At 58.4% G+C, this 57,485-nt stretch carries 51 protein-coding genes and 1 pseudogene (1 of these 52 running past the window's edge); 17 read left to right on the top strand and 35 right to left on the bottom strand.

The features are described from left to right. Together E8K88_RS09170 and E8K88_RS09165 are read left to right on the top strand one after the other, a co-directional pair. Positions 1–430 carry the 3' portion of a cyclase family protein gene (locus tag E8K88_RS09170; protein WP_136406370.1) on the top strand. It extends 308 nt beyond the left edge of the window, so the window shows 430 of its 738 coding nt (coding positions 309–738); its start codon lies off the left edge, out of view; it ends in the stop codon at positions 428–430. 6 nt (positions 431–436) lie between these two features. Further along, positions 437–1,327, top strand: a complete 891-nt coding sequence (locus E8K88_RS09165) for a LysR family transcriptional regulator (RefSeq protein WP_136406369.1) — start codon at positions 437–439, stop codon at positions 1,325–1,327. Between the two features lie 10 nt (positions 1,328–1,337). Here the strand turns inward: E8K88_RS09165 and E8K88_RS09160 are convergent, their stop codons facing one another. The 10 genes from E8K88_RS09160 to E8K88_RS09115 form a co-directional block, all read right to left on the bottom strand. Further along, positions 1,338–2,273 (bottom strand): MBL fold metallo-hydrolase, encoded by a 936-nt coding sequence (locus tag E8K88_RS09160; protein ID WP_136406368.1) that lies wholly within the window; start codon positions 2,271–2,273, stop codon positions 1,338–1,340. Between the two features lie 81 nt (positions 2,274–2,354). After that, positions 2,355–3,803: an aldehyde dehydrogenase family protein gene (locus E8K88_RS09155; RefSeq protein WP_136406367.1), complete on the bottom strand. Its 1,449-nt coding sequence runs from the start codon at positions 3,801–3,803 to the stop codon at positions 2,355–2,357. Between the two features lie 41 nt (positions 3,804–3,844). Beyond that, a complete protein-coding gene (locus tag E8K88_RS09150) occupies positions 3,845–4,924 on the bottom strand; it encodes a tartrate dehydrogenase (RefSeq protein WP_136406366.1) in 1,080 nt (359 codons plus the stop codon). A 157-nt stretch (positions 4,925–5,081) separates the two neighbouring features. After that, positions 5,082–5,960 (bottom strand): NAD(P)-dependent oxidoreductase, encoded by an 879-nt coding sequence (locus E8K88_RS09145; RefSeq protein WP_136406365.1) that lies wholly within the window; start codon positions 5,958–5,960, stop codon positions 5,082–5,084. A 327-nt stretch (positions 5,961–6,287) separates the two neighbouring features. Then, complete coding sequence (locus E8K88_RS09140; RefSeq protein WP_136406364.1) at positions 6,288–6,638, bottom strand: zinc ribbon domain-containing protein YjdM; 351 nt, start codon at positions 6,636–6,638, stop codon at positions 6,288–6,290. 228 nt (positions 6,639–6,866) lie between these two features. Further along, positions 6,867–8,165 (bottom strand): amidase, encoded by a 1,299-nt coding sequence (locus E8K88_RS09135; protein ID WP_136406363.1) that lies wholly within the window; start codon positions 8,163–8,165, stop codon positions 6,867–6,869. Positions 8,166–8,287: 122 nt separating this feature from the next. After that, positions 8,288–8,986 carry a DUF2848 domain-containing protein gene (locus E8K88_RS09130; RefSeq protein WP_136406362.1) on the bottom strand — a complete coding sequence of 233 codons (699 nt, stop codon included), beginning with the start codon at positions 8,984–8,986 and terminating at the stop codon, positions 8,288–8,290. Positions 8,987–9,057: 71 nt separating this feature from the next. Then, complete coding sequence (locus E8K88_RS09125; protein ID WP_136406361.1) at positions 9,058–10,341, bottom strand: TRAP transporter large permease; 1,284 nt, start codon at positions 10,339–10,341, stop codon at positions 9,058–9,060. After that, the gene (locus E8K88_RS09120; RefSeq protein ID WP_136406360.1) at positions 10,342–10,953 is read right to left on the bottom strand and encodes a TRAP transporter small permease subunit; all 612 of its coding nucleotides are present in this window, start codon (positions 10,951–10,953) and stop codon (positions 10,342–10,344) included. 129 nt (positions 10,954–11,082) lie between these two features. Beyond that, complete coding sequence (locus E8K88_RS09115) at positions 11,083–12,129, bottom strand: TRAP transporter substrate-binding protein (RefSeq protein WP_136406359.1); 1,047 nt, start codon at positions 12,127–12,129, stop codon at positions 11,083–11,085. Positions 12,130–12,504: 375 nt separating this feature from the next. Between E8K88_RS09115 and E8K88_RS09110 the strand changes: the two genes are divergently transcribed. The 3 genes from E8K88_RS09110 (at position 12,505) to E8K88_RS09100 (ending at position 15,917) form a co-directional block, all read left to right on the top strand. Beyond that, positions 12,505–13,191 carry a GntR family transcriptional regulator gene (locus E8K88_RS09110; RefSeq protein WP_136406358.1) on the top strand — a complete coding sequence of 229 codons (687 nt, stop codon included), beginning with the start codon at positions 12,505–12,507 and terminating at the stop codon, positions 13,189–13,191. A 501-nt stretch (positions 13,192–13,692) separates the two neighbouring features. Then, on the top strand, positions 13,693–15,450 hold the full coding sequence (locus E8K88_RS09105) for a zinc-binding metallopeptidase family protein (protein ID WP_136406357.1): 1,758 nt from the start codon (positions 13,693–13,695) through the stop codon (positions 15,448–15,450). A gap of 23 nt (positions 15,451–15,473) precedes the next feature. Then, positions 15,474–15,917 carry a peptidase dimerization domain-containing protein gene (locus E8K88_RS09100; RefSeq protein WP_136406356.1) on the top strand — a complete coding sequence of 148 codons (444 nt, stop codon included), beginning with the start codon at positions 15,474–15,476 and terminating at the stop codon, positions 15,915–15,917. A 388-nt stretch (positions 15,918–16,305) separates the two neighbouring features. Here E8K88_RS09100 and E8K88_RS18590 read toward each other — a convergent pair. After that, positions 16,306–16,462, bottom strand: a pseudogene (locus E8K88_RS18590) (transposase); the annotation flags it as partial. A 604-nt stretch (positions 16,463–17,066) separates the two neighbouring features. Between E8K88_RS18590 and E8K88_RS09090 the strand changes: the two are divergent. Continuing rightward, positions 17,067–18,083: a porin gene (locus E8K88_RS09090; RefSeq protein WP_136406354.1), complete on the top strand. Its 1,017-nt coding sequence runs from the start codon at positions 17,067–17,069 to the stop codon at positions 18,081–18,083. A gap of 315 nt (positions 18,084–18,398) precedes the next feature. Here the strand turns inward: E8K88_RS09090 and nrdF are convergent, their stop codons facing one another. From nrdF to nrdH, 7 genes are all read right to left on the bottom strand, one after another. Next, entirely contained in the window at positions 18,399–19,388 is a 990-nt protein-coding gene (gene nrdF / locus E8K88_RS09085; RefSeq protein WP_136406353.1) for a class 1b ribonucleoside-diphosphate reductase subunit beta, read from the bottom strand. Positions 19,389–19,492: 104 nt separating this feature from the next. Further along, a complete protein-coding gene (locus tag E8K88_RS09080; protein ID WP_136406352.1) occupies positions 19,493–19,780 on the bottom strand; it encodes a GNAT family N-acetyltransferase in 288 nt (95 codons plus the stop codon). A 26-nt stretch (positions 19,781–19,806) separates the two neighbouring features. After that, the gene (locus E8K88_RS09075) at positions 19,807–20,184 is read right to left on the bottom strand and encodes a 5-carboxymethyl-2-hydroxymuconate Delta-isomerase (RefSeq protein ID WP_136406351.1); all 378 of its coding nucleotides are present in this window, start codon (positions 20,182–20,184) and stop codon (positions 19,807–19,809) included. Between the two features lie 29 nt (positions 20,185–20,213). Beyond that, entirely contained in the window at positions 20,214–21,194 is a 981-nt protein-coding gene (locus tag E8K88_RS09070; RefSeq protein WP_168797290.1) for an MBL fold metallo-hydrolase, read from the bottom strand. 206 nt (positions 21,195–21,400) lie between these two features. After that, positions 21,401–23,599, bottom strand: coding sequence for a class 1b ribonucleoside-diphosphate reductase subunit alpha (gene nrdE, locus E8K88_RS09065; protein ID WP_136406349.1), 2,199 nt, complete (start codon positions 23,597–23,599; stop codon positions 21,401–21,403). 88 nt (positions 23,600–23,687) lie between these two features. Next, positions 23,688–24,110, bottom strand: a complete 423-nt coding sequence (gene nrdI, locus E8K88_RS09060; protein ID WP_136406348.1) for a class Ib ribonucleoside-diphosphate reductase assembly flavoprotein NrdI — start codon at positions 24,108–24,110, stop codon at positions 23,688–23,690. A 74-nt stretch (positions 24,111–24,184) separates the two neighbouring features. Further along, entirely contained in the window at positions 24,185–24,415 is a 231-nt protein-coding gene (gene nrdH, locus E8K88_RS09055) for a glutaredoxin-like protein NrdH (protein WP_136406347.1), read from the bottom strand. A 505-nt stretch (positions 24,416–24,920) separates the two neighbouring features. On the opposite strand from nrdH, the gene E8K88_RS09050 reads away from it, so the two are divergent. Further along, on the top strand, positions 24,921–26,009 hold the full coding sequence (locus tag E8K88_RS09050; RefSeq protein WP_136406346.1) for a homocysteine S-methyltransferase family protein: 1,089 nt from the start codon (positions 24,921–24,923) through the stop codon (positions 26,007–26,009). Between the two features lie 144 nt (positions 26,010–26,153). On the opposite strand, the gene E8K88_RS09045 is transcribed toward E8K88_RS09050, so the two are convergent. The 3 genes from E8K88_RS09045 to E8K88_RS09035 are packed head-to-tail and all read right to left on the bottom strand — an operon-like array spanning position 26,154 to position 28,855. Further along, on the bottom strand, positions 26,154–27,020 hold the full coding sequence (locus E8K88_RS09045; RefSeq protein ID WP_136406345.1) for a hypothetical protein: 867 nt from the start codon (positions 27,018–27,020) through the stop codon (positions 26,154–26,156). Positions 27,021–27,023: 3 nt separating this feature from the next. Then, positions 27,024–27,935 (bottom strand): biotin--[acetyl-CoA-carboxylase] ligase, encoded by a 912-nt coding sequence (locus E8K88_RS09040; protein WP_136406344.1) that lies wholly within the window; start codon positions 27,933–27,935, stop codon positions 27,024–27,026. A 26-nt stretch (positions 27,936–27,961) separates the two neighbouring features. After that, the gene (locus E8K88_RS09035; RefSeq protein WP_136406343.1) at positions 27,962–28,855 is read right to left on the bottom strand and encodes an SET domain-containing protein; all 894 of its coding nucleotides are present in this window, start codon (positions 28,853–28,855) and stop codon (positions 27,962–27,964) included. A 172-nt stretch (positions 28,856–29,027) separates the two neighbouring features. Here E8K88_RS09035 and E8K88_RS09030 point away from each other — a divergent pair, with 172 nt between their 5' ends. Both E8K88_RS09030 and E8K88_RS09025 read left to right on the top strand, forming a co-directional pair. Further along, a complete protein-coding gene (locus E8K88_RS09030) occupies positions 29,028–31,973 on the top strand; it encodes a DNA topoisomerase III (protein WP_136406342.1) in 2,946 nt (981 codons plus the stop codon). 157 nt (positions 31,974–32,130) lie between these two features. Next, positions 32,131–32,616 carry an FKBP-type peptidyl-prolyl cis-trans isomerase gene (locus E8K88_RS09025; protein WP_136406341.1) on the top strand — a complete coding sequence of 162 codons (486 nt, stop codon included), beginning with the start codon at positions 32,131–32,133 and terminating at the stop codon, positions 32,614–32,616. A 122-nt stretch (positions 32,617–32,738) separates the two neighbouring features. Here the strand turns inward: E8K88_RS09025 and E8K88_RS09020 are convergent, their stop codons facing one another. After that, the gene (locus E8K88_RS09020; RefSeq protein WP_168797289.1) at positions 32,739–33,107 is read right to left on the bottom strand and encodes a DUF1840 domain-containing protein; all 369 of its coding nucleotides are present in this window, start codon (positions 33,105–33,107) and stop codon (positions 32,739–32,741) included. 255 nt (positions 33,108–33,362) lie between these two features. Here E8K88_RS09020 and E8K88_RS09015 point away from each other — a divergent pair, with 255 nt between their 5' ends. After that, the gene (locus tag E8K88_RS09015; protein ID WP_168797288.1) at positions 33,363–33,806 is read left to right on the top strand and encodes a GtrA family protein; all 444 of its coding nucleotides are present in this window, start codon (positions 33,363–33,365) and stop codon (positions 33,804–33,806) included. A gap of 23 nt (positions 33,807–33,829) precedes the next feature. Further along, positions 33,830–35,209 (top strand): DNA repair protein RadA, encoded by a 1,380-nt coding sequence (gene radA / locus E8K88_RS09010; protein ID WP_136406338.1) that lies wholly within the window; start codon positions 33,830–33,832, stop codon positions 35,207–35,209. A gap of 11 nt (positions 35,210–35,220) precedes the next feature. Here radA and E8K88_RS09005 read toward each other — a convergent pair whose 3' ends face one another. Beyond that, positions 35,221–36,453, bottom strand: coding sequence for an NAD(P)/FAD-dependent oxidoreductase (locus E8K88_RS09005; RefSeq protein WP_136406337.1), 1,233 nt, complete (start codon positions 36,451–36,453; stop codon positions 35,221–35,223). Between the two features lie 235 nt (positions 36,454–36,688). Between E8K88_RS09005 and E8K88_RS09000 the strand changes: the two genes are divergently transcribed. The 4 genes from E8K88_RS09000 to E8K88_RS08985 all read left to right on the top strand — a co-directional run bounded on the left by E8K88_RS09000 (position 36,689) and on the right by E8K88_RS08985 (position 40,554). Next, positions 36,689–37,270, top strand: a complete 582-nt coding sequence (locus tag E8K88_RS09000; RefSeq protein ID WP_240754430.1) for a TRAP transporter small permease — start codon at positions 36,689–36,691, stop codon at positions 37,268–37,270. Further along, the gene (locus tag E8K88_RS08995; protein ID WP_136406335.1) at positions 37,267–38,571 is read left to right on the top strand and encodes a TRAP transporter large permease; all 1,305 of its coding nucleotides are present in this window, start codon (positions 37,267–37,269) and stop codon (positions 38,569–38,571) included. The genes E8K88_RS09000 and E8K88_RS08995 overlap by 4 nt, the downstream gene beginning before the upstream one ends. A 58-nt stretch (positions 38,572–38,629) precedes the next feature. Further along, positions 38,630–39,664, top strand: coding sequence for a DctP family TRAP transporter solute-binding subunit (locus E8K88_RS08990; protein WP_136406334.1), 1,035 nt, complete (start codon positions 38,630–38,632; stop codon positions 39,662–39,664). A gap of 128 nt (positions 39,665–39,792) precedes the next feature. Continuing rightward, on the top strand, positions 39,793–40,554 hold the full coding sequence (locus tag E8K88_RS08985; RefSeq protein WP_136406333.1) for a hypothetical protein: 762 nt from the start codon (positions 39,793–39,795) through the stop codon (positions 40,552–40,554). Between the two features lie 50 nt (positions 40,555–40,604). On the opposite strand, the gene E8K88_RS08980 is transcribed toward E8K88_RS08985, so the two are convergent. Continuing rightward, the gene (locus E8K88_RS08980) at positions 40,605–41,177 is read right to left on the bottom strand and encodes a helix-turn-helix domain-containing protein (RefSeq protein ID WP_136406332.1); all 573 of its coding nucleotides are present in this window, start codon (positions 41,175–41,177) and stop codon (positions 40,605–40,607) included. A gap of 61 nt (positions 41,178–41,238) precedes the next feature. On the opposite strand from E8K88_RS08980, the gene E8K88_RS08975 reads away from it, so the two are divergent. Next, positions 41,239–42,663 (top strand): L-lactate permease, encoded by a 1,425-nt coding sequence (locus E8K88_RS08975; protein WP_136406331.1) that lies wholly within the window; start codon positions 41,239–41,241, stop codon positions 42,661–42,663. Positions 42,664–42,769: 106 nt separating this feature from the next. Here the strand turns inward: E8K88_RS08975 and E8K88_RS08970 are convergent, their stop codons facing one another. The 11 genes from E8K88_RS08970 to E8K88_RS08920 form a co-directional block, all read right to left on the bottom strand. Beyond that, positions 42,770–43,528: a GntR family transcriptional regulator gene (locus E8K88_RS08970; protein ID WP_136406330.1), complete on the bottom strand. Its 759-nt coding sequence runs from the start codon at positions 43,526–43,528 to the stop codon at positions 42,770–42,772. A gap of 529 nt (positions 43,529–44,057) precedes the next feature. Beyond that, the gene (locus E8K88_RS08965; RefSeq protein WP_136406329.1) at positions 44,058–45,374 is read right to left on the bottom strand and encodes an NAD(P)/FAD-dependent oxidoreductase; all 1,317 of its coding nucleotides are present in this window, start codon (positions 45,372–45,374) and stop codon (positions 44,058–44,060) included. Continuing rightward, a complete protein-coding gene (dapA, locus tag E8K88_RS08960; protein WP_136406328.1) occupies positions 45,371–46,282 on the bottom strand; it encodes a 4-hydroxy-tetrahydrodipicolinate synthase in 912 nt (303 codons plus the stop codon). Before dapA ends, E8K88_RS08965 begins: the two co-directional genes overlap by 4 nt. Next, the gene (locus E8K88_RS08955) at positions 46,279–46,995 is read right to left on the bottom strand and encodes an ABC transporter ATP-binding protein (RefSeq protein ID WP_136406439.1); all 717 of its coding nucleotides are present in this window, start codon (positions 46,993–46,995) and stop codon (positions 46,279–46,281) included. The genes dapA and E8K88_RS08955 overlap by 4 nt, the downstream gene beginning before the upstream one ends. A 5-nt stretch (positions 46,996–47,000) precedes the next feature. Next, positions 47,001–47,780 (bottom strand): ABC transporter ATP-binding protein, encoded by a 780-nt coding sequence (locus tag E8K88_RS08950; protein ID WP_136406327.1) that lies wholly within the window; start codon positions 47,778–47,780, stop codon positions 47,001–47,003. Continuing rightward, on the bottom strand, positions 47,777–48,664 hold the full coding sequence (locus E8K88_RS08945; protein WP_136406326.1) for a branched-chain amino acid ABC transporter permease: 888 nt from the start codon (positions 48,662–48,664) through the stop codon (positions 47,777–47,779). Before E8K88_RS08945 ends, E8K88_RS08950 begins: the two co-directional genes overlap by 4 nt. Continuing rightward, on the bottom strand, positions 48,657–49,550 hold the full coding sequence (locus E8K88_RS08940) for a branched-chain amino acid ABC transporter permease (RefSeq protein ID WP_136406325.1): 894 nt from the start codon (positions 49,548–49,550) through the stop codon (positions 48,657–48,659). The genes E8K88_RS08945 and E8K88_RS08940 overlap by 8 nt, the downstream gene beginning before the upstream one ends. Before the next feature lie 69 nt (positions 49,551–49,619). Further along, positions 49,620–50,732, bottom strand: coding sequence for an ABC transporter substrate-binding protein (locus E8K88_RS08935; RefSeq protein WP_136406324.1), 1,113 nt, complete (start codon positions 50,730–50,732; stop codon positions 49,620–49,622). Between the two features lie 64 nt (positions 50,733–50,796). After that, positions 50,797–51,567, bottom strand: a complete 771-nt coding sequence (locus tag E8K88_RS08930) for a maleate cis-trans isomerase family protein (protein WP_136406323.1) — start codon at positions 51,565–51,567, stop codon at positions 50,797–50,799. Next, positions 51,564–52,802, bottom strand: a complete 1,239-nt coding sequence (locus tag E8K88_RS08925; RefSeq protein WP_136406322.1) for a D-amino acid dehydrogenase — start codon at positions 52,800–52,802, stop codon at positions 51,564–51,566. Before E8K88_RS08925 ends, E8K88_RS08930 begins: the two co-directional genes overlap by 4 nt. A gap of 172 nt (positions 52,803–52,974) precedes the next feature. Then, positions 52,975–56,478, bottom strand: a complete 3,504-nt coding sequence (locus E8K88_RS08920) for an indolepyruvate ferredoxin oxidoreductase family protein (RefSeq protein ID WP_136406321.1) — start codon at positions 56,476–56,478, stop codon at positions 52,975–52,977. Between the two features lie 235 nt (positions 56,479–56,713). Here E8K88_RS08920 and E8K88_RS08915 point away from each other — a divergent pair, with 235 nt between their 5' ends. Continuing rightward, entirely contained in the window at positions 56,714–57,064 is a 351-nt protein-coding gene (locus E8K88_RS08915) for a RidA family protein (RefSeq protein WP_136406320.1), read from the top strand. The last annotated feature ends 421 nt before the right edge of the window (positions 57,065–57,485 follow it).

The following is a 57,485-nucleotide window of genomic DNA, read 5'->3' as shown; positions in this document are numbered from 1 at the left end:
CGAGCTGAGCGTGGCCGATATTGATGCCTTTGAACAAGAACATGGCCGCATTCCCGCAGGCAGTTTTGTCGCCTTTGCCAGCGGCTGGAGCCGCCGCTGGCCTGACAAGGCCGCGTTTGCCAATGCCGACGAACATGGCCATGCGCACGTGCCAGGCTGGTCCCTGGACGCGTTGAAATTCCTGTTTGAGCAGCGCCAGATCAAGGCCGTAGGCCACGAGACGCTGGACACCGATTCGGCCGTGGCGTTTCGCCACAATAATGCCCTGATTGGCGAGTACTATGTGCTCGAGCATGGCTTTCAAGTCGAGGTGCTCAACAAACTCTACGAGCTGCCTGCCACTGGCGCGCTGATCTCGATTGCCTTCCCCGACTTCAAGGATGCGCCGGGCTTCCCGGTGCGCGCAATTGCGATCGTGCCGCAGCCCTGATCACCGATGTTGCCCAATTTAGATTCGATCCAGCTGTTTCTCTGCGCGGTGCAGTCCAAAAGCATCTCCAAAGCTGCTGAGATCAACCACATCTCGCTGTCGGCTGCCAGCCGCCGCCTGTCCCAACTGGAGCACCGCTTTGGTGTGGCGCTGCTTGAGCGCCGTGCCGATGGCGTCAGCGCGACTGCCGCTGGCCAGACGCTGGTGCAGTACGCCGAGGTTTTGCTGGCGCAGGTTGAGCAAATGCGCAGCGCCGTCAGCGATTACGCCCAAGGCGCGATGGCCAAGCTGCATTTGGCCGCCAACGTCTCGGCCCTGAGCCACCACCTGCCCGAGCAATTGGGTGCGTGGTCGCAGCTGTTTCCCAATATCCGCATCGAAGTCAGCGAGGCGCGCAGTGCCGTGATTGTCGATTGGGTGCGCCAGGGCATTGCTGATCTGGGCATCGTGACCGCTCTGCCCGAGCCCAGCTTGAAGTACACGCCTTACGTCAGCGACCCACTGTGCGCGATTGTGCCGCTGGCCCATGCGTGGCCGCACACGCACCTGCGCTTTGCAGACCTGCTGGGCGAGCCCTTCATTGGTCTGGACAAAGACGCTGCCTCGACCCAGCAAATGCTGCAGCAAGCCCAGCGCCTGGGCCAACCGCTCAGGCAATCGATCCAGGTGCAGTCGTTTGAGGCCATGTGCCGCCTGGTCGCCGCCCAACAAGGCGTGGCGATTTTGCCCAAGGTCGTCGCGACCGGCTTTCGCCAGCCGGGCGCATTTCGTTTATTGGAGTTGGATGACGAATGGGCCCAGCAGCGCCAGATGTTTGTCTGCACACGCCAGGGCAGCCTGGCTGCGCCGCTGGCGCGTTTTGTTCAGCACTTGCTGCAGCCCTTGCCTGCTCAGTGAATCAGGCCGCTCATGGCGCCTCAAACAGCGGCAGCGCCGGCCTTGGCACAAACACATAGGCATCGCCCTGCTGCACAATGCGGCCCAGACCTGGGAATGGGAAATGGCAGCCGAGGATCAGGTAATCTTTGGCGGCAATGTCCTGGAACACATCGGCGCGCGTGACTTTGGCCAGCGCAATATCGCTGTCGTAGCTGAACGACCATTCAGGGTGGGCGGGTTCAATCACGGCGTGGTGCGAGACATCGCCCAGATTCAGCAAGGTCTGGCCAGCGCTTTGAATCAAAAAAGAGGTGTGTCCGACCGTATGGCCTGGCGTGAGCATGGGGCGAAAGCCCGGCACAATATCCTGGTCGTATTGCAAAAACTCCATGCGATCGCGGTAAGGCAGCAAAGCCGCTCTGGCACCACGCGTACACAGGCCACGATGGCCTTCGGCATCGACTTGGCTCGCATCGGTCCAATAGTCAAAATCGTCCTGGTTGATCGCAATGCGCGCGCGTGGAAACACCGGCGCGCCATGCGCATCGATCAAGCCAAAGTAGTGGTCGGTGTGCGCATGGGTGAGCAAGACCCAGTCGATCATGTCGGGCGTGATCCCAACCTCGGCCAGGTGCTGGCGCAAGCGCCCACCGGTATTGCCGAACAGGCCACTCTCGCCCAAACCGGTGTCAATCAGGACCAACTCGCTGCCGGTGTCGACCAGCAAAAAATTGATGTCCATCGTGTAGGTGTCCAGCGACATCGCATGCATGGCCAGCAGGCGGTTGCGCTCTTCGGGGTCGGAGTCAGCGTACACGCCATCCATAGGAATCGACAGCATGCCGTCTGACACGGCCAGGCATTGGAAATCGCCCAGCGTGAAACGGTGGTAGGCCGGATTCTTGATCGCGGCAAGCGGGCGTGGGGCAGCGTTGTTCGTGCGCGTTGAAGTGGCTGTAGTCATGGTGTTTGTCTCCTGTGATGCCTGTGTTGCCTGTGATGGCAGGGCCCAAGCAGTCTTTGCTGCCTCAAGGCCAGCTACGCATTATCCGTGGTGAATTGCAATCGTCTTGAGCACGGTGAAACCGTACAGTGCCTCAAAGCCTTTTTCACGGCCGTGGCCACTGGCTTTGACGCCGCCAAACGGCAGCTCCACGCCACCGCCTGCGCCGTAGTTGTTGATAAAGACCTGGCCGCAGCGCATTTTGCGCGCCACGCGCAATTGGCGTGCACCGTCGCGGCTCCAGATGCCCGCAACCAAACCAAAGTCCGTGCCATTGGCCAGGCGCACCGCTTCTTCCTCAGTGTCAAACGGCATCACCGCCAGCACCGGGCCAAACACTTCCTGCTGGGCCAAGGCGCTGTCGGCCGGGACATCGCGGAACAACACGGCTTCCTGGTAGAAGCCTTTGCTGCTGGCCTCGGCATGGATGCGCCCACGCGCAGCCACGGTCAAACCTTGGGCTTCGGCCTGGCCGACAAAACCGCGCACCTGCTCGTATTGCTTGCGGTTGACCAGCGGGCCCATGTCCAGGTTCAGCGCAGGTGGGCCGCTTTGCAAGGCTTCAAAACGCGGCACCAGGGCGGCCAGCACCTGCTCGTAAATCGTGCGCTGCACCAGCACTCGGCTGCCAGCCGAGCAGGTCTGGCCGGCATTTTGCGCAATCGCGTTGACCAGCACCGGCACGGCGGCTGCCAAATCAGCGTCTTCAAAGACGATTTGTGGTGACTTGCCACCCAGCTCCAAAGTCACGGGACAGTGTCTTTCTGCAGCAGCCAGCGCGACCATGCGGCCGGTTTGGGTTGAGCCGGTAAACGAGATATGTGCCACGCCTGGGTGCTCGGTCAGCGCCTGGCCTGCTTCACGGCCATAGCCTGTCACCACGTTCAAGGCGCCTGCTGGAAAGCCCACTTCTGCGGCCAGCTCGGCCAGGCGCAGCAAGGACAGGCTGGCGTCTTCCGCCGGCTTGACCACGCAGGCATTACCGGCGGCCAATGCAGCCCCTACCGTGCGGCCAAAGATTTGCATCGGGTAGTTCCAAGGCACGATGTGGGCTGTGACGCCATGCGGCTCACGCACCGTCAGCACCGTATACCCGGCATTGAATGGCAGGGTTTCGCCATGCAGCTTGTCGGCTGCGCCCGCATAGTATTCAAAGTAGCGCGCCAAGGCGTTCGCATCGGCCTGGGCGGTTTTGAAAGACTTGCCGCAATCGATGGCTTCGAGCTCGGCCAATTCCTGTGCGTGTTCGGTCACAGCTGCGGCAAGCTTCATCAGCAAGCGGCTGCGCTCCAGCGCCGACAACCGGCCCCAGGGGCCATCAAAGCTCTCGCCCAAAGCGGCCTGGGCGGCTTGCACGGCCAGATCGATGTCAGCGGCATGGCCCTGGGCCAATTGCGCCAGCACCTCGCCATTGCTGGGGTCGAAACTGTCTAAATACTGGCCGGCGCTGGGCTGGGCCCAGGCGTTGGCGATGAAATGGTTTTTACGCATGGCTGCTCCTTGTTCTTGGGGGTTGGGCACAGGCGGTGCAATCAGGCATTCTCAATGCGCTGGGCAATCGCCTGACCAATATCGGTAGTGCGCGCCTGGCCGCCCATGTCGGGGGTGCGCGGGCCGTGCTCGGTCACATACTCTACCGCTTGCACAATCGCTTCTGCCGCTTGCTCAAAGCGCGCATCGCCCTGGCCCAGGTGCTGCAGCATCAACGCGCCCGACCAGATCTGGCCAATCGGGTTGGCAATGCCTTGGCCGGCAATATCGGGCGCTGAGCCGTGCACCGGTTCAAACAGCGAGGGAAAGCGCCCATCGGGGTTCAGATTGGCCGATGGCGCAATGCCAATCGTGCCGGTGCAGGCAGGCCCCAGGTCAGAGAGGATGTCGCCAAACAGGTTCGAGGCCACGACCACATCAAACCAGTCCGGGTGCTGGACAAAGTGCGCAGTCAAAATGTCGATGTGGAATTTCTTCACCCGCACATCGGGGTAGTCTTTGGCGACCACTTCGACCCGGCTGTCCCAGTACGGCATCGTGATCGAGATGCCATTGCTCTTGGTCGCCACCGTCAGCGATTTGGCCGGGCGCGAGCGCGCCAGCTCAAACGCATAGCGCAGCACCCGGTCAACGCCGTGGCGGCTGAACACTGCTTGCTGCGTGGCAAATTCGCGCTCTGTGCCTTCAAACATCAAACCGCCAACCGACGAGTACTCGCCCTCGGTGTTCTCGCGCACCACGATGAAATCGATGTCACCGGGCTGGCGGTTGGCCAGCGGTGCTGGCACGCCGGGCATCAAGCGCACCGGGCGGATATTCACGTACTGGTCAAACTCGCGGCGGATTTTGATGATGGACTCCCACACGGCTGTGTGGTCGGGAATCAAATTCGGCATGCCAACGGCACCAAAATAGATGGCGTCATGGCCTTGGATCTGTGCCTGCCAGTCGCTGGGCATCATCGTGCCGTGCTGCTGGTAGTAGCTGCTGCACCAGTGAAACTCGTCAAACGCCAGCTCGATGCCGAACTTTCGGCCAGCAGCTTGCAACACGCGCAAGCCCTCGGACATGACTTCGACCCCAATGCCATCACCGGCAATGACTGCAATTTTCTTGACCATTCCAATAGGCTCCAGACGAGAGGTGCGGCGTGCGGCTGCGCTCAGCGCACGTCCAGGCAATAAGAAAAAGATCCGCGCCTTGCTGGGCGGGAGTTCATGGCAGCATGCCGCTGGCAGCCAGGCCACAGGCCCACGTGCCAGCGCAAATGCACGGTGTTTAGCGGCTCTCAGCCAGCAAGCGCACCAGCTCGGGCACAAAAGTATTGGCGCCGCCGCTGTCCACCGCTGCGCCATAGGTCTGCTGCACGGCCTGGCCAATGCGCTGGGCCGACTGGCTGTCGCCAGCCATTTGCACGTAGTAGTTCAAATCTTTATACGCATTGGCCATCGCAAACGGCAGGCCCGAGGCGTCTTGCGAGACGATGTAAGGGCGCAGGCGCTCCAGCGGCACACCGGCGCCGCCGCCAGCGGCCAAAATATCGACAAAACGCGCCGCATCAACACCGTTGTGCTGCGCGCAAGCCGCAGCCTCGGCAATCAGCGCAATGCTGCCCAAAGAGACAAAGTTGTGCAGCAATTTGAGGCTGTGGCCATTGCCGACTTCGCCCACATGGTGCACTTGCTCGGTGAATGCAGCTAGCACTGGGCGCACATGCGCCAGCACGGCCGCATCGCCGCCAACCAGCAAGTGCAAGGTGCCGTCATGCGCGGCCTGGGCGGTACGTGTCATCGGCGCATCGAGGTAGTTGCCGCCTACTGCACGGACCAGCTCAGCCATCTGTTTGGAGACCGCAGGCACCGAGGTCGAGCAATCGACCACCGTGCAACCAGGGCGCAAAGCCGCCACTACACCCTCTGGGCCAGTCAGAATCGCCTGCACTTGCTCAGCGCCTGTCACACACAGAATCAGCACATCTGCGACCTGGGCCACTTGCTGCAGTTGCAGGCAAGGCACAGCGCCAGCTGCAAGCAAATCATCTACCGGCTGGTTGCCAGCGTGTTCGAGAAAATGCAAGGCATAACCGGCCTTGAGGATATTGCGGGCAATGCCATGGCCCATCAGGCCCACACCAATCAGGCCGACTTGTATTGTCATTGTGTCTCCGTCTCGTTGTCGTTGTCGACAAGCGCCACTGCCACCAGGCCTGCGCCATGCCAAGTATTGACTGGCCACTATAACGAGACTTGCAGGCTGCACGGAAGACGAATTTGCTCAAGCCAGGCCTTGAGCGAAACGCAAGGCAGCTCTAGGCCAACTCGGCAAAGCTCACGCTGTGGCCTTTGTCGTCCATAGCGGCGGCTATGGCCTGCGAAAGTTGCCTCGCAGCCCTTCTCGATACCGCGTGCATCCCTGCCACGCGGGTTTTGCAGAGCGTGCTTTGGCGAAGAGCGCACACGCCAATCAGCCTTGGGCAGAAGCCGCTCAGGCTTTCTTGACGAACTCGGATTTCAATTGCATAGGGCCAATGCCATCGATCTTGCAATCGATGTCGTGGTCGCCCTCAATCAAACGGATGCTGCGCACCTTGGTGCCAACCTTGACCACCAGCGAAGAGCCTTTGATCTTCAAATCCTTGACCACTGTGACTGCATCGCCGTCCTGTAAGACGTTGCCCACCGCATCGCGCACCACGCGCGCAGCGTCGTCCTCAGAGGCATCGGCGTTATTGCCCTCAGCTGGCCACTCGTGCGCGCATTCAGGACAAATCAGCAGGGGGCCGTCGGCATAGACAAATTCGGATTGGCATTGGGGGCAATGGGGCAAAGTAGACATAAACGCGTGGTGCAGAGCGATCAAAGCAAGTAAATGAAACGGCTGGCAAGATACACCAGTGCGCAGCAAACAGGCTGCAAAGCAGCAATACGTGACTAAGCGAGTGCGGCTTAGCCTGCCTGCACGGGCTGGTTTTTTGCATGCGAGCGTTTACTAGGCATGCAAAAAAACGGCCACATTCCAAACCGGATGTGGCCGTTTTTTAGCGCCTTGGGCTGCCGCAGGCTTTTACAACGCCTTTTGCAAGGCAATGCCCACAGCCAGCAACGTGCGGTCGCTCAAGCGCTGACCGGCAAACATCAGGCCCACGGGCAGTGCTTGCGCGCGTTGTGGTGCAGGAATCGAGAAGGCCGGCAGGTCGTAGAAGTTGAACACCGAGGTATTGCGCAAAATCAGCGCGTTGGCCTTCATGAACGCGTCTTCGGCAGCCAGGCTGTCAATCGTTGGTGCAGCAAACACCACCGTAGGCGCCAATACCAGGTCGTAATTGGCCGCGCGCGCATCCCACTGTGCGTGCAGGGCGCTGCGTTGCTGTTGGATATGCACGTAGCTAGCCGCATCCAGGGTTTGGCCGCGCTCAATGCGGCTGCGCACCAGCGGATCGTATTCGCTCGCACGGGCAGGCAAATACGGCTGGTGGATTGCCGCAGCCTCAGCAGCAATCAAAGTGCCTTTTTGCTGCAGCGCGAACGGGGCCGTCAGCAGGTCATCCCACTCCACCTCCTCGACCACCGCGCCCAAGTCCTGCAGGCGCGCCAGCGCATGCTCAAACGCCTGGCTGACAGCCGGCTCGATCTCGGTGAACAAAAAGCCACGTGGTACGGCAATGCGCAAGCCTTTGACACTGCGCTCAGGCAATTGGCTGGCCGCAGCAGGCAGGCCAGCCAACACCGCATCGGTGGCGGCGCAATCGGCCAGATTGCCAGCCAAAGGCCCCACGGTGTCGAGCGTGAAAGACAATGGGAACGCACCCGCGCGTGGTACGCGGCTGACAGTGGGTTTGAAGCCGCTGATGCCATTGAGCGCGGCAGGAATGCGCACCGAGCCGCCGGTGTCTGAGCCAATCGCAATCTCACACATGCCCAGCGCCACAGCCACGCCTGCACCTGACGAGGAGCCGCCAGGGATGCGGCTGGCATCGCAGGCATTGCCAGGCGTGCCGTAATGGGGGTTGATGCCAATGCCTGAGAAGGCGAACTCGGTCATATTGGTTTTGCCAATAATGACTGCACCGGCGGCGCGCAAGCGCGCGACAATTACCGCATCATGCTCGGCAGCCGCCGCTGTTTGCAGCAGCTTGGAGCCAGCCGTGGTGGTCACGCCTGCCACATCGAACAAATCCTTGACGCTGACAATGCGCCCATCCAAGGGGCTCAGCGACTGCCCGCGCGCTGCTCGGGCGTCTGCGGCTGCGGCTTCTTCACGGGCCGACGCTTCAAACACATGCGTGAATATCGCTTGGCTGCGGGCTGCATCGGCGTGGATGGCGGCCAGGCATTGCTCTAATACTTGTAATGAACGGCTCATGGGGCACTTCACTTTCAATTCAGAAGATCACAATGAAAACAGCCCCAGACGGGGTAGCGGGAGGCTACCCGGCCAAGGGCTTGTGTTTATCTGTCCATAGGACTTGGCAGTTGCTGCGCTGCTCAGGCCACATCAGGCAGGCATTCGACCTGGTAGTTCCAAGTCAGGCTGCGCTTGAGCACCGGGTCAAACAATTCCATCTCCAGATTGCCTGCAGCGCGGATGCCACCAATCGCACTGACGGTGCCACAGGTCATGCCAGTGCCAGCTGGCCATTGTGCCGCGTCCAGGGATTTCAGGTAGCCCGCAACCAGGTCATCTGGTGTGCGCAGCGATGCCAATGGGCCTTCCTGGTACAGCGTGCGGGTGCCATTCTCGTCAATCCATGAGCGCAGCACAATCTGGTCCCAATGGGCTTTGACGTCATCGAGCAGCCACGCAGTCGTTGCCACAGGCTTGATGCACACTTGCTTGGACATGGCCACGCTGTGCGCTTCGAGTTTGCGGTCAGTGTGGTCAGAGGCAATCGAGACCAGCCACTGGCCTTGGTGCTGAAACACAAACACTTCGATCTCACCGGAGCTTTCTTGACCCACGACTTGCACGCGAGCCGCTTGCGTGCATTGGTTCACGGCCACGCGGTAGTACAAAGGCACACTGCTTGGGCGCGGCACGCCCAGCTCGGCCAGCTCTTCAATATGGTGTTCAATCGCAGCCAGATCGCGGCCAGCCCAGCCGGCCACGACCAGGTTTTGGAATACCACATCGGCTTGGAAGGCTGCGCCAGCTACGGGCGTCACTTGGAAATTCAGGGTTGTCATCTCAAACACTTTCAAAACACACCAACGGATGCGCGCAGCCGGTATTGGCTGCTCGCAAAAAGGGGCCGCTCTTAGCCGGCCAAATTAGGCAGCCACAGCGCAATGCCCGGCAGCAGCGTCAGCAACACCACCATCAGCAGCATCGCTGCAACAAATGGCATTGCACCAATAATCACGGCAGTCATCGAGCCCGCTTTGCGCAAGCTCTGCACGACAAACAGGTTCAGGCCCACCGGTGGTGTGATCAAGGCCATCTCGACCAACACGATGATCAAAATACCCAGCCAGATCGGGTCGTAACCCAGCGCAAACATGATCGGGGCAACGATTGGGATCGTGGTGATCATCATTGACAGGGTTTCCATGAAGCAACCCAAGATCAGATAAAACACCACCAAGGCCACCAGCATCATCACAGGCGACAAGCCCAGGCCTTCAATCGCTGAGGTCAATGCATTGGTGATGCCGGTCGCAGCCATGACGAAGTTCAAAAAGCCAGAGGCAATCACGATCAGCATGATCATCGCCGAGGCACGCATGGCCCCTTCAACCGATTCGCGCAGCATGGTCAGCGTCAGGCGGCCGTAGCAAGCAGCCAGGATCAAAGCGCCTGTCACGCCCAAAGCCGCAGCTTCCGTGGGAGTGGCCAAACCGGCATAGATCGAGCCCACGACCAGCAAGAAAATGATCAGCGGCGGAATCAAATACACCAGGGATTTGAAGCGCTCGCCCCAGCTGGCCTGGACTTTTTTGCCGCCCCATTTCGGTTTGATCAGGCAGGCGACGATGATCGTCAGTACAAACAAACCGGCCATCAGCAGGCCCGGAATAATGCCCGCCAGATACAGCTTGGGCACCGAGGTATTGGTCAGCACGCCATACATCACCAGGTTGATCGATGGCGGCAGCAAAATACCCAAGGTGCCGCCAGCGGCCAAGCTGCCCAAAAACAGCGGCTCGTTGTAGCCATGCTTGTGGATTTGCGGCAAGGCCACGGTGCCCACGGTCGCAGCGGTTGCCACGCTGGAGCCCGAGGTGGCCGAGAACAGCGTCGAGGCGCCGATATTGGCATGCATCAAACCGCCTGGCAGCCACGACAGCCACAGACTCATCGCGTGGTACATCTTCTCGGCAAAGCCCGAGCGCAGCAAAATCTCGCCAAGCAAAATGAACAGCGGAATCGCCACCAGCAAGAACTCGTTGTTCGTGCCCCAGGCCAGCTCGCCCATTGCACGCGTGAGCGGCAGCATTGAGAACTCGTGGTCCAAAAACAGGCCCAGCAAGCCCAGAGCCGCGCCCACCGGAATGCTCAGTCCAATCAGGACGAGCAAGACAATCAAAGTCGTTACAACCATTTAGCGGCTCCCATTTACCATGCGCTCGCCATTGGCGGCTTCTTCTTCAGCTTCCTCTTGCGCAGAGCGCACGCCGCAAATGGCGTTGAGGGTGCTGATATCGCCGGTCACCAAGGCCAGTGATGCGCGAATCAGCATCAAGGCCAGCACCAAGCACATCCACACCAGGCCGATAAACCACAGGCCTTGTGGAATCCACAGCGGCGTGGCCATCGTGCTGTTGGCGGTCGAGCCTTGCAGATAGGACGCCAGCACCAGGTCTTTGGCATAAAAAGTCAAGAAGGCAATGAAAACGCCCAGGCCCACCAGCGCCAGCCAGTCGACCACGGCGGCAATGCGAACCGGCAAAAAGTGGTAGAGCACGTCTACGCGCACGTTGGCGCGCTGCAGCGATGCAAAGGCAAACGCCCAGGTCGTGCTGATTGCAAAGGCGTAGCTGGAGAGCTCATCGGCGCCGCCCAGATTCCAGCCAAAAAACTTGCGTGCCAGCACATCAAAACTGACCAGCAATACGCTGGCAATGGTGATGGCACCACCAAACCACACCGCATAACGCGATATTTGGTTGGCCCAACCATAGAGGCGGGCCAACAATGACACAGAAGTCGTCATAGTCGAGAAGTCTGTTGAATTGAAATTACCACGGTCTCAACAGGCCGTGTTCAGCGTAGGTGCAAACCATAAAACCTGCCGCGCAATTTCGTGAGAATTACGCGGCAGGTCTGATGGCATCGGCTCCGGTTACTTGGCCGCGGTGTAGCCCGTGATCTGGCCAATCGTGGCGTTGAAGTCGCTCACGCATTCGGCCGAGCAACGCGCGGCCCACTTGGGCAGCACCACGCTAGAGAAGGTTTCTTTCAGCAAGGCCTTGTCGGCATCGCTTGGCGTGACCAGGGTCATCTTGCCTTTGACTTCAGCGCTGCAGGTATCACCCCCCGTGTTGCAAGCGTAGCCTTGCTCGGTCTGCTCAGCCGCAGCAGTCCAGATGTCGTTGATCAGGCCTTCGTACTTGGCGCTGATCAGCTCTTGCACTTGCGGGTTCAGCTTGTCCCAGGCCTTGGCATTGACGGCATGGATTTGCTGGTTCCAGTTGATTGGCAAGGCATACAAATGCGTGGCCACTTCGTACCATTTGGCATCAAAGCCCGACAGCGAGCCGGTGATCGCACAATCGACCACCTTGTTTTGCAGCGCCGGCACAACTTCACCGAAAGGCATGGTCACGCTGGTGCCACCAAACGCCTCAACGAACTCGGCCTGGGTGCGGCTGCTGGTGCGCACTTTCTTGCCTTTCAAGTCTGCCAGACCGCCAAAATTGCCGTTGCAAAACAGCACCTGTGCTGGGTAGGTGGACAGGCCCAGCACTTTCACGCCGCTTTTGTCGTAGAACTTCTGGTAGGCAGGCAAATAGGCGTCGGTGATTTTGCGTGCGTCTTCCACATTAGGGGCCAGACCAGCCAGGTCAATCGCTTCGTTGATCGGGTTGTCAGAGGCGAAATACGCCAGTGTGGACGTCCCAAACTCAATCACGCCTTGCGACATCAGACGCAGCACTTCCGGGCCTTTCAAGCCCATTTCGTTAAAGCCTTTGATATCGGCTGTGACCTTGCCGCCCGAAGCTTCTGGGATCACGGTGGTCCAGAACGGTTTTTCATAATCGTTGTAGAGGCTCAGATTGCTCAAAGCGCCCACCACTTTGACTTTGGTTGCAGGATAGTCTTGCGCCATGACGGAGCCGGTCAGTGCGGCAGCAGCAACGATCAGCGAGGAAAAGAAAAAACGAGGCATTCAATACTCCAGACAGGAACCACCAAAGTGGTGCGATTAAGACATCAATTGCACGAAACCAGTGCGCCGTACTGATACGGCTTGGGGCGTCAAGGCCTATTTCCATGAACGCAACACCGCTTCGATTAACAATTTAGCGCATTATTGCCCTTATTGTGAAATTTCACTATAGGGTTATCCTTATTTCAGCAATGAATATGCCAAGTACACTGCATGGCATGCATCGCTTGTTTTCAGGCAATCCCACTCTACAATTAGGCCATTGCCTGACAACAATCCCATGACAGGACTGGCTTTGCTTGGCTTCCTAGCCGTGCACCGCTCGCTTGCATTGGCACTTTCGCCTCCCGCTTTGACAACCGTGACAGCTCGCCCATGGCCGAATCCCCTGCTTTAACTGCCTCCCTTTTGACCGAATTGGCTGCGCCTGCTGATATTTCGCAAAATGAAAGTGCATACCTGACCTTGCAAAATCGCATCGTCACGCTGCAATACAAACCAGGCGAATACCTGAACACGGCCGCGGTGATGGAGAGCCTGGGCTATGGCCGCACGCCCATCAACCACGCGCTGCATCGCCTGGCCACTGAAGGCCTGGTGCAAATTCTGCCGCGCAAGGGCGTGCTGGTGGCCCCCTTGTCGATTGATGACGCTCTGAACCTGATTGATGTGCGCCTGGTCAATGAAACGCTGTGCGCGCGCCTGGCCGCTCAGCGCATCACCGCCGACCAGATCGATGCGCTGCACAGCAGCGTGCGCCAGTTTGAAGCGGCCATGCACGAGCGCGACATCGTTGGCTGCATGCAAGCTGACCGGGTATTTCACGAATACATCGCGCTGGCCTGTGCCAACCCGGTTCTGATCGATGTTCTGCGCGTTTTGCATGCCCGCGCTCAGCGCTTTTGGGCCATCTCCATGACTGCAGCGGGCCATATGCAGCACATCCTGGACGAGCACAGCCTCATCGTCGATACGTTGGCCGCCCATGATGGTGAGGCTGCAGCCAAGCTGGTGGCCGAGCATATCGAGTCATTTCGCACCTCGATCTTGCAGCGCAGTTGATGCGGGCTCAGCGACTGCGCGGAGATTCTGAACAGGCTCCAAGCCCAAGCGGGGCCGTCTTCAGCTGCAAGTAGCCGACCATAGAGTGCCAGCCTAACGGCAAGGCTTGGCCTGCCGTCTTCGGGATAGAGACAAGAATAAAGGCACCTGCCGCGCCGATCAGCCGCAGTGTCAGCGCCAGTTTTTTGTGCACCTAGTCAGGCAAGTCTGAGTGGACTACAGCCTGTATTGCGCACTGCTCGGCCTGCCCTTCATCCATTTCCTGCCGCTCACCAGGCAAAAAATAGGCATGAAATATGCTTCTGCCCCGAAGCTTCTTACCCAAATGTCAATTAAGTGACATCTGCGCGTTGTCAATCCTCCAGCGGGCTATTTATGATCCACAAGGCTTTGTCCGCAGATTGTTAACACTCATGGCCCTTTGTGCCGATTGAGTGGCCTGCCTGCGGCTATGGCGCGCGCCTTGCATGCCAATTCACTTCTAAAGGAAAGATACAGACAATGACTACTGCCCCAGCCTTTCGCTTTTCCCCTTTATGGAGTGCCGCATCAGTTGCCGTGCTGCTCAGTGCTTGCGGTGGAGGTAGCGACAGTGACAGCACCTCGCCCCCAGTCCCCCAAAGGCCGCAAGCGACCCAAATCATCAATGGCGTTCCTGGCGTTGATCCACTGGTTGCCAATGCCGCAGAGAAAATTATCGCCGACGCCAAAATCCAAGCCATCGCCGCTGAGTTGAATACGCCAGCGGGAGAGAAGGCGCGTTTCAACCAGCATATGGAACTGGTGCGCATTGCCTCTCCATCGCGCTATGAACACCGCATGGCGGCTGAAATACACAAGCGCATGCTCAATGAATGGGGGTTTAACGCCAGCGAAGTGAAGACCAATGCCGCGGGCCTGCTACCAGGCTCTGATGTCCAAATAGTGGATGGGCTGCCGGTTTATAACGCCTGCGTTGAAATCAAGGGCAGCTATTCAAGCAGCCCCAACGCCAAAGCCTACAACGGCCAATATCCGAAGGTGCTGATTGAGTCACACATCGACGTGGTCAACCCAGAGGTTCTGCCTCCTGAGAGCAACCCCTATCTGCCAATTAGGCTTCAACCCCTCACCGAGCCGGTGGTGAAGACACCCCAGGAGCTTGCAGCCATCGAGACGCAGCTGCAATTTGACAGCAACGGTCGCATCATTGAAGACGCTCAATATGCGCAAGCAAGAAAATGGTTTGCCAATGAAAAGGCGGCCCGTGAAGGTGGCGGTGTACGCATCTATGTACCAGGCTACTCTGATGCCATGAGCAATACGTCTGCCCTGTTCACGCTGGCGCATATGTTCAAAAAATACAAGTTGCAGCCAGTGTATGACGTGTGGATTTGCGGAACCGGTGGAGAAGAAGGCAAAGGCAACCTCGCGGGCATGAAGCAGCTGTATGGTTTTGACCAAGATCTGGGCACGGGCTCCAATCCGCTGAATTTTGTCACGAACTTCGGCTCTGAGGGCGGTGGCACTATCAATTTCACGGGCAGTTATCGTTTTGAGATGAAGTTCAAGGCACCGGCCATTCCAGGCAGTGGGCCAAATCCGGTTGAAGCCATGGCCGCCACCATTGCGCGCATTGCCGATATCAAAACACCTTCTGAGTTGCGCAGCGACGCCTTGAAAACCACCTACACCGTAGGCCAGGCCAGCTGTGAATCGCCGCAGCTCGGCTCTGATGTGATCCCTAGCTGCACGCTGCTGGTCGATATGCGCTCCGAGCGCACCGAAACCCTCAACGAAGTGCGCGCAAGCATCGAGCCGACGTTCGTGGCAGGCATGACAGCTGAAAACCAGCGCTGGGGTCAAGCAGACGGCGTGCAACAAGCCGTTTCTATTGAGCAAATGTGGTATGGCTTGCGCCCGGCGTTCGTCAACGGCGACACCGCCAACCTCGCGCTGCAAGCGGGCTGGCAAGCTGCGCGCGCAGCCGATGTGGATATGGCAGAAAAAGTGCCAAGTGGCTCCACCAGCCTCAATGACAACGTTCCAGCCAATACCGGTGTGCCTACCTACAACTGGTCACTGGGCTCCAATGCGGTGGTCGCAGGCACGCATGCCTTCTGGGAATGGGGAACCAAGGGCGACCCAGCCATAGAAACGAAACGCATCCAGCGCGCCTTGACTGCCGTTCTCATTGCGTCTGGCTACCACTTGGCAGATGGCAGCGTCATTGAGCCTGCCGTCGGCCCTATCGGCGCACGCACCCGCGAAGTTCAATAAGCACCAACACCTCAGGTACTACTATGAAAAAGATTCTTCTTACCACCTTGGTCGCATTGGCTTGCAGCACCAGCCTTCTTAGCGCGGGACACGCCCAAACAGCTGCATCTATTCTTGTGGAGTTTCAAGGCCCCGGCGGCCATAGCAGCAGCAACTACGGCCGCACCAGCGCATTGCACGCCGCCGCCAGATCCATCATCAAACTACAGGCAGCGGGCCTGCCATTAGGCAGCTATACCGTCTCAGAGCTGACGGGCGGTAACTCCGTCAATTCGATTGCCTCTGACGGCAAGTTTGTCGTCAAACTCAATCCGCAATCAGGCATCAGCCCTGAAGACCTGCTGGCAAAAGTGAGTGAAGTGGCCAAAGCAGGTGCGGATGAGGAAAATGCTTTTCGAAACGTCAAACCAGGCGATCTGACAGCAGGTGCGGCTGCAGATATCCGCTATAGCGTGGTCATGCAGTAAGCCCAGAGCGCACTCTGCCAGCATTGAACCCCCAAGTGCCTCTGGCGCACCTGGGGGCCAATGGCGCAGCACGTTGAATCTCCAACCGCCTGGCATGGCTGCATCCAAAAACCTGTTCCAAATCTTTTAGCAAGAGCGCCAGGAAGATTTGCTCAGGCTCGGCAAGCAGTGCTGCAGTGCTTGCAAGCCGCCATGGGGAGCAGGCACATTGGCCATGCCCACAGCCACCGCGTGGGCCAGCCCCTATGTATCGACCGCAATGTGCACGCGTCATGCCCACGATTGTTGACCCGCGTCACAGCCCCTCAAACCAGTCGTATCCGTGTTCTTGACGCTCTGTGCGCCCATGATCAAGAACGCACTTGAGGCGCTGCGCCCTATCCCTCGCATGTACCGTGCGCCACTTTGGGAAGTCGCCAGGCAGCGCGCGCCAATAGCGTCCTGTGCGCAGCAAAGACAGCTCCGCACAAAATACCATCAAGGCCTACTTTGCGTGGACGAGTACTCTTTCCAGCATTCGCCAGCAGTGCTCGGATGGGTTCCAATTGCTTGGGCTGAGGCCGCTTGGGTCTTTGGCTTGCATCAGCTCATCCGCTTAGCCTCAGACCACCAGATCAAAAATTTTGAACAGGCCTTAAGCCGCAGGCCTTGGCCACTTCGAGCTTGAGCTTGCGTACACTTGGCCACCTCGGCGTGAGCATTTGGCCTTTCTTAGAGCCTGTTCAAAGTCTCGACGCAGGCGAGCAAGGCCCAAAAAGAGCCGGTGCAAGGCGCCTGTTGCCGTTCAGACATGAGTATGAGCGGCAACAGGCAACGCAGTCATGCGCTTTTTTGTGCCTTGCAGTTCCTTTTGGTGTTGAGGTTTGTAGCCCCAAAGGCACACTGTTTTGTTAAAAATTCCTACAAAACAGAAAGCCTGACTGCGGTGGTTTGCCGCGCATTGCAACCATTTGGGGCTTCAACGCGGCTGCGTCGAGATGGTGAACAGGCTCATGCACATTGATTCAGCACCCCGTCAATTTCAGTCATGGCGCAAGAGTTGCACACTCCTGCTGGTCAGGCGATGAAGTGAAGCTTGAGAACCACGTGCAAGCGGCACGCCACACTTTAGCCAAACTGGATTGACTTTCCTCTCCCTTGAATTGGATTATGAAAAAAGCAATATGGCTTCTCCCCACCAGCGCCGCTTTGGCAGCGGGTGTGTGCGGCACCCCAGCAGCGGCCCAATCGACCCAGCTGTATGGCTCGATACGGCTGGCCATCAACCACGTCAAAGTGGGCCAGCAATCGTCTACAACGGAAATGGCCGACAACGCCTCCCGCCTGGGCTTTAAAGGCACAGAATCGCTTGGCAATGGCCTGACGGCGGTCTGGGGCATGGAATATGGCCTCAATGCCACGACCGGCGCACAAACCTCCCAGTTACGCAACTCCTATGTAGGCCTGAGACACGCTAGCCTGGGCAGCCTGGTCGCTGGCCGGCTTGACTCTGCCGCGGTCGGTGGCTCGCCCCTGTACTCGCAACTCGGCGCGATTGTCAGCTACGCGCCCAATGATGCGGGCCTGACCGCGATAGGCACTACGATTGCCAATGCCCGCAACCGCGTCTCGAATGCGCTGGGCTATATGTCGCCTGACTGGGCGGGCTGGAGTTTTCGCGCCCGCTATTACCAACGCGGAGAGAACACCGCAACGACCTCGCAGGATGATGCCTCGTCCTTCGATATGGGCGTGCAATACAACAACAAGCTGGTGCGTGCAGCGCTTGGTTACGGCAAGGACAAGCGCAAGGGCGGCTTAGAAAACAATGAGTTCGATGCCAAATGGCAGGCCGGACTGCGTTTGCTGGCGCTGGGCGACTTCCAGCCTTATGTGTTTTATGGCCGTGACAGCTACCGTGCAACAACCAGCACGCGCCGCCATGTGAACTACTGGATTGTCGGCGCGCGCTACAGCATCGGCCCGCATGCGATTACTGCCAATACCGCCGAGCGCGAGGTGCAAAACAGCCTGAGTAGCGAGCGCCGCCGCTACCAGTTGAGCTATGTTTATACTTTGACCAAACGCACGCAACTGCAGGCCTACTATGACCGCGATAGCGTAGATTCGAGCCGCGACAATGTTCGCATCAACGGGTTTGGGGCGGGAATTCTCCATAACTTCTGAGCCAAGTCATCGAGGCCATGCGGCCAAGCATTGCCTCGCTATCCAGGCTTTTATTGTGATGTTCGGCCTATGCGAACTACGACTGCATCGGTCGACACAATCAACTAGCTAGGGCAACGCTCTGAATCTGGTGGGTCAGCAGCCAAGCCGAACTATGGCGTCGATGAAACCATCGCCTTGCTGTTTCTGATCGCAGAGCCCCCGCCCCGGGCGTGAGTGAGTTGGCCGGGCGCAAAGGCATCGGCAAGGCATGCGCCTACCGTCTACTCAATACGCTAGCAACGCTCACTGGTGCGTAAACACGTTCTGCGGCGATCAGAATTCCCAGTCTTCGTCAGCCGTCGATTCGGCCTTGCCCATCACGTAGCTGGAGCCTGAACCCGAGAAGAAGTCGTGGTTCTCGTCCGAGCCGGGGTTCAGCGAGGCCATGATGGCCGGGTTCACATCGGTCATGCTGCTGGGGAACAAGGCCTCAAAGCCCAGGTTCATCAGCGCCTTGTTGGCGTTGTAGTGCAGGAATTTCTTCACGTCCTCGGTCCAGCCGACGCCGTCGTACAGGTCTTCGGTGTACTTGACTTCGTTGTCGTACAAATCGTGCATCAGCTCGTAGGCGTAGTTTTTCACTTCGTCACGGCGCGCCTGCGTGGCCAGTTGGTAGCCTTGCTGGAATTTGTAGCCAATGTAGTAGCCGTGCACCGCTTCGTCGCGGATGATCAGCCGGATCAAGTCGGCGGTGTTGGTGAGCTTGGCGCGGCTGGACCAGTACATTGGCAGGTAAAAGCCCGAGTAAAACAGGAAGGACTCCAGAAATACGCTGGCGACCTTGCGCATCAACGGGTCATCACCACGGTAGTGGCCGATGACAATTTTCGCTTTTTTCTGCAGGTACTCGTTCTCCAGGCTCCAGCGGAAGGCGTCGTCCACGTCTTTCATCTGGCACAGCGTCGAGAAAATCGAGCTGTAGCTCTTGGCGTGCACCGCCTCCATGAAAGAGATGTTGGTGTAGACCGCCTCTTCGTGGGGCGAGACTGCATCGGGAATCAGGCTCAGCGCGCCAACGGTGTTTTGCACAGTGTCCAGCAAGGTCAGGCCGGTAAAGACGCGAATGGTCAGTTGCTGCTCTTGCGGTGTCAGCGTGGCCCACGACGGAATGTCGTTGGATAGTGGCACTTTTTCTGGCAACCAGAAGTTGGAGGTCAGGCGGTTCCACACTTCCAGGTCTTTGTCGTCCTGAATGCGGTTCCAGTTGATGGCCTGCACCAGATTGGGCAGCAAAGACGGTTCAGTCAGCGAAGGGATGGACATGGCAATCTCTCAAAATCACAGAAGAAAAAAGACCAGGGCCGCTGCCAACACCGCTATAGATTCATACCAGCAACGCACCCCATCAAAAATACACCAGTGGCAACTCAGTCCAGCTTGCAAAGCAGGCTTTGCCACTGAGGTTTGCGCTGAATATAGGCGGCCACATAAGAGCAAGAAGGGACCACACATTGGCCGTTGGCCTGAATATCCTCCAAAGCCCGCTGCACCAATTGCCCGGCCAGACCTTGGCCATTGAATTCGGGCTTGACGACCGTGTGCGGCAGCTCGACCTCTTTGCCACGCACGCGGTAGTCGGCAAAGCCGGCTTCTGTGCCATCGTCCAAGTAAATCTCATAGCGGCCAGCGGCCGTGTTGTTGCGCACTTCAGGCATCACACCCTCCTTGAATAATGATTGATTTAGACTGCCACTTGGGGCGTGGTGATGGCGCGCGCGTAGGTTGCCAACGTGATTTCATGCACTTCAGCGCCCAGTTGCACTTGCAGTGGCAAGGCCTGCCAGTCGTGGGCCACTTGCAGCGCTGCCAAAGCGGCATCCGCAATGGCTTTGCGCACCTCGACACTGCGGCCATCAATCACGGCTACGCGCAGATGCACAAAGGCCTGGTGAGGCAAGTCGTCGCCAACCACAAAGGCGTCAAACGCCTGTGCGCGGCTTTTGATGTCTTGCGGCAACTTGAATTGGCCAGTGGCAAACAAGGCCGCGTTCACGGCCTTGAGCACTTTGGCGGCATCGATAGGCAGATTGGCCGAATATTCGAGATGGACTTGAGGCATACAACTCTATTGTGAAAAAACGCACATGCTTAATTGATTTGTGCAGAGAACGACTCCGGCAGCCACTCATAAGCGTCCTGGCCTTTGGCGCGTACATGGCCAATGCCAGGGAATGCCATGTGCATGCCAGCGACGCGGTAACCGCCACTTGCAGCGTCTTTGAAGGTGGCCAAACGGCGCGATTTGGCAGCCGCCTGGTCAATGTCAAAGGCAATCGTGATGTCGGGGTGGTCAAACTGCACGTCCTGCACATGGACCACATCGCCCCAGATCAGCAGCCGCTCACCATTGCGCTGCACATCAAAGCCGGTGTGACCGGGTGTGTGGCCGCTCAGGTCAACTGCACGCACGCCAGGCGCGACTTCGTCTCCCCATTGGAAAGCGCGCAAACGCTTGGCTTCTTGGTAAGGAGCAATCGCTGTGCGGGCACGTTCAAACGCATCGCGCTGCGCCTCAGGCACTTTGTCGCGTTCTGCATCACTCAACCAGTAATCGAGCTCGACTTGCGGCACCCACAGCTCGGCATTCTCAAACCGCGCTTTGCCATCCTGGCTGATGCCGCCTATGTGGTCGACATGCAAATGCGTCAGCAAGACCTTGTCGATCTGCGCATTCTGGTAGCCTGCGCGCTGCAAGGTGGGCTGCAGCGACGCACCGCCAGCGCCCATCAACTCGCCACCGCCGCTGTCAACCAACAGCAGCTCAGAGCCGGTATTGATCAAGAACGAATTCAATGAGGTCGGCGTAGGCACGCTGCGCGCACGCGCAGCCAGCCAAGCGCGGATTTGCTCTGGCGAGGCTCCGGCCAGCAATTGGTCGCTTGGCATCGCCATCGTGCGGTCGAGCAACGCCGTCACCTGGTAGTCGCCCACCGGCGTGACGTAGTAGGCCAGCGCTTGCTGGCCTGCCTTAGGGGCAGCGGCCCACAGCCTGGCTGGCTGAGCGGCAGCGACCGAAGCCAGGGTGGCAGCCAACAGTACTTGACGACGATTAACAGTGAGATTGCGCATGGAATCAGCCCTTTTGAAATCAAGTGAAATGATCAGATCGGGAGACCGCCCCCCGTGTTCAGCAAAGCATGAATTCCCTGTGCCAGCTGCGCGGTGCATGCACCGCACGCCTTGATGCGCAAAGAATCCGTTTGAAATCCGTCGGTATCAGTACTCTAATAGATGAATGGGCCTTGCCATGAGCTAGCCAACTATTGCCCCAGACTTTACAGGGAGCAGGACACGCAGCCTTCCACCTCGGTGCCCTCCAGCGCCATTTGGCGCAGGCGGATGTAGTAAATGGTTTTGATGCCTTTGCGCCATGCGTAGATTTGCGCTTTGTTCACGTCACGGGTGGTGGCTGTGTCACGGAAGAACAGTGTCAAAGACAGGCCCTGATCGACGTGCTTGGTGGCCGCCGCATAGGTGTCGATGATTTTCTCAGGGCCAATCTCATAGGCATCCTGGTAGTAATCCAGATTGTCTTGTGCCAGATAGGGCGCTGGGTAGTAAACGCGGCCGACCTTGCCTTCTTTGCGGATCTCGATCTTGGCCACGATCGGGTGGATACTCGAGGTGGAGTTGTTGATATAGGAGATCGAGCCTGTTGGCGGGATGGCCTGCAGGTTCTGGTTGTAAATGCCGTGCTCTTGCACCGAGGCTTTGAGCGCTTTCCAGTCGTCCTGCGTTGGAATCGCAATGCCGGATTTCAGAAACAGCTCACGCACTTTCTGCGTTTTGGGCTCGTATTTCTGGAAGATGTACTTGTCGAAATACTCGCCGCTGGCGTATTTGGAATCGGCAAAGCCTTTGAAGGTCGTGCCAGTCTCCATCGCAATGCGGTTCGAGGCCTTGATTGCGTGGTAGGTGATGGTGTAGAAGTACAGGTCGGTGAAGTCGATGCCTTCTTCACTGCCGTAGTAAATCTTCTCACGTGCCAGGTAGCCGTGCAGGTTCATTTGACCCAGGCCAATCGCGTGCGAATCGTCATTGCCCTTTTCAATCGAAGGCACGGAGCTGATATGGCTCTGGTCCGACACCGAGGACAGCGCGCGAATGGCCACTTCGACCGTCTTGGCAAAATCGGGCGAATCCATGGTTTTGGCGATATTGAGCGAGCCCAGATTGCAGGAAATGTCCTTTCCAATGGTCTCGTAGCCCAAGTCTTCGTTATACACCGATGGGGTATTGACCTGCAAAATTTCTGAGCACAGATTGCTCATATTGATGCGGCCCTTGATCGGATTGGCACGGTTGACCGTATCCTCGAACATGATGTAGGGGTAGCCCGACTCAAACTGGATTTCTGCCAGGGTCTGGAAGAACTCGCGCGCGTTGATTTTCTTTTTGCGAATTTGGGGGTTGTCCACCATTTCGCGGTATTTTTCGCTGACCGAAATATCCGACATCGGCAGGCCATAAACGCGCTGCACGTCATACGGCGAGAACAGGTACATGTCCTCGTTGTTCTTGGCCAACTCGAAGGTGATATCCGGAATCACCACGCCCAGCGACAAGGTCTTGATGCGGATTTTCTCGTCGGCGTTTTCACGCTTGGTGTCCAGAAACTTCAGAATGTCTGGGTGGTGCGCACTCATGTACACCGCACCTGCCCCCTGGCGTGCACCCAGCTGGTTCGCGTAGGAAAACGCATCTTCGAGCAGTTTCATGATCGGGATCACGCCCGAAGACTGGTTCTCGATGTGCTTGATCGGTGCGCCCGCTTCACGGATATTGGTCAGGCAGAACGCGACGCCGCCACCGCGTTTGGAGAGTTGCAGCGCCGAGTTGATACTGCGGCCAATGGACTCCATATTGTCTTCAATACGCAGCAAAAAGCACGAAACCAGCTCACCGCGTTGTTTTTTACCGCAGTTCAGGAAAGTCGGCGTGGCAGGTTGGAAGCGGCCGGTGATGATTTCATTCATCAACTCCAGCGCCATTTGCTCATTGCCTTGCGCCAGCGCCAAGGCCACCATGCACACACGGTCTTCATAGCGCTCCAGGTAACGCTTGCCATCAAAAGTTTTGAGCGTGTAGCTGGTGTAGTACTTGAACGCGCCCAGGAACGTGGGGAAACGGAATTTATGGGCCCAAGCGGCATCCCACAGTTTCTGGATGAAGGCAAAGCTGTACTGCTCCAGCACTTGGCCTTCGTAGTAGCCTTTTTCGACCAAGTAGTCGAGTTTTTCCTTCAAATTATGGAAAAACACGGTGTTTTGGTTCACATGCTGCAAGAAATACTGGCGCGCAGCCAAGCGGTCTTTGTCAAGCTGGATCTCGCCATTGGGCCCAAACAGGTTGAGCATGGCGTTCAGAGCGTGGTAGTCCAAATCGGTCTGTTCTTTGCTGGCAGGCGATTGACCTACCACTTTGGCAGCAGACTCATCATTCGGACGAATGGCGTGTACGGTGGCAGATGACATATCGCGTCCAATCAAAATAAGAGTTCTTAAAAGATCTTAAAAACCAGTTCAGTTTTTACAAAACAAGGCTTTTCACCTTGCCGCCGCTTCATGCGGTACAGGCATCCTCGGCCTGGGGCGTATTGAAAAACGCACGCACACCGGCGCGCACTTTGTCCACATCCTCAGGGGTGCCTAATAATTCGAATTTGTACATCAGCGGCACTTGGCACTTGTGTGCAATGATCGCGCCAGCCATGCAGTAAGCAGTGCCGAAATTGGTATTGCCGGCAGCAATCACACCGCGAATCAGGCGGCGATTGTGCTCCTGGTTCAGGAACTGGATCACCGGCTTGGGCACAGCCCCTTTGACATTGCCCCCACCATACGAGGGCACCACCAAAATATAGGGCGCATCCACCGTCCAAACTGCAGCTTCATCGCTTTTGATGGGGATGCGCTGGGCCGGCACTTGCAGCTTCTGCACGAACCGATGGGTATTCTCAGACACACTGGAAAAGTACACCAACATAGCTTCTTCCTTTTTTGCAGCCAAAAAGCTGCAACCAACAAGAAAAGCGGCTAATTTGCAGAAACTGCAGGCTTTTAAGCAGCAGCGATCAAGCTGCCAATCTTGTCAGGGCGAAAACCACTCCAGTGGTCATCACCAACCATCACCACTGGGGCTTGCGCATAGCCCAGTGCTTTGACTTTTTCCATTGCCGCCGGATCTTGGCTCAAGTCAACCACTTCATAGGCGATACCTTGGCGATCGAGCGCGCGGTAGGTGGCGGTGCATTGAACACATGAAGGGGTGCTGTAAACCGTGACTTGCATTAGAAAAAACTCCTTGGATTCAATAAAAACAACACGGGTAGAGCAGCTCAGGCGCTCTGCGCAGCCGCTTGCTGAGTGGCGTTTTGCAAAGCGTCCCTCACAAAACACAACAGGGGCGATCGTACCACGGGCGGCCAAGCAAACACTACCAGTAGTGTTCAAAAAATAAAAAAACACTAAATCTAGTGACTTTTTCACTTTGTGGAAAAAATAAAAACCAGTGCTGATAAGGATTTGCAGCCCGTTTATGTCGTCAAAACCACAACTGGCGCGGACTTGACTTTTTGAACATTAAATTGACAAGTACCAGGCATCGGCTGAGCCCGGCAAGCCTGTCCGCTCAGCCAGCAACGGGGCGCGAGTATACGCTGCTTGCGCGCCAGCAGCACCGACTCCAGCAGCGCCGCAAGCGACAGGTATTGCTGCGGTCCATCAGCGCTGTCAGAGCCTGTTCAGAAACCCATCTGTGCGCACAAGCTCAGCGGCAACTCTACAATAGCGGCCTATGTCTTCACCACGCTATACCCGCGCCCAGGCGCTGCCTACGATCTTGCAACAGCGCATTGCCATTCTCGATGGCGCAATGGGCACGATGATTCAACGCTTCAAGCTGGGCGAAGCCCAGTACCGTGGTGAAGGCTACAACGGTCCGGACGCGGCCGGCGCGCGCTTTAAGGACTTTGCCCGCGATGTCAAAGGCAATAACGAATTGCTGTCACTGACCCGCCCTGATGTCATCAGCAGCATCCACGAAGGCTATCTGGCCGCTGGCGCCGACCTGATTGAGACCAATACCTTTGGTGCCACCACGGTCGCGCAGGAAGACTATGGCATGGCCGAGCTGGCGCGCGAGATGAATCTGCGCTCGGCCCAGTTGGCACGCGCGGCCTGCGACAAGTTCAGCACGCCAGACAAGCCGCGTTTTGTCGCCGGAGCTTTGGGCCCTACCCCCAAAACCGCCAGCATCAGCCCCGATGTGAACGATCCTGGCGCACGCAATGTGGATTTTGAAACGCTCAGACAGGCGTACTTGGAGCAAACGCTGGATTTGATTGCCGGTGGCGCCGATGTGATTCTGGTCGAGACGATTTTTGACACACTCAATGCCAAAGCAGCCCTGTTTGCGGTTGAAGAGGCGTTTGAGCAAACCGGCGAGCGCCTGCCCATCATCATCAGCGGCACCGTCACCGATGCCTCAGGCCGCATTTTGTCGGGCCAAACCGTGACCGCATTCTGGCACAGCGTGCGCCATGTCAAACCTTTGGCGGTAGGCCTCAATTGCGCATTGGGCGCGGCCTTGATGCGCCCGTATATCCAGGAGCTGTCGAATGTGGCCAAAGACACCTTCATCAGCTGCTACCCAAACGCCGGCCTGCCCAATCCCATGAGCGATACCGGCTTTGACGAAACCCCGGAAGTCACCAGCCGCCTGGTGCATGAGTTTGCCGCCGAGGGCCTGGTCAATATCGTGGGCGGCTGCTGCGGCACGACGCCTGACCACATTGGCGCCATTAGCCGTGCAGTGGCAGGCGAGCAGCGCAGAAGCGTAAGCCCAGCCGGTGCAGCGGGCGTTTGGCAAGGCTACCAGGCTTAAGCACCTGTCCAGCGTCTCCACGCAGCCGCGTTGGAGCCTCCTCAAAAAGCACATGGACAGCGTGCGGCTGGAGCACGCTTAGAGCGTGTTGGCAGTCTTAGAACGTGTTTACGATCTTTGCGCTGACTGGGCCAATCGGGCCAATCAGCAGGCCTGCCAAGTACGCGCGCCGATATAGCGGCCTAAATCGCGTCGCACCACCTCTTTGACCGCACCGTAATCGGGAAACTCGATGGTGTAGGCCGTGCTCGGTGCGCGTTCAACCTCGACCGTGGCGGCGCGAATGCCTTTGCGCTCCACGTCTTTCTTATGCTGATGGGCCGCCGCCTCGGACGAGAAACGGCCCAGCGAGAAACCAATGCCGACCGGGCTGGAGCGCAGCCGCTCATGTGGCACGCCTTTGCTTTGCAATTCACCACGGCGTGCGCTCAAGACCAGCTCATCCGTAGCCCCCCCCCAAAACACCATCCAACGGCCACTGACCGGGCTGTCCTTGATACGCCACTGGTTGCGGGCAATGCCTTGCAAGGCCGCGCGAATCGGCTCCATTTGCTCAGATGAAAACACGCCAATGGCCATGCATTGCTTAGGTGCCGGGGGCAAGGCGGCCACTGCAGGCGCCTCTGGCTCAACCGGGGTGGGCGCAGCGACCACGGCTTGCGCTTCTGGCTCAGGTTCGGCTGCCGCTGGCGCATCGGGCAGGTCTTCTGCTTCTTCTGGCTGTGGCAGGGCAGCAGCAGGCGGCGGCGCAGCCACCACCACAGGTGCTGGTACTGGTGCTGGTGCCTGCGCAGGCGGCTCTGCGCCCACCATTGGCGCCGCAGCATCAACCCATTCAATCACATCTGGCTGCAGCGGCGCGTACTGGGCGCTTTGGTCCTGCGCAACCGGCTGGACGCTCTGCGGACTGCCCAGGCCCAAAGCCTGGGTCCAGGTGTCCAGATGGCCTTGCGCCCACGCAAAATACAGGCCATTGGCCAACAACAATACCACCACCAGCATGCGCAACATGGCTCAGACTCCTTTGACTGTGTGATCGCCACCAGCACCCGGCAGCGGGCGCACACTGACCTCACCGCTGGTGATTTGCACGACTTCGCCGTCCAGCGCCAGCAGCAATTCGCCTTGCGCGTCCACGCCCAGGCAATCGCCAACACGGCCATCGCTCAGGCGCACCGCGCGTCCGGCCAGCAAGTCCCAGGCAGAAAACGCGCTTTGGTAGGCGGCAAAGCCCTCACGCTCAAACTGCTGCACCGCCGGCAGCACAGCGGCAATCAGGTGCGCAAGCAGGTCCTGGGGGTTCACGGCCACACCGGCCCAGTCCTGCACATTGGCTGGCGGCACTGAGGTATCTTGTAGGTCTTGCGGCTTGAGGTTCAAACCCATGCCAATCACCACATAGCGCGCAGCCGAAGCCGCTGATTGGGGCGCCGCCATCACAGCCGCCGCATGGCTTACTGTCTCAATCAAAATCCCGGCCATTTTCTGGCCCTGTCCATCGGCGCCCATCAACCACACATCGTTGGGCCACTTCAAGCCAAGGCGCTGCGCAGCCATGTGCTCGGGCGCAGCACCGGCCTGGCGCGCCCACTGGGAGAGCGCAGAGACGACGGCCAGCCCCACCACCAGGGACAGGCCAGACCAGTCGCGTGGCGCCAATGGCAGGCCGATACTCAGCGCCAAGGCCTGGCCCGACTGCATGTGCCACGGTTTACCCAAACGCCCTTTGCCAGCAGTTTGCTCTTGCGCCAGCAGCACACAGGGCTGCTGCTGGCCGTTCGCTGCACGGCGCATCAACTCGCTGTTGGTGGAGTCGATGCTGGCCAGCCATTGCAGCGCAATGCCAGGCCATGCGGCTTGGGCGCAGTGGGACAAGGCAGGCAAATCCCAAGGGCTTTGCGGCGTAGTCGCGGTCAATGCGGGCATAAGGCTGGCGTCCTTTTCTCAATCATTCACTGCGCAGCAGCACGGCTTGGCACTTTTTTCGCTGCAGGTTTGGCCGCTTTCGCTTTTTGAGCCGCCTGCGGAGTCTTGGCCGTTTTGGCCGGCTTGGTCTTCACCGGCGCTTTGGCTTGCGCCTCTTTGGCAACTGGTTTAGCAACTGGTTTTGCAGCTGGCGGAGCTTTGGCTGCTTTTGGTGCTTTTGGTGCTTTTGGTGCTTTTGGTGCTTTGGTCGCAAGCTGCGGCGCAGCCTCAACCGGCCGTTCTTTGCGGGCAGACTGGCGTTTGGCTTTCACCGGTGCTTGGCTCGCGCTGGGCGCTTTGCTCGATGGCGCCCCGGCTGGCTCAGCAGCAGGTGCAGCGGCGGCCTTGCTGGCGCCCTTTTTAGCCGCCTTGCGGCGGGTCTTGAGCATCGTGCCACGGCAGTTGGCACTGCCACAACGGCACGCATAGTCGTTTTTCAGCTCGGCGGTCAGCGGCTCGCCAATTTCCAGCGCGTAGTCGTAGAAGAACTCTTCGCCTGGCGCAATCGGTGCGATGGCGGTAATGAATACGTGACCGTCATCGTCTTCCTGGGTCTCGCAATTGGCCTCACACGAGTGGTTGATCCAGCGCGCGGCGTTGCGGCCTACGCCACCACCATCAATGACATTGCCGCTCTCGGTCTGAAAAAAGAAGGTGTGAAACGGATCGCCTTCTTTGGCTTCGTGGCGGCGCTCCATCTCTTCCCAACTGATGTGCTCACCCTTGTATTCAATGACAAAATCCCCGGGTTCAAAGGCCTGCAAGGCATAAACTCCCTTACCATGCACGCCTGAGCGACGCACTTGGATGCGCGCTCTCGGCTTGGCTTTGGCCTGAGAAGGCGCTTGCACTTGCGAGGTCGTTTTTGCAGTTTTTGCCATAGCCAGTTGAAACTCTGTTAGTTTATAAAAAAGAACCTTGACGGTGGACCGCTCCCATGGGGCGGTAGCCATTGTAGGATGCCTCACTGCCCGCAGGCACCAGCGCGATACCGCTTTTGCCGGCGCAGTCCCTCATTCAAAGCCATTTGGCCACTTTGCCCCAAGAATTCCCATGTCCAAATCATTGGTCATCGCCGAAAAGCCATCTGTCGCACAAGACATTGTGCGCGCACTCACGCCTGTCTCCGGCGCATTCGCCAAGCACGACGAACATTTCGAGAATGACTCTTATATAGTGACCAGCGCCGTGGGCCACTTGGTCGAAATCCAGGCACCCGAAGAGTTCGACGTCAAGCGCGGCAAATGGAGCTTTGCCAATTTGCCGGTGATTCCGCCGCACTTTGACCTCAAGCCGGTTGAAAAAACCAAGTCGCGTCTGAACGCTGTCACCAAGCTGGCCAAGCGCGCCGACGTGACCGAGCTGATCAATGCCTGCGACGCGGGCCGCGAAGGGGAGCTGATTTTTCGCCTGATCGAGCAATACGCCGGCCCCGTCAAAGGCGGCGTGCGCCAGCCGCTGGGCAAACCGGTCAAGCGGCTGTGGCTGCAGTCGATGACGCCACAAGCGATTCGCGATGGCTTCAACAACCTGCGCAGCAACCAGCAAATGCAAGGCTTGGCAGATGCCGCACGCAGCCGCTCGGAAGCGGACTGGCTGGTGGGCATCAACGGCACCCGGGCAATGACCGCGTTCAACTCCCGCGATGGTGGCTTCTTCCTCACCACCGTGGGCCGTGTGCAAACGCCGACGCTGTCCTTGGTGGTTGAGCGTGAAGAACAAATCCGCAAATTCATCAGCCGCGATTACTGGGAAATCCACGGCGACTTTGCTGCCCAGGCCGGGCACTACCTGGGCAAGTGGTTTGACCCCGCCTTCAAAAAGAGCGAGGACGAACACGCCAAAGCCGACCGCCTGTGGGATGCCGCCCAAGCCGAGGCGATTGCCCAGGCGGTGCGCCAACAACCGGCCCAGATCGAAGAGCACAGCAAACCCACCACCCAGGCCAGCCCGCTGCTGTTTGATTTGACCAGCTTGCAGCGCGAAGCCAACAGCAAGTTTGGCTACTCGGCCAAAACCACCTTGTCGCTGGCACAGGCCTTGTACGAGCGCCACAAGGCGCTGACCTACCCGCGTACCGATTCGCGCTACCTGCCTGAGGACTATTTGGCCGTTGCCAAAGAAACCTTCATGGCCTTGTCGCAAAGCCGCATCACGCATCTGGCGCCACACGCCACGCATGCGCTGGACAACGGCTTTGTCAAACCCAGCCGCCGCATTTTTGACAACAGCAAGGTGAGTGACCACTTTGCGATCATCCCGACCACGCAGCCACCATCGGGCCTGTCAGAGGCCGAGCAAAAAATCTACGACCTGGTCACACGCCGCTTTATGGCGGTGTTCTACCCGAACGCCGAGTACATGGTCACAACCCGCATCAGCAAGGTCGCCACGCCTGCCTTGCCCAGCCCACTGCAGCACTTCAAATCTGAAGGCAAGGTGCTGGTCAAAGCCGGCTGGCTGGCCATTTACGGCAAAGAAGCCGAGGGCGAGCTGGGCGACGGCAAAAGCAAGGACGAGGGCAAATCTCTGGTCGCGGTACAGGCCAATGAGCAGGTGCTGACCGAGCACGCCGAGGTCAAAGCGCTCAAAACCAAACCGCCTGCACGCTACAGCGAAGCGACTTTGCTGTCAGCCATGGAAAGCGCTGGCAAGCACATTGAAGACGAAGAGCTGCGCGCTGCAATGCAGGAAAAAGGCCTGGGCACACCAGCGACACGCGCGGCCATCATTGAAGGCTTGTTGACCGAGAAATACATGCTGCGTGAAGGCCGTGAGCTGATTGCCACAGCCAAGGCCTTCCAGCTGATGACCTTGCTGCGCGGCCTGGAAGTGCCTGAGCTGTCACAGGCGGCACTCACTGGCGATTGGGAATACAAACTCAGCCAGATTGAAAAAGGCGAGCTCAGCCGGGCCACGTTCATGGCTGACATCGCGGCGATGACCGAGCGCATTGTCAAAAAAGCCAAAGAATACGACCGCGACACCATCCCTGGTGACTACGCGACCTTGAGTGCGCCTTGCCCGCATTGCGGCGGCATCGTCAAGGAAAACTACCGCCGCTTTGCGTGCACCGGCCAGGACGGCCACAGCGAAGGCTGCGGCTTCTCGTTCACCAAATCACCCGCAGGCCGCACCTTTGAGATCGCTGAAGCCGAACAACTGGTGCGCGACCACAAGATTGGCCCGCTGGAAGGTTTCCGCTCCAAAGCCGGCTGGCCATTCACGGCCGAGCTGACGCTGGTGCCAGATGCCGAGCGCAACAACTTCAAGCTGGAGTTTGACTTTGGCGACGACAAAGCCGCCGAAAGCGGCGAGCTGGCCGATTTCAGCGGCCTGACACCGCTGGGCAAATCGCCTGCCGACGAAGGTCAGGTCTACGAATGGGGCAATAGCTATGTGAGCGAGTTGGCCGTGCCTACCGTCCAAAACCCCAAGCCCAGCAGCCAATTCAAAGTGGGCAAAATCATTTTGCAGCAGCCGATTGAGCCTGAGCAGATCCGCAAATTGCTGGCAGAGGGCCAAACCGATGTGTTGGACAAGTTTGTCTCCAACCGCACACGCCGCACCTTCAAAGCCCGTTTGACCTGGGATGCGGAGGCGGGCAAGGTCGGTTTTGCGTTTGAGCCGCGAGAAGGTGGCAAGCCCAGCCGTTTTGCAGCAAAAACTGCGACCAAAGCAGCGACCAAAGCCGCCGCCAAGAAAGCACCGGCCAAGAAAGCTGCAGCCAAGAAAACCAGCACCCGCAAACCCGCAGCAGGCAAACAGCCCAGCGCAGCTTTGGCAGCGGTGATTGGCCAAGAGCCAGTTGCGCGCACCGAGGCGATGAAAAAGATCTGGGACTACATCAAGGCCCATAACCTGCAAGACCCCAAAGACAAACGCACCATCGTCGCCGACGACAAGCTGCGCGCTGTGCTGGGCCAGGACCGCGTCGGCATGTTTGCCTTGGCGGGTCTTTTGGGCCCGCATTTGAAAGACAGCCCTGCCGAGAATTGAGCACGCATCCAGCCTTGTGCACAGCATGGCCGTTAGCGCAGCCTGTGTGCACATCGCGCACAGCACCTAAAATACCACTGTTATTTTTGTTTTATCTGAATGCATGGTCTCAGTTGCCCTGTACTCTGTGCGTTCAATCGTTCCTTTGTGAGCCCTTATGTCCTCTGAAACCGTTCAAGCCAACTCCGTCGTCACCATCCGCTACCGCATCGACGATGCCAAGGGCAATCCCATGCAAAACAAAGCCGAAGAAGTGGCCTACTTGCATGGCGGCTACGACAACCTGCTGCCTAAAATTGAAGCAGCTCTTGAAGGCCAAAGCGTGGGCTACTCCACCACCGTGGACTTGCCCCCAGAAGACGGTTTTGGGGTGCGCGACGAAAGCCTGGTGCGTTTGATTCCCAAAGCCGAATTGCCTGCGGGCACCAAGGTCGGCGGCCAATTGCAATCCGCTGACGAGCAAGGCCAGCCCCAGGTTTTTCGCGTTGTGAAAATCAAGGGCGCCCAGGTCGAGCTCGATGGCAACCACCCACTGGCTGGCCAGCACGTGCGCTTTGTCGTGCGCGTCTTGGGCTTGCGCGCGGCCACCGATGAAGAAATTCAGCACCGCCACGCCCATGGCGAACATGGCCACCACCATTAATTGATCGGCAGCTCAGCTGCCTGCGCCTGTTAAAAAGCCAAGTTCCCACGCAATGGGCACTTGGCTTTTATTCTAGCGACAGTAAGCCTATTGCTCCGGCCCTCTGAAGACTGTTCATCATCTCAGGCCTGCCAGACCACAAACTCCTTGTCTTGCTGCGCCTGGCGCAACAATTGTTGAAAAGGCAAGGCCCGTTTTCTCAAGGACACGCTAGCCTGGGCTGGCCCATCTTTGTCATCCGCATCGTGCGCATGCGGGTTGTGGTCGGACGCGTGCTCAGGCAGATGCTGCGGCGAGCCAGTGCCCGCTTCTGGTGCGGCTTCTTCGCGCTCAATCGCTTGCTCCAGCGCCTGCAGCGCAGCGGGCAATTGCTCTTCGGTAATGATGCCCTGGGCGCTGCTGTCGTCTTTGCCGATGATTCTCAGCAGGTGTTTGGCATCGGCGTTCAGATACTGGATCGGCGCACTGGAGTGCGCAGTGAATTTGATCATACAAGGTCTCACACTGCAGTTGAATGGATCGCCATACTTTAGCGCAATACGCAAGCGGGCATCCCAATGCCGGCGCCTGGGCCTGCACGCACATTCCGTCACACACAGCCTGCGCCAGCGGCGCATCTGTCGGTATGATCGCGGCTTTGCCCTCTGCTATGCGGGCAGGCAGGCACACAAGCCATGCCACTGCGGCGCATACTGCAAGCGCCGTACTGGCCCACTGGCTTGATCGCCCCAACCGCGATTGATTGTATGACCCCATTGCCCCCTTCCTGGTTGCCCCCACAGTGGCACAAGGCCTGGCAACGCTATGGCACCTTGCTCAAGGATCTGGCGCTGGCGGGCTCCTCGTTTGTGCTCGACCTGGCCTTGTTTGCGCTGTTTCTGCACATCACTGGCCATGTGTTTGGCTCGGTCGTGCTGGCACGCCTGCTCTCGGCCCTGTTCAACTTCATTGGCAACCGCCTGTTTGTCTTCAAAGGCAAGCACCGCCACGCACTGCACCACCAGGTGCTGGGCTATGTGGTGCTGGCCGTGGCGATGATGCTGGCCTCAGCCAGCTCGGTGCAATGGCTGGTCAGTAGCTGGCACTGGCCACCGGTGATCACCAAGGCCGGGGTGGATGTGCTGCTGTACATTGCCTCGTTCGCGATCCGCAGCACCTGGCTGTTTCGCCGGCATCCGCATGAACACTAAGTCCACGATGACAGGGAGTCTGTATGGCACGCGATAAATCCACCTATGTATGCTCGAACTGCGGCGCCAGCTCGCCGCGCTGGTTGGGCCGCTGCCCAGCTTGTGAGGCCTGGAATACGCTGGTCGAAACCGCCGCTGCCGCGCCCAAGGCCGAGAGCAAGAACCGGCTGGCCAGCGCCCATTACGCCGGCGCCAGTGCCCAGCCCATTACGCCCTTGTCGCAAATTCAAGCCAATGATGTGGCGCGCTCGGCCACCGGCTTGGGCGAGCTGGACCGCGTGCTGGGTGGCGGCATTGTCGAGGGCTCGGTGGTGCTGATCGGTGGCGATCCCGGCATTGGCAAATCCACGCTGTTGCTGCAAGCGCTTGATCGGCTGCAACGCATGGGCTTGCCCACGCTCTACATCAGCGGTGAAGAAAGTGGCGCGCAGGTCGCGCTACGCGCACGCCGCCTGGGTCTGCCTGACAGCCAGGTGCCCATCCTGACCGAAATTGGCCTGGAAAAGATCACCCAAGCGATTGAGACCCACCAGCCCGCAGTGGCGGTGATCGACTCAATCCAAACGCTGTACTCGGACCAGCTCAGCTCGGCGCCTGGCTCAGTCGCACAGGTGCGTGAATGCGCCGCCCATTTGACGCGCCTGGCCAAAAACACAGGCATTGCCGTGGTCTTGGTAGGCCATGTGACCAAGGAAGGCACGATTGCCGGTCCGCGCGTGCTCGAGCACATGGTCGATACGGTGCTGTATTTTGAGGGCGATACGCACAGCAGCTTCCGCCTGGTGCGCGCGATCAAAAACCGCTTTGGTGCAGTCAATGAAATTGGCGTGTTTGCGATGACCGAGACTGGCCTTAAAGGTGTCTCCAACCCCAGCGCGATCTTTTTGAGCCAACACAACGAACCTGTGCCTGGCAGTTGCGTCTTGGTGACGCTAGAAGGCAGCCGCCCCCTGCTGGTGGAAATCCAGGCCCTGGTGGACACCGGCGGCCCCAGTCCACGGCGCTTATCGGTCGGTTTGGACCGTGAACGCCTGGCCATGCTGCTGGCCGTGCTGCACCGCCATGCGGGCGTGGCGACCTACGACCAGGACGTGTTCATCAATGCAGTGGGCGGTGTGCGCATCAGCGAGCCTGCGGCCGACTTGGCGATCTTGCTGGCGATCCAGTCATCACTGCGCAGCCAGGCCTTGCCTAAAGGCTTTCTCGCCTTTGGCGAAGTCGGCTTGGCAGGTGAGGTGCGGCCCGCCTCGCGCGGCCAGGAGCGCTTGCGCGAAGCGGCCAAGCTGGGCTTTACCGTGGCCATCGTGCCGCAAGCAAACGCCCCTAAAAAACCGATTGAAGGTTTAACAGTGCATGGGGTCGAACGGATTGAGCAAGCGCTGGAGTGTTTGCGCTCGCTGTAAGAACGTGTTCATCACATAAAGCGCAGTGGGCTGTATGGCTCGGGATCGACCAAGGTCGCTTCGCCATGCATCAGCTGCGCCAGCAGCTTGGCCGTTGCTGGCCCCAATGTAAAGCCTTGGTGGGCATGGCCAAAATGGAACCACAAGCCCTGGTGTTTGGGCGCAGCACCAATCACTGGTTTCATATCGGCCGTGCAAGGCCGCGCGCCCAGCCAGGGCTGGTCTTCCACGGCAGGCCCCAGATCTACCATCGTGCGGGCAATGGCCTCGGCTTTGGCCAACTGCACAGGCGTGGCTGGGCTCCCCATGCGTGCAAACTCAGCCCCGGTGGTCAAACGCAAGCCACGCTGCATCGGTGCCAGCATGAAGCCGTTGTCCGCATCATGGACCGGGCGGCTCAGCGGTTGGCATTGGTAATGCATGTGGTAGCCGCGTTTGATAAAGAGCGGCAGTCGATAACCCAAGGGGCGTGTCAATTCCGGGGCCCAAGGCCCCAGCGCGATGACCACTTGTTCAGCCGATACAGGTCCTTGCTGGCTGTCGACCTGCCAGCCACTGCCGTCAGCGCGCAGGCTCAGCGCATCGCCACGCACCAGCTGGCCGCCTTGTTGGACAAAATAATCGCTGTACTGCTGCACCAAGGCACCGGGATCATTCACGGCCCAGGGTTCGGTCCAGTGCACGCCACCAGCAAAGCCACGCAATTGGGGCTCTAGCTGCGCCAGGCTTGCCGTATCCAATGCCTGGTGGGGCACGCCAAATTCGCGCTCCAAAATTTGGGCCAGTGCCACCAAAGCCGCGACATCACGTGGAGCGCGCAAAACTTTGATCCAGCCATGTTGGCTGACCAAATGCTGGCCGCCAGCCACATCCATCAACTCCTGGTGCGAGGCAATCGCGTGCGCGACCAAGCGGCTGAACTCCAGCGCAATGCGGGCATAGGATGCGGGCTGCGAATTGCGCCGGTACTGCGCCAATACCCCCGCCAGGCTGGGCAGCGCATCGAGGTGGTAGTTGACATCGACACCGGCTTTGCGCACCACCTTCCACAGCGGCGCAAGGCCCATCGGAAAGCCATAGGGCTGCACGGCCTCGCTTTGAATCAAACCGGCATTGCCATACGAGGTTTCTTGCCCAGGGCCACGCCTATCGAGCAAGATCACCTGATCGCCGCGCATACGCAGCTGCACTGCCGTGCTGACGCCCACCATACCAGCGCCCAGAACAATGACCGTTTTGCCCATACCTTCCTTTCACAGCGAAATACTGGCGGCTGTCCGCGATAGGCCGCCTCATGCACATGGTACTCGCGGCTCTTGCCGCCATGTGTTGCCAAAGGCCGCCAAGCACACTTTTGGGACAATTTTTTTGTATTCGCATCCCGGACTTCCCTATCCCAGCACCCAGGCAAGCCATGCTAAGGTCGTGCCGCTGCACTGCAACATAAAGATTGCTGCATTCGAATACGTTGGAGAGACTGTGACCCCCTCTGAGCCCCACCACACGACAGCGAGCGCCAGCGACTCGCCAGCGCAGGATCTGGACATCCTCGCCCTCCCTGCCGAGCCTACAACCAAAGTCCCGCTGGCGATTGAGGACTGCATCTCCGTGGCCTTGCTGGCGCTGCTGAGTTTGATTACCTTGGGCAATGTGCTGACCCGCTACTTCACCAGCACCTCGTTTGCCTGGACCGAAGAAATATCCATTTTTCTGATGATGCTCTTGGCCCTGGTGGCCGGCAGTGCGGCGGCTGCGCGCAACAACCACATTCAGATCGACTACCTCTCCAGCCGCGTTGGCCCCGGCCCACGCCGCTTTCTGGCGGTGTTTGCAGCGCTGGCGGTGGTGGCGATGTTTGCGATGATGGTCTGGCTGGGCGGCCAGCTCGCCTGGGATGAATTCCGGTTTGAAGAAACCTCGCCGGGCCTGGGTCTGCCCAAATGGATTTACACCGTTTGGCTGCCGATCCTGTCGCTGGCCATTGCGCTCAGAGCGCTGGGCGTGGCCTGGCGTGCCTGGCGCGCACCCAACAAGAGCGCCAACAACCAAGAAGCCGTATGACCGAAATCGCCTTGATGATGTTCGCGGTCTTTACCGTGTTGATGGTGGTGGGCGTGCCGATCGGTGTGGCCTTGGGCTTTAGCGGCGCTGCCGCGATTGCGATGGCCAACTGGGATGCCCCCATGTTTGGCTTGATGGCCATTCCGCAAAACTTTTATGCCGGCATTGCCAAATACCCGCTGATGGCGATTCCGATGTTTGTGCTGGTCGGCTCGATTTTTGACCGCTCTGGCGTCGCTGCGCGCTTGGTCAATCTGGCTGTCGCGATCTTCGGCCGTGGCCCAGGTATTTTGCCGATGGTGGCGATTTTGGTGGCGATGTTCCTGGGCGGCATTTCTGGCTCAGGCCCAGCCTGCGCGGCCGCTGTAGGCGGTGTGATGGTGGTGGCGATGCGCAAAGCCGGCTACCCGGCCCCGTTCAACGCAACGGTGATTGGCGCGGCCGCCTCGACCGATATTCTGATTCCACCCTCGATTGCCTTTATTGTCTACAGCGTCCTGGTGCCTGGTGCCTCGGTGCCAGCCTTGTTTGCCGCAGGCGTCGTTCCAGGCATTTTGGTGGGACTGGCCTTGATTGTGCCGGCCATTTGGCTCTCACGTCGCAACGGCATGGGCGCGGGCGAAGCGCATATGCCACGGCCGCCGTTTTGGCGCAGCTTGCGCGAAGCATCCTGGGGGATTGCCGCGCCATTCTTGATTCTTGGCGGCATGCGCATGGGCTGGTTCACCCCGACCGAAGCGGCCGTGGTGGCCGTGTACTACGGCTTGTTTGTGGGCATGGTGGTCTACCGCACGATCAAGTTCAAAGACCTGTTCCATATTTTCCGTGAAGCCGCAGAGCTGTCGGCCATCATCCTGATCATCGTGGCCCTGGCGAGTATTTTTGCCTACGCGCTCTCGACGATGAGCATCATTGATCCACTGGCACGAGCCATTACCAGCAGTGGCCTGAGCGAGTACGCGGTGCTGGCACTGGTGGTCTTGCTGCTGGTGGTGTTTGGCATGTTCCTCGATGGCATTTCGGTCTTTTTAATCTTTGTGCCTTTGCTGCTGCCGATTGCGCAGATTTTTGAATGGGATCTGGTGTGGTTTGGCGTGCTGCTCACACTGAATGTGGCACTGGGCCAATTCACCCCACCGTTGGCCGTGAACCTGATGGTGTCGTGCCGCATGGCCGGTGTCGATATTCAAAGCACGATGCCGTGGGTTGGCTGGTTCCTGTTGTCCTTACTGGGCGTGATGATGATGGTCATCATCTGGCCAGGTCTGGCCACTGGCTTGCCACGTTATTTGGGTTATTGATCGGCGCACTGCGCCACTACTGTGATTTTTTTCGCACACACCACAAGGAGACTAAGCCATGAAATTACGCCAACTGATGCTCAGCCTTTGCGCGGCTGCAGGCTTGGGGCTGGCACTGCAAGCGCCGGCCATGGCACAAGCCAACTACAAGCCAGAGTACAAAATGTCGCTGGTCTTGGGCCCCGCATTCCCCTGGGGCAAGGGCGGTGAGATTTGGGCCGATCTGGTCAAAGAGCGCACCGATGGGCGCATTAACATCAAACTCTACCCTGGCACCTCGCTGGTGGGCGGCGACCAAACCCGCGAATTCACGGCGCTGCGCCAAGGTGTGATTGATTTGGCCGTGGGCTCGACCATCAACTGGTCGCCACAAGTCAAAGAGCTGAACCTGTTCGCCCTGCCATTTCTGATGCCCGACTACCCAGCCATTGATGCCTTGACCCAAGGCGAGGTTGGCAAGGACTTGTTTGCGCAGCTGAGCAAACGCGGTGTCGTGCCGCTGGCCTGGGGCGAAAATGGTTTTCGTGAAGTCTCCAACTCCAAGCACCCGATCAAAACCCCAGCCGACCTCAAAGGCCTGAAACTGCGTGTCGTGGGCTCACCGCTGTTCTTGGACACGATGACGGCCCTGGGTGCCAACCCAGTGCAAATGAGCTGGGCCGATGCACAACCGGCAATGGCTTCGGGCGCAGTCGATGGGCAAGAAAACCCGGTGTCGGTGTTTGCTGCCGCAAAATTGGAAAATGTCGACCAGAAACACCTGACGGCCTGGGGCTACGTCGCTGACCCATTGATTTTCGTCGTCGCTGAAAATATCTGGAATACCTGGACACCAGAAGACCAGGCGATTGTGCGCCAGGCGGCCCTGGATGCAGCCCAGCAGCAAATTGCGATTGCCCGCAAAGGCATGACCGGTGATGACCAAAGCCAGTGGAAGGACCTGGAAGCCAAGGGCGTACAAATCCACCACCTGAGCGATGCCGAACGCCAGCAGTTTGTCGATGCCACACGCGGCGTGTATGACAAATGGAAGAAGCAAATTGGCGAAGACCTGGTGGGCAAAGCCGAAAGCGCGATTGCTGCAGGCCAATAAATACCAAGCCATCGCGCTCATGCCATGCCAAGCACTGCCTTGGCTGGCTAGCGACCACGCTGCACGACGGCCCAGTACAATCGAGGCGTCATTGACGCTGCGTAACAGCCATAGAAAGTGAGTGCCATATGCCGTATATAGGAGTCGGCTTACACCTGATCATTGCGCTTTTCTTTGCCGCACATGTATTGCGTTCAGGCCAGTCTAAATATTGGCTATTGCTGCTGTTCTTCTTTCCGTTGCTGGGCAGTGCGATTTACTTTTTCGCCGTGTACTATCCGAATGACTACCGGATGCAACGCCAAAGCCATAAGGTAGTCACCGCAGCGGAGCAGCTGCTGGACCCTGGCCGTGAGCTGCGCGAGGCTGGGCAAGCCTGGGAGCACACGCCCACCGCGCAAAATCGCCTGCGCTTAGCCCATGCGCAATTGCAGGCAGGTGAATATGCCCAAGCCGCACAGTCTTACACTGACTGTCTGCAAGGCCCGTTTGCCAACGATGTCGACATCCAGCTGGGCGCGGCCAAAGCCTATGTGCTGTCAGGCCAGGCTACACAGGCACTGCATTATTTGGATCTTTTGGAGCAGGAAAACCAGGGCGTACGCGCCGAAGAAGTGGCTATTTTGCTGGCCCAGGCCTTGTCTGCCAATGGCCAGCAAGATGCGGCGCGCAACCAGTTTGAAGAAACCATTGCCCGTTTTGGCAGCTTTCAGGCCTATGCCGAATACGCCATTTGGGCTGCCCAATCGGGCGATATCCAGACCGCGCAGCAGCTGCAAAGCGATATTGAGCGTGTCACCGCCCATTGGGATCGGGCGCAGCGCACGCTCAATACCGAGACCATGCAACGCCTGAATGCGGCCTACAAAAACATTCCAGCGGCAGCCTGACAAGGCCTGATCACGTCGTCGCAGCGCTTGCTTAGATCGTCAACACGTTCTTAGCGGCCTTGAACCACCAATAAAACGAATCGCGCGCTCTCTTGCCCTTCATTGGCAAAGCGGTGCTCGATGTCCATCGCCAACAACGCAGTATCGCCTGCAGCGAGCAGCACCGACTCGCCGCCCATCCAGACCCGCACCTGCCCGCTGAGGATATAAAACACCTCTCGCGTGCCACTGCGGTGCGCGGCAAAGTGGCTCGATTGCTGGCCTACCGGCACTTCGTAGTGCAGCAACTCAATGCCCGGCGCAGGCCTGGCCAAGCCTTGGCGCACGATACCGGTTTCCGTATGGCTAAAGCGGGCATGCTCACCGGCGCGCGTGACCTGCGCAGCCGTGGTGGTTTGCAGCAAATCACTCAGCGAACACCCCAAGCCCTCGGCAATTGCCACCGCATTGCGCAAACTCACACTGAGCAGGCCGCGCTCGACCTTTGACAACGCCCCGGCAGTCACACCACAGCTTTGCGCCAACTGGTCCAGCGTTATCGCCAATTGGGCACGGCGAGCCCGCACGGCCAAGCCAAACTGCACATCAGGCTCGATCTCCAAGGCAATGTGTTCAGATGCCATAGTTTGCAATTTTTCTTTTGGGAAATATAATTTTCAAATACGAAACAAACACCATCTTCCGATGCCTCTCTTGCTCAGCACCATCCCGATTCTGGCCGTCATCGCAGGCTTGCTTGCGGGCATGCGCTCTGCACGCGCTGCCTTGCTTGGGGTCATCTTAGCGCTGATCGCAAGCGCCATTGCCTTTCCTATCACGGCGCAGCAAGCCTTTGCAGCCGTTGGCGATTGGCTGCCAATGGTCCTGGAGGTGCTATTGATTGTCGGCGGCGGATTGCTACTGGCCGACATCCTCAACGCGAGCGGCTCACAGCAAGCCCTGTCCCACTGGATCGTCAGTCGAACCGGCCAAGGCACAGGAGCGGTGCTCTTGGTCGTGCATGGCGTGACACCGTTTGCAGAATCATTGACCGGCTTTGGCATCGGCATCACGATTGGCATTCCATTGTTGCGCCATTTGGGCCTGCCTGCCCACAAAGTGGCGCTGCTGGGCTTGCTAGGTTTGTGTGCCGTGCCCTGGGGTTCGATGGGCCCAGGCACCTTGGTTGCAGCCACAATGGCCCAGTTGAGTTTTGATGCGCTGGGCGTGGCATCAGCCCTGGTGAGCATGGTGCCAATGGCGGTGGTGGGCATGGCGGCGGCCTGGCTGACCAGCCCGCTCGAGCAACGTTGGAGCGGCTTACTCAAGGGCGCTTTTTCTGGTTTGCTCTTGGCCAGCTTCATTGCGCTCTTCAACACCCTGTTTGGCACGGCTCCAGCAGGTGCGCTGGGTTCTTTGGTGATGATGCTGCTCTGGCTGAGTCTGGGCCGCCGCACATCAGCGCAGCAAGCGTCGCGCCCCCCCATCCCCCTCAATCAGCAAAGCCGTCGTGCGCTCACCGCTTATGCCGTTTTATTGCTCGGCGTGCTGGCAGGCGCAGTCCTAACTCGCACTTTGGCGCTGACAGGTGCCTGGCGCGCCCTTACCTCACCGGCCTTGTGGCTCTATGTGGCTGCTCTGTGGTTCTCGCGTGGCTTACCCGCAAGAGCCAGTCTGCAACGCGCTTGGACGTCCTGGACCCACGTTGCGCCAGTCACTGGTTGGTTTGTTCTGCTGGGGATTGTGATGGCGATCTCAGGCATGGCCGCCGAGCTCGCGCACAGCCTGGCTCGCAGCGGCATGTTCTACCTGGCTGCAGCCCCTTTGGTTGGCGCATTGGGCGGTTTTCTCACAGGCTCGACTACCGGAGCCAACGCCATGTTTGCAGCCACGCAAGCGGAAATTGCCCAAGCGCTGGGTGTCGCCCCTTTGCCGTTTATGGCAGTTCACAATGTCAGCGCCGCGCTGTTTCTCATGGCCTCGCCTGCCAAAATAGAAATGGCCTGCCAACTGGCTGCTACGCCTGAACAGCACCAATGGGTGCAGTCGCGGGTGCTGTTGATTGCAATGGTCGCACTGGTCTTTTTGGCCATGCTCAACGTGGCGTGGGCTTATGGCCACCTGTCCTAGAGCTTGTTCACAACCTCCACGCAGCCGCGCAAGGCGCCTGTTGCAGCGCATACGGCTGTATGAGCACAACCGGCAACGCGGCTGCGTCGAGAATATGAACAGGCTATTAGAGCTTGGGCTTGGAAGATGGATTGCTTTGAGCCGAAACCCCATCCGTTAAGAAAAATTTGGCCACCATTTCCTTGGTGATATGCACGGCCCGGTTCAGACTCATATCAATGTGGTCGGTGATGCAATCCAAGGCTTTTTGCAACTCGCGTTGGCGCATGTATTTCAACACGTCGTAGTGCGCATCAAATGCCTTGGCATTCCAATCGGTTTGCTCCAACTCAATACTCCTAGCGCTATGGATGCGCCGCGCCGTGATTTCCAAATAAGCGCTCAGCTCCTTGTTCTTGGCCAGCGACACCATCCGGCGGTGAAATTCTTCATCAGCGGCCAAAAAATCAGCCGCCGTCATGCTGTTGGAGTTGGACATCACACTGCTCCAATACTCATGCACGGACTGGATTTCTGCATCAGAGGCTTTTTGCACGGCCAGCAGCACAGCGCGGCGCTCCAATGCAATGCGTACCTGGTACAAATCCAGCACTTCGTCCACGCTGATGCCTTTGCGATAAAAGCCTTTGTTCATGACGAAATTCAACCAGCCTTCTGCCACCAGGCGGTTGAGCGCCTCACGCAAGGGCGCGCGGCTCACGCCAAATTCACGGCCCAAGGCTTGCTCATTGATACGCTCACCGGGGCGAAAGTCATAACGCATCGCCATATCGCGCAGCGTGACGTACAAGCGCTCCACAGAGCTCTCATCTCTGACCAACGTGTTTTTTGTTTTAGTCCCCCGCAAGGTCTGACTTGGCTTCATGTTCAATCTCTATATAGTCGACACAATCGTCGACAGTTCAATGGATGCATATTATAGGCAAGCACACCCCGATGCTGGCATGTGCGCCATTTTTCTCACGCCATGCTAGGGGCATACACCCTGCACGGGCGCACCACGCTTGCGTTGGGCGCTGACGCTAAGAACCTGTTGACGATCTTTTCGCAGACCGCGTTGAAGCGCACAAAAGCGCATTACTGCGTTGCCCGTTTTGCCCATACTCGTGTTTGAGCTGCAACAGGCGCCTTGCACTGCCACTTTTCTGTACCTTGAGCGACTGCGAAAAGAAGCGTATGCAGGTTCCAAGAGAAAACGACACATTACACACGTTGAGGCACCAGCAAGGATGGACAAGGGCGACAGCCAGGTATGCACCGCACCGAGGTTTATGCCCCCTCTCTCCAACCTCTGTCTACACTGGTGTAGGAGGCCCGATCGCACGAGTCTACCAACCTCCCACCTGCTTCAAACACTGCAAGACAGGGCCAGCCCAGGCCCGCCATCTTGTGGATCAGATCCGCCGGGTCACAGCATGGGCGAGCCTGGAGGCATCCAGATAAAAACGCTCCTTGGCCGCTTTGAAGCGAATGGGTTTGACCGCATGGCTGATAGGCAGTGGCAGCTCTTCTGGCCGAATTTGCCCGAGCAGCATGCGGGCGAGCTCCCGGCCAAAAATCGTGCCCGGCCCTATGCCGCGGCCATTGTAGCCAGTCAGTGCCCAAACCTGGGGGGCCAGCTGGTGCAGCCTAGGCAGGTGGTTATCCGTCGCATCTATCCAACCGTGCCAGGCGTAGTCAATGCCAACACCGTGCAGCTCAGGAAACAGCTGGCGCATCGAACGCCTGACCCACTGGACATGCGCATCTTTGCCAGTCTGGCCCTGACGGCCAATCGCCCCCACACTGCCATACACCAGGCGTCCACGCGCATCCATGCGAAAGGACGACAACACCGCCGCCGTATCCCAGGCGCCGCGCCCCTGAGGCAATAGGCGTTCGCGCAAATGCGCAGGCAAAGGCTGGGTCGCCACGTTGAAATAGGGCATGCGCAGCAAATCCGCTTGCAACTGCGGCCAGGCATCGGCCCCTTGGATTTGCTGCGTATTCGTGGCCACCACCACCTGCCGCGCCTTCAGCATGCCGCCATTGGCCGTACTCAAATGCCATTGCCCGCCCACGCGTTGCGCCTCAATGAGCGGTGACTGCGTAAATACCTGTGCGCCCAAGCCGATGGCCGCCTGCGCCAAACCGCGCACATAACTGAGCGGCTGAATCGTGCCGGTGCGCGGATCCAGCAAGGACCCCGCATAGGCGGTGGTGCCAACCAAACGTGCCGTTTGCGTGGCATCTAGCAACTGCACCGCAACGCCATGGCGCGCCCACTGGCGAGCCCGCTCGGTGATATTGGCCAAGCCTTTTTGGCCGATGGCGCAATGCAAGTTGCCGTTTTGGTGGGCATCACAGGCGATGCGGTAACGGGCAATCAGCGCATAGACCAGATCCGGTCCATCGCCCAGCACACGCAATAACCTGCCCCCGTACTCTGCCCCCAACCGTTTGGGCAGTTCATCAGGCTCAATCCACGCCCCGGCATTGACCATGCCGGCATTGCGTCCAGATGCGCCAAAGCCGATTTCATGCGCCTCCAGCACCGCGACTGACACACGGCCAGCTTCTGCCAAATGCAGTGCCGTTGACAGTCCTGTAAAACCGGCCCCAACCACGGCAATATCGACCTCGATCTGCCGCTGCAGTGGCTGTGTTACAGGCGCCATGATCGCGGTGTCGCGCCACAGCCCATGCGAGGCAGGTGCAAGAGCGAGCGTCATGGCAGCAAGTGCAAGTCATGCATGGCCTGCTCCACCATCGCCTGGTAGGGGGCCTCCAAAGGGGTCAATGGCAAACGCAGATGCGCACCACATAAATGGGCACGCTGCATGGCCCATTTCACCGGAATCGGATTGGCCTGGCAAAACATCGCCTCATGCAAGGGCAGCAACTGGTGTTGCAAGCGATTGGCAGTGTGGGCATCGCCACGGATGGCCGCTGCGCACAAGCGCGCCATCCACTGCGGTGCAATATTGGCGGTGACGCTGATACAGCCGTGCCCTCCGCACAGCATCAGCGCCAGAGCGGAGAGATCGTCGCCAGAGTACACGCCAAAACCGGCAGGCGCCTCGCGAATCAACCATTGCGCACGCACCATATCGGCAGTTGCTTCCTTGATGCCGACTATGCTGGGCAGCTGCGCCAGATGCAGCACCGTCTCATGCTGCATGTCTGCGACCGTGCGGCCTGGCACGTTGTAGAGCACCATTGGCAGCTCTGGGGTCGCATCAGCGATGGCGCTGAAATGCGCCACCATGCCCGCTTGCGTGGGCCGGTTGTAGTAAGGCACCACCTGCAATTGGAACTTCGCCCCCACCTCAGATGCATAGCGTGCCAGGGCAATGGCCTCAGCGGTTGAATTGGCCCCGCAACCGGCCATGATCGGAATACGCCCTGCCGCCTGCTCAACGGCCACGCGAATGATTTCACAGTGCTCGTCCACTGTCACGGTGGGGGACTCCCCCGTCGTGCCCACCACGCAAATACAACAAGTGCCCTGCTCAATATGCCAATCAACCAGCCGCCGCAAAGCGGGGTAATCCACCGCACCTGCCGCGTCCATCGGCGTCACCAATGCCACCGTACTGCCGCTTAAAACATGCAGTGGATGCGCCTGCTCGCTTGTCATACTCGTCCTCCCATATAGAGTTCCCGCACTTTAGGGTCTGTCACCAGCTCCTGAGTAGAGCCGGTCAATGCCACCGTGCCCAACGACAGGATGTAGGCTCGGTCTGAAATGCGCATGGCTTCCATGGCGTTTTGCTCCACCATCAAAATGGTCACGCCCTCTTGCTCACGCACGCGCACAATCGCATCAAAGACTTCGTGCAAAACCTTGGGGGACAAACCGGCAGAGGGCTCATCGAGCAACAAAATCTCAGGCCTTGGCATCAGCGCCCGCCCCAGCGCCAAGATCTGCCGTTCACCACCAGAGAGCGAAGCCGCTGGCGCATCGATTTTTCGCCGCAGCACCGGGTACAGCGCACACAGCTGCTCGATCCGCTGCTGGCGCTGGGCACTGGATTGGTAGTAGCCGCCAATCAACAAATTTTCACGCACCGTCAGTGCAGTAAAAATATTCTCCGTTTGCGGCACAAAGCCCAAACTGCAGTGGCGGATTTTCTGGTGCACGGCCAATGCAGACACATCTTTGCCAGCGAGTTGCACCCGGCCTTTGCGGGGCCTCAGATAGCCCGCAATGGTTTTAAGCAAGGTCGACTTGCCACAACCGTTGGGGCCCAACAAGGTCACAATTTCTTGGCTGGCCGCGTGCAAAGAGATGCCATTGAGAATATCCACATCGCGGGTATAGCCAGCGACCACTTGATCGACTTGAACGATTGCATTCATGCTTTGGCCACCTCCACACTAGCGCCTAAATAGGCCTGTACCACACGCGCATTGCTGGCCAATTCATCAGGGCGGCAACTGGCGACGATTTCGCCCTGGTCAAGGACGATGCAACGGCTGCAGGCATCGCGAATAAAGTGCATGTCGTGCTCCACAATCACCAGCGTCACACCACTGGCATTGAGGCGGTGCAATGCTTGCACAATGTCGTTGCGCACATTCGGATGTACACCGGCCGTGGGTTCATCGAGCATCAGCAAACGCGGCTCAGCCATTAACGCACACACAATGCCCAAGAGTTTTTTCTGCCCCCCTGAAATCGCAGAGGCAGGCAAATGCGCCACCCGCGTGAGCAGCAATTCATCGAGCAGGTGCCGGGCTCGCTCTAAAGCGCGGCGCTCGGCTGCACGGTCGCGGGCCGTGCGAAAAAGGGTCGAAAACACTCCGTGGGCATCAGTGGCCGCTGCCATCGCCACCTCAAGCACCGACATCTTCTGCGGCATGATGGGGAGCTGGAACGTGCGTGCCATGCCCTCCTGAACAAGTCGGTAAGTTGGCATGCCCGCAATTGATCGCCCCACCAGCCGAATCTCACCCGCATCAGGCCCAACAAACCCGCTGATGATGTTCAGCAAAGTGCTTTTGCCCGATCCATTTGGCCCCAGCAGGCCCACTATTTCGCCTTGCTTGACTTCAAAATTCACGTGATGGAGGACCTTGTTGGCTGCAAATGCTTTGGCCAGGTTCTTCACTTCCAAAATGGCATTTGTGCTCATGCTGGCTCCCTCAGTTTTTCTGGCAACAACCCCTCACGGCGCCACATCAGACAGACCAGCAAAATCAAGCCGATCATGCCCATACGCAGTGCACCGGCCATGTCCGAACTGAAGTTCAGCATGTCCTTCACAAACGGCACCGCTGCGTAGACAGCCTGCACCAAGACCACCCCCAGCAATACCCCTGCAGTTCTGCCAATGCCGCCAATCATCAGCATGGTCCACAGCACAAAGGTCTCGGCTGCCAGCATGAATTCGGTGCCCGCGTAATTGAAGTAATGCGCATACAAGCCTCCTGCCAAGGCCGTCACTGCTGCACTGCTCATTACCGCCCGCGTGCGCAGCGACTGCAGGTTATAGCCCAGGCAGGTTGCCAATGCTGGCTGCTCACGCATCAGGCGCAAGGCACGTCCAAAACGGCCATTGCCTAAACGCGCAGAAAAGAACGCCACCAGCAGCACCACACCGACAATCAATGCCATGAAGGCCACCGCATTCCAAGGGCGCGCCAGCGTCTCGAAAAGACCTGGAATCATGGTGATGCCATTGGCCCCGCCGGTCAGCCAATCCTCGTTGACGGCAATCATGCGCAAAATCTCGGCCACCGCCAAGGTCGCAATCGCCCAGTAATCTGCGGCCAAGCGCTTGCCCAAGCGCGCTACAAACCAGCCCAACAGTACGCCAGCAGCGACCCCGATTGGCAGGCCCAAGGCAATCGGCCAGCCTTGTAAATGCGTGATACCAACCGCGTATGCCCCCACTCCGGCAAATGCAATGTGGCCGAAATTGAGCAAGCCGCTATAACCGGCCTGGATGTTCAGGCCAAGTGTCATGATGGCGTAGATCCCGCCAATAGTCACAACGGAGATGATGAAATCAAACACGGCGCACCTCCTTGTCAAACAGGCCGTAAGGCTTGAATAGCAATGCCAACAACAAGATCAGGAACGCGGCTGCGCCAATATAGGAAGCCGGTAAAAACACCAGCGATTCACCCAGCATCGGGCCGAAATTGATGTTGGTAACCGTTGTCTCGGCAAGCGCGATCAAAAATGCCCCAGCCACCGCACCAATCGGATTACCCAAACCACCAAGAATGGCGGCCGCAAACACGGGCAACAACATGTCATGGCCCAAATTGACGTGTGCACCGCCAGAGATGGCCAACATGCCCCCGCCCAATCCCGCCAAGGCGCCACTGAGCAACGTGACCACATTGGTGATGCGCGAGGCATTGAGCCCAGAGGCATCAGCCAAAGCACGGTTGCTGGCCAAGGCCCGCATGGCCCGCCCCGCTTGGGTATAGAACAACAGCACCAGAAACACCACCAGCAACACGGCGGTGGTCAATACCATCCACAGCTGCGCCCTCGACAAGCGGGCATCACCGATAAGGACTGGCTCCATATTGGGCAACACAAACATGTGCGGAAAAGAGCCCGCAACGCCCAGCACAATGGCCACCAGCAACATGGACACCGCCAATGAGCCAATCATGGCAATCGATGGGCCGCTTTGCAGCAGTCGGTCAAACACCAGCAACTGCACCAACAAGGTAATCAAGCCCGTCAGCCCCGCCCCCACCACCAGGGCCAGTGCCAAGGGCAGCCCCAAGCCGTACAGCCAGTAGGCCAAAAACGCACCGACCATGGCGTATTGAACATGGGCGATATTGGGAAACTTGACCAAGCCGTAGAGCATGCTCAGACCCAGCGCCACCAGCGCCAAATCTGAGGTCCGCATTAAAGTATCTATAAAAAATTGCAACATGCACGCGCTCCAAAAGGCACCCTGAGCAGCAACGATGGCCGTTGCGCTCAGAGCAGTGAGAGGGAAAAATCAGCGCGGAATTAACTTGCCGTTCTCAAGCTTGAGCTTGTCGTACGGCGGGTCTGTGCGCTGGCCCTTGGCATCGAAATGAATGGGTCCTGTGACGCCGGTAAAGCCTTGCTCACTCACCGCCTTCAGTCCTTTTTGCACATCTGCAGCACTGCTGCCTGCGGCCTGATTCATGGCTGCGCCAATCAGCACAACACCGTCATAGGCGTAGCCGTTGAAAACAGAGGCAAAGCCCTCTTTGAATGCCGTGTTGTACGCCTGTGCATAAGCTTGCCCCAACTCCCCTTTAGAGGCGCCCAGCTCCATGCCGACCTGACCTTCTGCAATGTCAGCCGGTGTGTCAGACACCGACATGCTCATGATGTAGGCGTACCAAGGCTGGCTACGCAAACCCAGTTCTTTGGCTTCGCGGTTGATGATGGCCGCCTCATGCCCGTACGAAGAGTAGAGATAGGCATCGGGTTTTGCACGCGCCAGCTGTTGCAGCTCACGGCGATAAGAGGACTGCCCGCCGGTGTACAAAATTTGTCCAGCCACCTTGCCACCGAGCTTCTCAAACTCTTCCTTGAAACCATGGCTCACCCCCTGCCCATAAGCATTGTTGGGCGTGATCACCGCCACGTTGCGCAAGCCCATCGCATAGACGTCTTGAGCGGCAAAGCGATTGCCGGCATCTTCCAGTCCTATCAAATTGAACGCGGAATCTCCCAGATCGCGCACTTTGGTACTGCTACTGCCGATATTCATATGTACCACGCCTTCTTTGACCAAGTATTGGGCCACCGGCAAGGTAATACTGGAAGAAAACTCACCCAATACCACCGGCACCTTATCGACCGTGGCAAGTTTGCGGGCAGCTGTTAAGGCCGTGGTGGGGTTATTGGCGGAGTCCTCCACAATGAGCGCCAGCTGCTTGCCCATGACGCCACCATTGGCATTCACACGCTCCACGCCCAGTTGCAGACCGCGGCGCATGTCTTCACCAATCGTCGCCGATGGCCCGGTCAAGGGCAGCACCGCGCCAATGCGAATGGCTTCTTGCGCCGCTGCAATATGAAGAGTGCCCAAAAGAGCCGCACCTGCACAGAGTGAGAGAAAGTTGCGTTTATTCATTGTTGTCTCCTTAATGGATGGAAGCTTGCCGGTTGAGGGAACACTTTTTTTTCGTATCTCGTCTCTAAACTTCAAACAATCGGCCCCATTGGGGCAGGGTGTCAGGGATGCCCGCCAGTCGCAGCGCATGCCATGCCATCGCGCTATTGCTGGACACAATGGGCTTGCCCAGGAGCTGCTCAATCTGCCGGGTCTGGTCGCACATGCACAAGCTGGTGCATGAGACAAACACCGCATCCACATCGGCGTGCGCTCCGACCTGCAAAATAGCGCGCTTGAGCGAAGTGGCATCAATGCGTGCCACCTCGGCATCGTTGGAGTGGTTGAAAGTAGCAATGCGGCTGACTTCAAAGCCTTGCGCCTGCAAATGCTCTTGGAATAAACGGTTGATGGAGGCCACATACGGCGTCAGCAAAGCGATGCGCCGCGCGCCCAGTTTGGCCAGGCCGTGTTTGGCAGCTGTAATCGGGCTGGTGCCAACAGCCTGCGGTTTGCCCTTGCGGATTTCCTCAAAGACCTGTGCCTCGCCAATGACGATCGCACCAGAAGTGCAACCAAACGCCACGACAGGCAATTCAATGCCCGGCAAAATCATCTCAACGGCAGTGGCAATGTCTTTGCGCATTGCCGCCAGTGTGTCAGGCTGAATGTCTTGTGGACTGGGCATACGGGCAGCAAAATAAGCAACGCCTGGCAGATTCATAATCTTGCGCCACTCATATTCCATCGTTTGATCGGTGGCCAAAACCACCAGTCCAATGGCCGCGCGGGACATCAAGCCTGGCCCCAGTGTGAAGGGCAAAATCTCGTAGGAGGTATCAGTGATCGCGTTCATTGCAGTGTCATTCCTGTGATGTCGATGTCAGGGGTTTTGCCAGCCATGATGTCGCTGACAACGCGTGCCGTCCCACAGGCCATGGTCCAGCCCATATGGCCGTGGCCGGTGTTGAGGTACAGATTGCGATGCCGACTCTTGCCCAAGATCGGCAAGCCTTCCGGCGTCATAGGGCGCAAACCTGCCCAGTAGTCGGGCTGGCTGTAATCGGCGCCATTGGGAAACAACTGGCGCGCCACCTTCAGCATCGGTTCGAAGTTGGCTGGCGTGTGGCTGCGGTCATACCCGGTAAATTCAGCAGTAGCAGTAAAACGCAGCCGATTGCCATATCGCGCCCACGCCACCAAGGCCTGCTCGTCCACTCCGGACATGCTCGGCGGCTCATCTTCTGGCCGAATCGGGAACGTGACCGAATAGCCTTTGACGGGATAGACCGGCAGTCGATACCCCAGCGCGCGACTCATCAGCGGCGAGTCACACCCCATCGCCAACACATAGTCATCGCCACTAATGACGCCTTTGTCCGTATGCACCCCCACAATACGATCGCCCTGGGCCTCGATGCGGCGAATGGCCGTGCCCATGACAAACTCCACCCCCGCAGCCTCACAGGCTTTGGCGAGATTGCGGGTGAACATGCGCGCATCACCGCTTTCATCCGTGGGACTGAGAATGGCCCCTGCAAAGGGACTGCTGGCCAATGCCGGCTCCAGCTCGATTGCCTCTTCTCGGCTAATACCGCGCAAAGGCATGCCTCCGTCCATCAGGACTTGCATATTGGCCACCCCGCGCTTCAAAAGCGCCTCATCTCGGTAAAGGTACAAGGCCCCAGTACTCAAGAGTTCGTACTCCAGCGCGAGCTGTTGGGTCAAGCTGCGCAACTCCGCCTGCGAATAGCGGCACAGCACCAGCTTTCTTGAGGTGTTGTAGCGCGCCTTCTGCGCCGTGCAGTTGCGCAGAAACTGCCACAACCATCGCCACATCGTCGGATCGAGTCGAGGTTTGAGCAGCAGCGCCTGAGTGTCATCGCGCAGCGAACGCCACAAAATGCCTGGCGCACGTGGTGAAGCCCATGTGTATGCATGGCCCGGCGCAATCATGCCTGCATTGGCATAGCTGGTCTCTGACGCGGCCAATGCCTGGCGATCGACCACTGTGACCGCCCTGCCCTGGGCTGCGAGATACCAGGCAGTGGTCATACCCGCCAGCCCGGCACCCAAAACAACTGTTTTCATAGATCGTGTCTCCGTGCAGCCAATGCACCCATTGGCCGCTTTTATTTGAAATAGGGGATCCGTCCTTCAATACACTCTGCAAACCAACTGCAATAGCCCACGCTCATCAAGGCCAAGCACTCTTGGGGCCCAGTCAGGCCACCATCGCTGCCTGTGGAGCTCGGCAATCGAATCAAGCGACTTTTTTCAGCGCAATCACGCGGCGCTGCAGCGCCTGCAACAAAGCCGCCTCGCGTTGGCGAGTTTGCGCAAGATGGCGCTCACGCACATGGCCATAACCACGAATGTGCTCTGGCAATGACAGCAGCTCCAAGGCAGCCTGGTACTGCGCTGCATCAAGGCCGCTCTGGCCCGCCTCCAGCACGGCGGCGATATGCTGCTCATAGGCCCCAATCAGTGCGCGCTCTTGGCGGCGTTCGGCGGTGTAACCAAACACATCCAGGCGTGTGCCTCTGAGTGATTTCATGCGGGCCAGCACCCTAAACACTGGCAAAATCCAAGCACCAAACTCTTGCTTGCTAGGCTCGCCCGTACTGGCATCGCGCTTAGCCAGCAGTGGTGGCGCCAAATTGAAGACCAGCCGGTAGTCGCCCTCAAAGCGTTGTTTCACGCTGTCTAAAAAAGCAGGGTCGGTGTGCAAGCGCGCCACCTCGTATTCGTCTTTGATGGCCAGCAACTTGAAGTAATAACGCGCCACCGCCTGCGTCACCTCTTCTTTGCCTGCGCATTGCTGGTGCTCCCAGCGCTGCACCCGCTCGACCAATTCGGTGTAGCGCTGGGCATACGCCTCGCTCTGGTAGCCCACTAAATACGCTCTGCGCCACGCAATCGACTGCGCCAGACTTTGGAGCGGTGCAGGGCTGACACTGGTTGCACTCTTCTTCTGGCGTGCGGACAACACATGCTCGACGGCCTGCGCATCGACAGCCGTGCGCCGGCCCCATAAAAAGGCGTCTTTGTTCATTTGCTGCGCAGTGCCATTGAGCTCGATGGCCGCCTCGATCGCTGTCGCAGAAATAGGGATCAAGCCGCGCTGGTAGGCATATCCCAGCATGAACATATTCGCGGCAATACTGTCGCCCAACAATGCGCGCGCAATACGTCCGGCCTGCACAAACTCAGCCGCATCAGCCCCTACCGCATGGATGATATTGTTCTGCAACGACCCAGACGGGTATTGCATATCGGCCTTGCGCGCAAAATCACCCGGCATGGTCTCTTCGGTATTGACCAGCATGTGGGTCTTGCCTTTGCGGGTCAGCGCCAGCGTTTTGGAGTTGCCCGCCACAATCATGTCGCAGCCCAATACCAGATCGGCATTACCCGGCGCAATACGAATGGTCTTGATCGCTTCTGGGGATTTTCCAAAGCGAAGATGGCTCCAGACCGACCCGCCTTTTTGGGCCAAACCGGCCATGTCCAACAAACCGCAGCCGCGCCCCTCCAAATGCGCAGCCATCCCCAAAATGGCCCCAATGGTGACTACCCCTGTGCCCCCCATACCGGCAACCAAGATGCTGTAGACGCCCTCTTCCAGCGAGGGCAGCACTGGCTCTGGCACAGCTGGAAATACCCCACTGCTGCCGATCTTTTCGGGCTTGCGCAACTGGCCGCCCAGCACTGTGACAAAGCTGGGGCAAAAGCCTTTCACGCAGGAGAAATCCTTGTTGCAGCTGGACTGGTCAATCGTGCGCTTGCGGCCCAATTCCGTCTCCAACGGTTGCACCGACACGCAGTTCGATTGAACCCCGCAGTCTCCACAACCCTCGCACACCAAGTCGTTGATCACGACACGCTTGGCTGGATCGGGAAACGTGCCGCGTTTGCGCCGGCGTCTTTTCTCTGCCGCGCACGTCTGGTCATAGATCAACACCGTAGTACCCTCGATCTCGCGCAGCTGTTTTTGCACGTCGTTGAGGCTATCGCGGTGGTGGATGGTCAAGCCCTTGGGCCACACGATGCCACTGGGGTATTTATCGGGCTCATCCGTGACCACCACGACGCGTTTGACCCCTTCGGCATACACCTGGTGCGCAATACTGGGCACATCCAAGGGCCCATCATGGCGCTGCCCCCCTGTCATGGCCACCGCGTCATTGAACAGAATTTTGTAGGTGATATTGGTTTTGGCGGATACCGCGGCGCGAATGGCCAGCAAACCCGAATGAAAATATGTGCCGTCGCCCAAGTTCTGGAACATATGGCTGCGTTTGGAAAACGGAGCCTCCCCCACCCAGGACAAGCCCTCTGCCCCCATCTGCGTATAGCCGGTCGTCGATCTGTCCATGGCCTGAGCCATCCAACTGCAACCAATGCCTGCATAGCCCTCACTGCCTTCGGGCAGAACCGTGGAGGAGTTATGCGGGCATCCGCTGCAAAAATAAAAACTGCGCGAGACGATATCGATCACCCCTTTTGGAGCCCGGTAACTGCGCAATTGCGCCACCCGCTCTTCCAAGGCATGCAGCGCCTGCGCATCGCCCCGCCCCAGCGCCACCAAGCGCTCGCCAATGGCAATCGCAATTTGATTGGAGTCCAGCGCCATCTCAGACTGGAACAGGGTTTGCCCCTGCTCATCTTGCTTACCAATAATGGCAGGCGCTGCCGCCTGGCCATACAGCAGCTCCTTAAGCTGGAACTCCAGCAGACTGCGTTTTTCCTCCACCACCACAACGGTGTGCAAACCCTGCGCAAATGCGACCGCGCCTTCAGGCTCCAGCGGCCACGTCATGCCAACCTTGTACAGACGCACACCCTGCGCAGCGGCGGCCTCCTCACTCAAGCCCAACTCATCGAGCGCCTGCAGCACATCCAGATAGCTCTTGCCATGGGTGATGATGCCTAACGCTGGCGCAGCAGGCTCAATGACGATGCGATCGAGTTGATTGCACCTGGCAAAAGCTTTCACAGCACCGAGCTTGTAGCGGTGCAGCCGCGCTTCTTGCGCATGGGGCGTATCTGGCTGGCGCAAATTCAAACCATCGGGGGGCAGCACCAGCCCTTCTGGCCATTGAATCTGCACACGGTCGATATCAACATCGATCGAGGCCGTCGCCTCTACCGTGTCTTTCACGCACTTGATACCTACCCAGCAGCCGCTGTAACGCGACAGCGCCCAGCCGAATACGCCAAAATCCAGAATTTCTTGTACCCCAGACGGACTCAGCACTGGCATCATCGCATCCAGCATGGCAAATTCACTCTGATGGCAGGTCGTCGATGACTCACAGGTATGGTCATCGCCCATTAATACCAACACGCCGCCCTGCTTGGAGGAGCCGGCCAAGTTGCCATGGCGGAATGCATCACCTGTGCGGTCCACACCAGGCCCCTTGCCATACCACATGGCAAACACCCCATCGTAGCGCCCATGGCCTGTCGCCTCGGCTTGCTGCGTACCCCACACCGCAGTGGCAGCCAAATCCTCATTCACCCCCGGCTGAAACACCACATGGTGTTCAGCCAATAACTTCTTGACCTTGCCCAGCTGATCATCCAAGCCGCCCAGCGGCGAGCCTCGATAGCCTGAAATATAGCCCGCCGTATTCTTGCCAGCCTCCGCATCACGCAAGCGCTGAGTCATCGGCAAGCGCACCAGCGCCTGGGTGCCTGTGATAAAGACGCGGCCTTTTTTCAGAACGTATTTATCGTCAAGCTGAACCGTCTTCAAAGTCATGTTGTGTCTCCAACGTGGGCCACATCGCCCTGCTGTGCAATTGATCGACTCGCCATGCATTCCAAATTAAATACACAAGTGTCGACATTTGTTTGTTCATGTTAATTATCTAGAAAAAAGTTTAAAAAAGTATAGGTAAAAATACTGACGCAGAGAGATTTACAGATACGCTCTATTGTTTAAAATATATGTGTCGACACTAAGATAATCACTTTTAACACCAAAGGAAATCACCATGGTCATCCAAAGAATTCAACCCAATGCCCGTATGAGTGGCGCTGTAGTTGCCAACGGTTTTGTATTTCTATCGGGGCAAGTCGCAGACGACACATCGGCCTCTGTCGCCGGACAAACCGAACAAATCTTGGGCAAAATTGACCGTCTGCTTGCCGAGGCTGGCTGCAGCAAAGAAGACATCGTCAGCGCCAATATTTGGATTGCAGAAGCGGCGACCTTCAACGAAATGAACGCTGTCTGGGACGCCTGGGTGCCACAAGGCCACACACCTGCCCGGGCTTGTGTGGAATCCAAATTGGCCTTTCCTCAATACACGGTCGAGATCGCCGTGATTGCGGTACAAAAATAAACTCCACCCTCCTAGGCAGGAGGGCGTGCTGCTGCATCCGATGCGCACAAGATCCCCATCTGGCCATGCGCAGGGCCATATGAATAAAGCGGGGAGAATACATGGCTTGATTGCCCAACCAGGGCCAGCAGACCAGCCATGCAAGCAAGTAATAGGCAAGCGCAGCTGGCCCAAACGCGTCTACCAGACTGGCTTGGACACGCAAAGCCACTGCACCATGACTGCCTCTTGCCGACGAGAAATTGTTGGCGATGCGTGGACATGGGGCCTCAGAGACTGTTTCTCATCTCCACGCAGTCGCGCAAGTCATAAAAGGCGCCGCGTGAAGTTGAGAAGCCCAAGCAGATCGCTACAAATCTCGGTCAGGAGTTATGCGAATTTAAAACCGTCCACAAAGCAAAACCCCCTGGCCGATTGGCAC

The sequence above is a fragment of the Lampropedia aestuarii genome, from assembly GCF_004803635.1.
GTDB lineage: Bacteria > Pseudomonadota > Gammaproteobacteria > Burkholderiales > Burkholderiaceae_C > Lampropedia > Lampropedia aestuarii.
The sequence above is the reverse complement of the archived record's forward strand: the minus strand, read 5'-3'. Positions and strand labels throughout refer to the sequence as shown.

Bases quoted from the DNA above. Each gene is read 5' to 3' on its own strand.
- E8K88_RS09165 (WP_136406369.1), top strand. From the start codon at position 437: ATGTTGCCCAATTTAGATTCGATCCAGCTGTTTCTCTGCGCGGTGCAG.
- E8K88_RS09160 (WP_136406368.1), bottom strand. From the start codon at position 2,273: ATGACTACAGCCACTTCAACGCGCACGAACAACGCTGCCCCACGCCCG.
- E8K88_RS09155 (WP_136406367.1), bottom strand. From the start codon at position 3,803: ATGCGTAAAAACCATTTCATCGCCAACGCCTGGGCCCAGCCCAGCGCC.
- E8K88_RS09150 (WP_136406366.1), bottom strand. From the start codon at position 4,924: ATGGTCAAGAAAATTGCAGTCATTGCCGGTGATGGCATTGGGGTCGAA.
- E8K88_RS09145 (WP_136406365.1), bottom strand. From the start codon at position 5,960: ATGACAATACAAGTCGGCCTGATTGGTGTGGGCCTGATGGGCCATGGC.
- E8K88_RS09140 (WP_136406364.1), bottom strand. From the start codon at position 6,638: ATGTCTACTTTGCCCCATTGCCCCCAATGCCAATCCGAATTTGTCTAT.
- E8K88_RS09135 (WP_136406363.1), bottom strand. From the start codon at position 8,165: ATGAGCCGTTCATTACAAGTATTAGAGCAATGCCTGGCCGCCATCCAC.
- E8K88_RS09130 (WP_136406362.1), bottom strand. From the start codon at position 8,986: ATGACAACCCTGAATTTCCAAGTGACGCCCGTAGCTGGCGCAGCCTTC.
- E8K88_RS09125 (WP_136406361.1), bottom strand. From the start codon at position 10,341: ATGGTTGTAACGACTTTGATTGTCTTGCTCGTCCTGATTGGACTGAGC.
- E8K88_RS09120 (WP_136406360.1), bottom strand. From the start codon at position 10,953: ATGACGACTTCTGTGTCATTGTTGGCCCGCCTCTATGGTTGGGCCAAC.
- E8K88_RS09115 (WP_136406359.1), bottom strand. From the start codon at position 12,129: ATGCCTCGTTTTTTCTTTTCCTCGCTGATCGTTGCTGCTGCCGCACTG.
- E8K88_RS09110 (WP_136406358.1), top strand. From the start codon at position 12,505: ATGGCCGAATCCCCTGCTTTAACTGCCTCCCTTTTGACCGAATTGGCT.
- E8K88_RS09105 (WP_136406357.1), top strand. From the start codon at position 13,693: ATGACTACTGCCCCAGCCTTTCGCTTTTCCCCTTTATGGAGTGCCGCA.
- E8K88_RS09100 (WP_136406356.1), top strand. From the start codon at position 15,474: ATGAAAAAGATTCTTCTTACCACCTTGGTCGCATTGGCTTGCAGCACC.
- E8K88_RS09090 (WP_136406354.1), top strand. From the start codon at position 17,067: ATGAAAAAAGCAATATGGCTTCTCCCCACCAGCGCCGCTTTGGCAGCG.
- nrdF (WP_136406353.1), bottom strand. From the start codon at position 19,388: ATGTCCATCCCTTCGCTGACTGAACCGTCTTTGCTGCCCAATCTGGTG.
- E8K88_RS09080 (WP_136406352.1), bottom strand. From the start codon at position 19,780: ATGCCTGAAGTGCGCAACAACACGGCCGCTGGCCGCTATGAGATTTAC.
- E8K88_RS09075 (WP_136406351.1), bottom strand. From the start codon at position 20,184: ATGCCTCAAGTCCATCTCGAATATTCGGCCAATCTGCCTATCGATGCC.
- E8K88_RS09070 (WP_168797290.1), bottom strand. From the start codon at position 21,194: ATGCGCAATCTCACTGTTAATCGTCGTCAAGTACTGTTGGCTGCCACC.
- nrdE (WP_136406349.1), bottom strand. From the start codon at position 23,599: ATGTCATCTGCCACCGTACACGCCATTCGTCCGAATGATGAGTCTGCT.
- nrdI (WP_136406348.1), bottom strand. From the start codon at position 24,110: ATGTTGGTGTACTTTTCCAGTGTGTCTGAGAATACCCATCGGTTCGTG.
- nrdH (WP_136406347.1), bottom strand. From the start codon at position 24,415: ATGCAAGTCACGGTTTACAGCACCCCTTCATGTGTTCAATGCACCGCC.
- E8K88_RS09050 (WP_136406346.1), top strand. From the start codon at position 24,921: ATGTCTTCACCACGCTATACCCGCGCCCAGGCGCTGCCTACGATCTTG.
- E8K88_RS09045 (WP_136406345.1), bottom strand. From the start codon at position 27,020: ATGTTGCGCATGCTGGTGGTGGTATTGTTGTTGGCCAATGGCCTGTAT.
- E8K88_RS09040 (WP_136406344.1), bottom strand. From the start codon at position 27,935: ATGCCCGCATTGACCGCGACTACGCCGCAAAGCCCTTGGGATTTGCCT.
- E8K88_RS09035 (WP_136406343.1), bottom strand. From the start codon at position 28,855: ATGGCAAAAACTGCAAAAACGACCTCGCAAGTGCAAGCGCCTTCTCAG.
- E8K88_RS09030 (WP_136406342.1), top strand. From the start codon at position 29,028: ATGTCCAAATCATTGGTCATCGCCGAAAAGCCATCTGTCGCACAAGAC.
- E8K88_RS09025 (WP_136406341.1), top strand. From the start codon at position 32,131: ATGTCCTCTGAAACCGTTCAAGCCAACTCCGTCGTCACCATCCGCTAC.
- E8K88_RS09020 (WP_168797289.1), bottom strand. From the start codon at position 33,107: ATGATCAAATTCACTGCGCACTCCAGTGCGCCGATCCAGTATCTGAAC.
- E8K88_RS09015 (WP_168797288.1), top strand. From the start codon at position 33,363: ATGACCCCATTGCCCCCTTCCTGGTTGCCCCCACAGTGGCACAAGGCC.
- radA (WP_136406338.1), top strand. From the start codon at position 33,830: ATGGCACGCGATAAATCCACCTATGTATGCTCGAACTGCGGCGCCAGC.
- E8K88_RS09005 (WP_136406337.1), bottom strand. From the start codon at position 36,453: ATGGGCAAAACGGTCATTGTTCTGGGCGCTGGTATGGTGGGCGTCAGC.
- E8K88_RS08995 (WP_136406335.1), top strand. From the start codon at position 37,267: ATGACCGAAATCGCCTTGATGATGTTCGCGGTCTTTACCGTGTTGATG.
- E8K88_RS08990 (WP_136406334.1), top strand. From the start codon at position 38,630: ATGAAATTACGCCAACTGATGCTCAGCCTTTGCGCGGCTGCAGGCTTG.
- E8K88_RS08985 (WP_136406333.1), top strand. From the start codon at position 39,793: ATGCCGTATATAGGAGTCGGCTTACACCTGATCATTGCGCTTTTCTTT.
- E8K88_RS08980 (WP_136406332.1), bottom strand. From the start codon at position 41,177: ATGGCATCTGAACACATTGCCTTGGAGATCGAGCCTGATGTGCAGTTT.
- E8K88_RS08975 (WP_136406331.1), top strand. From the start codon at position 41,239: ATGCCTCTCTTGCTCAGCACCATCCCGATTCTGGCCGTCATCGCAGGC.
- E8K88_RS08970 (WP_136406330.1), bottom strand. From the start codon at position 43,528: ATGAAGCCAAGTCAGACCTTGCGGGGGACTAAAACAAAAAACACGTTG.
- E8K88_RS08965 (WP_136406329.1), bottom strand. From the start codon at position 45,374: ATGACGCTCGCTCTTGCACCTGCCTCGCATGGGCTGTGGCGCGACACC.
- dapA (WP_136406328.1), bottom strand. From the start codon at position 46,282: ATGACAAGCGAGCAGGCGCATCCACTGCATGTTTTAAGCGGCAGTACG.
- E8K88_RS08950 (WP_136406327.1), bottom strand. From the start codon at position 47,780: ATGAGCACAAATGCCATTTTGGAAGTGAAGAACCTGGCCAAAGCATTT.
- E8K88_RS08940 (WP_136406325.1), bottom strand. From the start codon at position 49,550: ATGTTGCAATTTTTTATAGATACTTTAATGCGGACCTCAGATTTGGCG.
- E8K88_RS08935 (WP_136406324.1), bottom strand. From the start codon at position 50,732: ATGAATAAACGCAACTTTCTCTCACTCTGTGCAGGTGCGGCTCTTTTG.
- E8K88_RS08930 (WP_136406323.1), bottom strand. From the start codon at position 51,567: ATGAACGCGATCACTGATACCTCCTACGAGATTTTGCCCTTCACACTG.
- E8K88_RS08925 (WP_136406322.1), bottom strand. From the start codon at position 52,802: ATGAAAACAGTTGTTTTGGGTGCCGGGCTGGCGGGTATGACCACTGCC.
- E8K88_RS08920 (WP_136406321.1), bottom strand. From the start codon at position 56,478: ATGACTTTGAAGACGGTTCAGCTTGACGATAAATACGTTCTGAAAAAA.
- E8K88_RS08915 (WP_136406320.1), top strand. From the start codon at position 56,714: ATGGTCATCCAAAGAATTCAACCCAATGCCCGTATGAGTGGCGCTGTA.